The organism is Marinomonas sp. ef1, from assembly GCF_002806845.1.
GTDB lineage: Bacteria > Pseudomonadota > Gammaproteobacteria > Pseudomonadales > Marinomonadaceae > Marinomonas > Marinomonas polaris.
The window spans coordinates 57,672-101,789 of record NZ_NHTT01000015.1 but is presented as its reverse complement, the minus strand read 5'-3'; the positions used below and the strand labels follow the sequence as shown (position 1 = coordinate 101,789).

General features: G+C 42.5%; 46 protein-coding genes (1 of these 46 cut by a window edge). 30 read left to right on the top strand and 16 right to left on the bottom strand.

What is annotated here, in order from left to right; translation table 11 throughout:
- From CCS02_RS18495 to lepB, 3 genes are all read left to right on the top strand, one after another.
- A partial coding sequence (locus CCS02_RS18495) for a sensor histidine kinase (protein ID WP_232728916.1) occupies positions 1-1,581 on the top strand: 1,581 nt, incomplete at its 5' end.
- An 8-nt stretch (positions 1,582-1,589) separates the two neighbouring features.
- Positions 1,590-2,591, top strand: coding sequence for an extracellular solute-binding protein (locus CCS02_RS18490; protein ID WP_100637402.1), 1,002 nt, complete (start codon positions 1,590-1,592; stop codon positions 2,589-2,591).
- A gap of 65 nt (positions 2,592-2,656) precedes the next feature.
- Entirely contained in the window at positions 2,657-3,460 is an 804-nt protein-coding gene (gene lepB, locus CCS02_RS18485) for a signal peptidase I (protein ID WP_157808013.1), read from the top strand.
- A gap of 104 nt (positions 3,461-3,564) precedes the next feature.
- On the opposite strand, the gene CCS02_RS18480 is transcribed toward lepB, so the two are convergent.
- From CCS02_RS18480 to CCS02_RS18450, 7 genes are all read right to left on the bottom strand, one after another.
- On the bottom strand, positions 3,565-4,170 hold the full coding sequence (locus CCS02_RS18480; protein WP_232728915.1) for a DoxX family protein: 606 nt from the start codon (positions 4,168-4,170) through the stop codon (positions 3,565-3,567).
- A gap of 124 nt (positions 4,171-4,294) precedes the next feature.
- Positions 4,295-5,272 (bottom strand): 2-hydroxyacid dehydrogenase, encoded by a 978-nt coding sequence (locus CCS02_RS18475; protein WP_100637400.1) that lies wholly within the window; start codon positions 5,270-5,272, stop codon positions 4,295-4,297.
- Positions 5,273-5,315: 43 nt separating this feature from the next.
- The gene (locus CCS02_RS18470) at positions 5,316-6,275 is read right to left on the bottom strand and encodes a sugar kinase (protein ID WP_100637399.1); all 960 of its coding nucleotides are present in this window, start codon (positions 6,273-6,275) and stop codon (positions 5,316-5,318) included.
- Positions 6,276-6,302: 27 nt separating this feature from the next.
- On the bottom strand, positions 6,303-7,562 hold the full coding sequence (locus CCS02_RS18465; protein WP_072840686.1) for a TRAP transporter large permease: 1,260 nt from the start codon (positions 7,560-7,562) through the stop codon (positions 6,303-6,305).
- Positions 7,547-8,044, bottom strand: coding sequence for a TRAP transporter small permease (locus CCS02_RS18460; RefSeq protein ID WP_100637398.1), 498 nt, complete (start codon positions 8,042-8,044; stop codon positions 7,547-7,549). Before CCS02_RS18460 ends, CCS02_RS18465 begins: the two co-directional genes overlap by 16 nt.
- Before the next feature lie 53 nt (positions 8,045-8,097).
- A complete protein-coding gene (locus CCS02_RS18455; protein WP_100637397.1) occupies positions 8,098-9,096 on the bottom strand; it encodes a TRAP transporter substrate-binding protein in 999 nt (332 codons plus the stop codon).
- A 168-nt stretch (positions 9,097-9,264) separates the two neighbouring features.
- Positions 9,265-10,281: a LacI family DNA-binding transcriptional regulator gene (locus CCS02_RS18450; protein WP_084122481.1), complete on the bottom strand. Its 1,017-nt coding sequence runs from the start codon at positions 10,279-10,281 to the stop codon at positions 9,265-9,267.
- Between the two features lie 191 nt (positions 10,282-10,472).
- Here CCS02_RS18450 and CCS02_RS18445 point away from each other — a divergent pair, with 191 nt between their 5' ends.
- The 3 genes from CCS02_RS18445 (at position 10,473) to CCS02_RS18435 (ending at position 13,156) form a co-directional block, all read left to right on the top strand.
- Positions 10,473-11,546 carry a zinc-binding metallopeptidase family protein gene (locus CCS02_RS18445; protein WP_012071368.1) on the top strand — a complete coding sequence of 358 codons (1,074 nt, stop codon included), beginning with the start codon at positions 10,473-10,475 and terminating at the stop codon, positions 11,544-11,546.
- Positions 11,547-11,707: 161 nt separating this feature from the next.
- Positions 11,708-12,055 (top strand): DUF6172 family protein, encoded by a 348-nt coding sequence (locus tag CCS02_RS18440; RefSeq protein ID WP_100637396.1) that lies wholly within the window; start codon positions 11,708-11,710, stop codon positions 12,053-12,055.
- Positions 12,056-12,334: 279 nt separating this feature from the next.
- The gene (locus tag CCS02_RS18435; RefSeq protein WP_100637395.1) at positions 12,335-13,156 is read left to right on the top strand and encodes a DUF2076 domain-containing protein; all 822 of its coding nucleotides are present in this window, start codon (positions 12,335-12,337) and stop codon (positions 13,154-13,156) included.
- Between the two features lie 69 nt (positions 13,157-13,225).
- Here the strand turns inward: CCS02_RS18435 and CCS02_RS18430 are convergent, their stop codons facing one another.
- Both CCS02_RS18430 and CCS02_RS18425 read right to left on the bottom strand, forming a co-directional pair.
- A complete protein-coding gene (locus CCS02_RS18430; protein WP_232728914.1) occupies positions 13,226-14,581 on the bottom strand; it encodes a multicopper oxidase family protein in 1,356 nt (451 codons plus the stop codon).
- A 29-nt stretch (positions 14,582-14,610) separates the two neighbouring features.
- Positions 14,611-15,480, bottom strand: coding sequence for a LysR family transcriptional regulator (locus CCS02_RS18425; RefSeq protein WP_072840680.1), 870 nt, complete (start codon positions 15,478-15,480; stop codon positions 14,611-14,613).
- 110 nt (positions 15,481-15,590) lie between these two features.
- On the opposite strand from CCS02_RS18425, the gene CCS02_RS18420 reads away from it, so the two are divergent.
- On the top strand, positions 15,591-16,514 hold the full coding sequence (locus CCS02_RS18420) for a DMT family transporter (protein WP_100637394.1): 924 nt from the start codon (positions 15,591-15,593) through the stop codon (positions 16,512-16,514).
- Between the two features lie 25 nt (positions 16,515-16,539).
- Here the strand turns inward: CCS02_RS18420 and CCS02_RS18415 are convergent, their stop codons facing one another.
- Positions 16,540-18,375: an ABC transporter ATP-binding protein gene (locus tag CCS02_RS18415; protein ID WP_100637393.1), complete on the bottom strand. Its 1,836-nt coding sequence runs from the start codon at positions 18,373-18,375 to the stop codon at positions 16,540-16,542.
- 193 nt (positions 18,376-18,568) lie between these two features.
- Between CCS02_RS18415 and CCS02_RS18410 the strand changes: the two genes are divergently transcribed.
- From CCS02_RS18410 to CCS02_RS18385, 6 genes are all read left to right on the top strand, one after another.
- A complete protein-coding gene (locus CCS02_RS18410) occupies positions 18,569-19,804 on the top strand; it encodes a cystathionine gamma-synthase family protein (protein ID WP_100637392.1) in 1,236 nt (411 codons plus the stop codon).
- Between the two features lie 157 nt (positions 19,805-19,961).
- Positions 19,962-20,768, top strand: a complete 807-nt coding sequence (locus tag CCS02_RS18405; RefSeq protein ID WP_100637391.1) for a transporter substrate-binding domain-containing protein — start codon at positions 19,962-19,964, stop codon at positions 20,766-20,768.
- Complete coding sequence (locus tag CCS02_RS18400; RefSeq protein ID WP_232728913.1) at positions 20,710-21,807, top strand: amino acid ABC transporter permease; 1,098 nt, start codon at positions 20,710-20,712, stop codon at positions 21,805-21,807. Before CCS02_RS18405 ends, CCS02_RS18400 begins: the two co-directional genes overlap by 59 nt.
- 1 nt (position 21,808) lies before the next feature.
- Complete coding sequence (locus tag CCS02_RS18395; RefSeq protein WP_072840674.1) at positions 21,809-22,546, top strand: amino acid ABC transporter ATP-binding protein; 738 nt, start codon at positions 21,809-21,811, stop codon at positions 22,544-22,546.
- 63 nt (positions 22,547-22,609) lie between these two features.
- Complete coding sequence (locus CCS02_RS18390; protein WP_100637390.1) at positions 22,610-23,503, top strand: LysR substrate-binding domain-containing protein; 894 nt, start codon at positions 22,610-22,612, stop codon at positions 23,501-23,503.
- Positions 23,504-23,562: 59 nt separating this feature from the next.
- Positions 23,563-23,841 carry a TIGR03643 family protein gene (locus CCS02_RS18385; RefSeq protein ID WP_440137621.1) on the top strand — a complete coding sequence of 93 codons (279 nt, stop codon included), beginning with the start codon at positions 23,563-23,565 and terminating at the stop codon, positions 23,839-23,841.
- 49 nt (positions 23,842-23,890) lie between these two features.
- Here CCS02_RS18385 and CCS02_RS22575 read toward each other — a convergent pair whose 3' ends face one another.
- Positions 23,891-24,310 (bottom strand): YebG family protein, encoded by a 420-nt coding sequence (locus CCS02_RS22575; RefSeq protein WP_072840671.1) that lies wholly within the window; start codon positions 24,308-24,310, stop codon positions 23,891-23,893.
- 127 nt (positions 24,311-24,437) lie between these two features.
- On the opposite strand from CCS02_RS22575, the gene CCS02_RS18375 reads away from it, so the two are divergent.
- From CCS02_RS18375 to CCS02_RS18335, 9 genes are all read left to right on the top strand, one after another.
- Positions 24,438-25,310 (top strand): mechanosensitive ion channel family protein, encoded by an 873-nt coding sequence (locus CCS02_RS18375; RefSeq protein WP_100187572.1) that lies wholly within the window; start codon positions 24,438-24,440, stop codon positions 25,308-25,310.
- Entirely contained in the window at positions 25,310-25,897 is a 588-nt protein-coding gene (locus tag CCS02_RS18370; RefSeq protein WP_100637389.1) for a DUF1439 domain-containing protein, read from the top strand. The genes CCS02_RS18375 and CCS02_RS18370 overlap by 1 nt, the downstream gene beginning before the upstream one ends.
- A 112-nt stretch (positions 25,898-26,009) precedes the next feature.
- Entirely contained in the window at positions 26,010-26,489 is a 480-nt protein-coding gene (locus CCS02_RS18365; protein WP_100637388.1) for an FKBP-type peptidyl-prolyl cis-trans isomerase, read from the top strand.
- 239 nt (positions 26,490-26,728) lie between these two features.
- A complete protein-coding gene (locus tag CCS02_RS18360; protein WP_072840667.1) occupies positions 26,729-27,085 on the top strand; it encodes a hypothetical protein in 357 nt (118 codons plus the stop codon).
- A 15-nt stretch (positions 27,086-27,100) separates the two neighbouring features.
- Positions 27,101-28,492, top strand: a complete 1,392-nt coding sequence (locus CCS02_RS18355) for a class II fumarate hydratase (RefSeq protein ID WP_100188309.1) — start codon at positions 27,101-27,103, stop codon at positions 28,490-28,492.
- A 337-nt stretch (positions 28,493-28,829) separates the two neighbouring features.
- Positions 28,830-29,318 (top strand): MarR family winged helix-turn-helix transcriptional regulator, encoded by a 489-nt coding sequence (locus CCS02_RS18350; RefSeq protein ID WP_072840665.1) that lies wholly within the window; start codon positions 28,830-28,832, stop codon positions 29,316-29,318.
- A complete protein-coding gene (locus CCS02_RS18345; protein WP_100637387.1) occupies positions 29,312-30,751 on the top strand; it encodes an efflux transporter outer membrane subunit in 1,440 nt (479 codons plus the stop codon). Before CCS02_RS18350 ends, CCS02_RS18345 begins: the two co-directional genes overlap by 7 nt.
- A gap of 14 nt (positions 30,752-30,765) precedes the next feature.
- Positions 30,766-31,953 (top strand): efflux RND transporter periplasmic adaptor subunit, encoded by a 1,188-nt coding sequence (locus CCS02_RS18340; RefSeq protein WP_198515421.1) that lies wholly within the window; start codon positions 30,766-30,768, stop codon positions 31,951-31,953.
- A 12-nt stretch (positions 31,954-31,965) separates the two neighbouring features.
- Entirely contained in the window at positions 31,966-33,462 is a 1,497-nt protein-coding gene (locus CCS02_RS18335) for a DHA2 family efflux MFS transporter permease subunit (RefSeq protein WP_072840662.1), read from the top strand.
- Positions 33,463-33,568: 106 nt separating this feature from the next.
- Here CCS02_RS18335 and CCS02_RS18330 read toward each other — a convergent pair whose 3' ends face one another.
- On the bottom strand, positions 33,569-34,264 hold the full coding sequence (locus CCS02_RS18330; protein WP_100637385.1) for an aspartate/glutamate racemase family protein: 696 nt from the start codon (positions 34,262-34,264) through the stop codon (positions 33,569-33,571).
- A 114-nt stretch (positions 34,265-34,378) separates the two neighbouring features.
- The gene (locus CCS02_RS18325) at positions 34,379-34,834 is read right to left on the bottom strand and encodes a GNAT family N-acetyltransferase (protein ID WP_100637384.1); all 456 of its coding nucleotides are present in this window, start codon (positions 34,832-34,834) and stop codon (positions 34,379-34,381) included.
- A gap of 195 nt (positions 34,835-35,029) precedes the next feature.
- On the opposite strand from CCS02_RS18325, the gene CCS02_RS18320 reads away from it, so the two are divergent.
- Positions 35,030-35,515, top strand: a complete 486-nt coding sequence (locus CCS02_RS18320) for a GNAT family N-acetyltransferase (RefSeq protein WP_072840659.1) — start codon at positions 35,030-35,032, stop codon at positions 35,513-35,515.
- 18 nt (positions 35,516-35,533) lie between these two features.
- Here the strand turns inward: CCS02_RS18320 and CCS02_RS18315 are convergent, their stop codons facing one another.
- Together CCS02_RS18315 and CCS02_RS18310 are read right to left on the bottom strand one after the other, a co-directional pair.
- Positions 35,534-35,797 carry a DUF3820 family protein gene (locus tag CCS02_RS18315; RefSeq protein WP_072840658.1) on the bottom strand — a complete coding sequence of 88 codons (264 nt, stop codon included), beginning with the start codon at positions 35,795-35,797 and terminating at the stop codon, positions 35,534-35,536.
- Positions 35,798-35,856: 59 nt separating this feature from the next.
- Positions 35,857-36,747 (bottom strand): LysR family transcriptional regulator, encoded by an 891-nt coding sequence (locus CCS02_RS18310; RefSeq protein WP_100637383.1) that lies wholly within the window; start codon positions 36,745-36,747, stop codon positions 35,857-35,859.
- Between the two features lie 169 nt (positions 36,748-36,916).
- Between CCS02_RS18310 and CCS02_RS18305 the strand changes: the two genes are divergently transcribed.
- Both CCS02_RS18305 and fghA read left to right on the top strand, forming a co-directional pair.
- Positions 36,917-38,032 carry an S-(hydroxymethyl)glutathione dehydrogenase/class III alcohol dehydrogenase gene (locus tag CCS02_RS18305; RefSeq protein WP_100637382.1) on the top strand — a complete coding sequence of 372 codons (1,116 nt, stop codon included), beginning with the start codon at positions 36,917-36,919 and terminating at the stop codon, positions 38,030-38,032.
- A 65-nt stretch (positions 38,033-38,097) separates the two neighbouring features.
- Positions 38,098-38,928: an S-formylglutathione hydrolase gene (gene fghA, locus CCS02_RS18300; RefSeq protein WP_072840655.1), complete on the top strand. Its 831-nt coding sequence runs from the start codon at positions 38,098-38,100 to the stop codon at positions 38,926-38,928.
- A 52-nt stretch (positions 38,929-38,980) separates the two neighbouring features.
- Here the strand turns inward: fghA and CCS02_RS18295 are convergent, their stop codons facing one another.
- Positions 38,981-40,507 carry a cobyric acid synthase gene (locus CCS02_RS18295; protein WP_100637381.1) on the bottom strand — a complete coding sequence of 509 codons (1,527 nt, stop codon included), beginning with the start codon at positions 40,505-40,507 and terminating at the stop codon, positions 38,981-38,983.
- A gap of 86 nt (positions 40,508-40,593) precedes the next feature.
- On the opposite strand from CCS02_RS18295, the gene cbiB reads away from it, so the two are divergent.
- The 5 genes from cbiB to CCS02_RS18270 form a co-directional block, all read left to right on the top strand.
- Positions 40,594-41,586 carry an adenosylcobinamide-phosphate synthase CbiB gene (gene cbiB, locus CCS02_RS18290; protein WP_100637380.1) on the top strand — a complete coding sequence of 331 codons (993 nt, stop codon included), beginning with the start codon at positions 40,594-40,596 and terminating at the stop codon, positions 41,584-41,586.
- Complete coding sequence (locus CCS02_RS18285) at positions 41,571-42,704, top strand: aminotransferase class I/II-fold pyridoxal phosphate-dependent enzyme (protein ID WP_100637405.1); 1,134 nt, start codon at positions 41,571-41,573, stop codon at positions 42,702-42,704. The genes cbiB and CCS02_RS18285 overlap by 16 nt, the downstream gene beginning before the upstream one ends.
- Positions 42,701-43,213, top strand: coding sequence for a bifunctional adenosylcobinamide kinase/adenosylcobinamide-phosphate guanylyltransferase (cobU, locus tag CCS02_RS18280; RefSeq protein WP_100637379.1), 513 nt, complete (start codon positions 42,701-42,703; stop codon positions 43,211-43,213). Before CCS02_RS18285 ends, cobU begins: the two co-directional genes overlap by 4 nt.
- A 97-nt stretch (positions 43,214-43,310) precedes the next feature.
- The gene (gene gpt / locus CCS02_RS18275) at positions 43,311-43,808 is read left to right on the top strand and encodes a xanthine phosphoribosyltransferase (protein WP_012071340.1); all 498 of its coding nucleotides are present in this window, start codon (positions 43,311-43,313) and stop codon (positions 43,806-43,808) included.
- 267 nt (positions 43,809-44,075) lie between these two features.
- Positions 44,076-44,118, top strand: partial view of a DUF2914 domain-containing protein gene (locus CCS02_RS18270; protein ID WP_072840651.1) — the beginning only. Its footprint extends 365 nt past the window's final position; only the first 43 of its 408 coding nucleotides appear in the window; the start codon lies at positions 44,076-44,078; the stop codon falls past the right edge of the window.

Below are 44,118 nucleotides of genomic sequence, written 5' to 3'. Positions count from 1 at the left end.
ATTAGGGAAGACTATATTCAAAGAAAAAATAATTTAAGAGTGATTGTTTTAAATGGTATAGATCTTAATGAAAAACATGAAAGAATTTATTTGTGGAAGTTGTTGGAATCGACAATAGAAGCTAAAAATTTATTAGAATTAGGTGAGCTATATAGAGAATTTTTTAAGATATCAAACACAATATCTATTGATGACTTTGGTATGGAAGGAAGAAAGATAAAAAATATATCGCTTGGTTCATTTAATGTTTTTTCAACAATGGAGGAAATAATATCACTAAACATACTTTTGAATCAAAGTTTAGATAAAATAAAATCAAAAACTGATGATTTGTCAAATGATATACTGTTTGATTTCCATCGTTCGCAGGGTGAAAGTATTACTTTAAATTCAAGGTTAATATTTTTGTTTTTTTGTACTTCTTCTTTTTTTTCTTGCTTAATTCTATTTTATATTTGTTTCTTCCTTATCAAATCGAATAAAAGACTTTTTTTGTCTTTGTCAGACTCAATGGATGTTAGGTCTTTTGATTCGAAAGGAAATGTTTTTTCCGGATTGAATGAAAAAGATTTGTTTTTATTTAGAGATGCTATTTCAAATATAGTGCTGGAAAGAAAATTATCTTATATATTAATGGATGGAGATGACAAAACATTATATTTTTCTTCACTTTTTTACGAGCAAAATTTAAATTATTTTTCTAATATTGATGCAAAATCTAAAAGAACCTCCTTTCGCCTTGATATACATGATGATTATGGCCTTATATCTACTGTTTGCCCTATTGAAAGTGAAAATTCGGTTTTACCAACGATTACTTTTGAAATAGAAAAAATAAAAAGTGTTAATAATGATAAGTTTAAGATTGTTTTTATAAAGTCTGAAGTTGAAGAGGTAAATAAGCAAGTTGAACGGTTAGAAGCTTTAGCTATAATCACTGGTTCGGTAGCTCATGATATAAATAATATGATAAGTGTAATTGTAAGTTCTCTTAATGTATTACGGGATTCTAAGTCTACAAATACAATGGAAAGTGGCAAAGTTATAGATAGAGCGTTATTTTCAGCAGATAAAAGTATAAGCTTAATAGATAGGCTTTTGACTTTTTCAAGATCTAAAAAACTTTCTCCAGAATTAATAAATGTTAACGAAATATTAGAAGGAATATATGAGGTTATTTGTTTTGCTGTAAACGACGATGTTAGCGTTGAATTATTTCTTAGTGATATGCCTTTGTATACCTATATTGATGCCGGTCAATTCGAAACAAGTATTATTAACCTTTGTATAAATTCAAATAATGCTATTAAAGGTCATGGTAAAATTAAAATTTCATCGCAGCTTAATATAGATGATAGAGTCACAATAGTTGTAGAAGATAACGGGCATGGAATTCCTAAAAATATACAAGGAAGAGTTTTCGAACCATTTTTTACTGGTCGGAAAAAAGGTGAAGGCCATGGTCTTGGTCTAAGTATGGTATATGGTTTTGTTAAACAAAGTGGTGGCTCTATATTTTTGGAAAGTAAAGTAGGTTTTGGTACAAAAATATCTATCAATTTTTCTCTGAAAAAAATATAAGGGTGCTTATGATACGTTTTATTATTTTTATTGTTTTTTTCTCTATATCAAGCAAATCTATAGCTCAGGACGTTGTTTTAAAAGTATATTGTAGCGCCAAACCTGCTAGTTGCTCTTGGTTAAGCTCTCAAATGTCGAAACTATTTGACCTTCCTAGTCAGATGGAAATAAAAAGCTCAGGGGATGTTCTTCGTTTAATTGAAGCTGGGAATAAAGAGAGATTTGATCTTTGGTGGGGTGGGACAGGAGATACTCATCTTAAAGCCGCAGAAGGAAATTTGCTAATTCCAATGAAATTAAATAATTTGTCGGATCAGCTTTTTTGGTCTAGGAATATCTTTGAAATATCCGGTCAGCATAGTATTGGTATTTATGCTGGGGTTTTAGGAGTTATTGTTAATAAGAGAGTGTTAGCTGATTTAAATCTTGATATTCCTCAATGTTGGTCTGATCTAGGAGATCCAAGGTACAAAAATCAAATTATCATTGGAGATCCAAATGTATCAGGTACATCTTACACATTTTTAAGTACATTATTTCAAATATATAAAGGTGAAAAAACGAGATCGATAATATCAGATATAAAACAAAATGTCCGTCGTACAACCTCAAGCGGTTTTAAGGCTTTAGCACCATTAATTAATGGAGAAAATGCCATATCCATTGCTTTTATTCATGATATTTTTATTGATTTAAAAGGAAGTGACGAATTGGAGGTGGTTATTCCATGTGAAGGAACTGGATATGAAATAGGAGCTGCTAGTATTTTAAATAATAGTAATAACCCTATTCTAGCTCAAAATTTTATAGAGCTAAGTGCTAATCCTGAAATCCAGAATACTTTGGCGTCAGATATAGGTTTACAGATATATTCAAACATTAAAACAGTAAGGTCAAAAGCATATTTTGATAATAGATATTTCAATTTGATTAATTATGATTTTTTCACATATTCTCGACCTGATACCAGACAAAAAATTTTAGATTTATGGAATAATATGAAATTATAAAAATAGTTTTATATTAACTAACCATTGTGAGAGATGATCCGTTACTTATGGAAAGGGTACTAGACGTGATTAAGAAAAGAAAACCTACCGTGGCATTAGTGTTGTCGATTCTGTCACCGGGCTTAGGGCATGTCTACGCTGGTAATGTTAAGAAAGGTTTATTGCTGTTTTTACTTCAATACGGCGTACTTTTTTTATTAGGTAAGCTGGGCTTGTTATCGACAGCTTATGGTATTTGGTTTTCGATTCTATTTTTAGCATGTCTGTATTTGTACGCCATGTTCAGTGCAGTAAGGCTTGCTTTAGCCAATAAAACCTACGAATTGAAACCTTATAATCGATGGTATTGGTACTTGGCTATTTTTGCTTTGATTCTGGTTGTTAGCCAAACTCTAATTTCGTCTCGTGGCTCGATGCTAGGTTTTGAGTTGTATCAAGTTCCTTCTAATCCTATGAAACCAACTTTACAACCTGGTGATTACATTGCCGTCGATACACAAGATCAGTCTTTAAATATTGGCGATGTGGTTGTGTTTCGTTATCCCAATAATAGACAAGTGCTGTTTACGCAGCGAATTGTCGCCTTAGGGAATGACAAGGTTGCGATTAAAGATGGCCAAGTTATGTTAAATGGTGAGCCAGAGCTAATTTCCTCAGTAGATGAGAGTTTCCGATGCAGTGATGTTTCTATTTCTATGCCAGAAAGAGTTGTGCCAGAAGGCCAAGTATTTGTGTTGGGTGATTGGCGAGATAATAGTAATGACAGCCGTTACTGGGGCGCGTTACCTGAATCTGATGTGATTGGTATAGTCACCTATATTTGGCTTTCAAAAGAGTTTAGTCGGATTGGTAATAAGATTAAGCGGTAATTTATTTCAACTAAGTACTTTAGTTTTTGTGTAGAAAGACAGAATAAGAATTAATGAAAGGAAGAGATGGCGTAAATCTCTTCCTTTTTTAATGGCATAAAACGTTAGAACTGTTTTTTAAGTAGACGATCTAGTGAAAAATGAGCCCCGCCGAACGCTGCGATTAACAATGCACCAGCAGTCCAGAAGATAGAGGCAAGTTCTGCTTTTAGTTGTACTGAAGTAAGAAAAGCGCCGCCGCCATCCGCTAAGCGTTTTATGCCATTTGGAGTAAAAAAATCACTACCAGAGTTCAGCGCATCTATGCCTGCTTGAGTTAATAAAGCATCGCCATAAGGATGAGCGAAATGGAACCATAATGTGATGGCTAACATGACTGCATTTGCCAGAGCGATTGGTCGAGTTAGCAAACCCACCGCAATGAACATACCGCCAAAAAATTGCATCCCCGCCAACATTGGTGACCAAAGCCAACCTGGATAGAAGCCTAAGTTTTCAACAAAGCCGACTTGAGCAAAGGGAGCTATGATCTTTGGCCAGCCCTCAACAACAAGCATTCCGCCGATAACAATACGGAACAATGCCCAGCCAAATGGTTGAGCAAACGCATTGTAGAAGCTGCTCATAAATGGCAAATAAAGGTTATCTTTTTCATTTTTAAAAACAGGTAATTTAGACATGCTATCCCTCTCGACTTTAGTGGTTTCCATAGTGGTCTCCATAAGTGAAAGATTATCATTAGCAATTTTTATGACAGCTGATTTGGATCAATATATTGTTACTAAAAGAAGCGAGTAGAAAGATATATTAGAGGAGAAACAGATAGCCAAAAGGCTATCTGTCTAACAAATGTTGATTGGCGCAGTTTTGTGATATATCACCATTAAGTGCATTGATCAGGTTGTCCACAGCGCAAGTAATCATAGCAAGACGTGTTTCTGCCGTTGCTGAGCCGATGTGTGGAAACAAGACAGCATTGTCGAGTTTACAAAGCGGTGAGTCGCCCGGTAGTGGTTCGACTTCAAAGACGTCTAAACCGGCTGCGCGAATAGTGCCATTGCTTAGGGCGTCGACAAGAGCCGCTTCGTCAATCACTTTGCCACGGGAACCATTGATGAAAATAGCGCTTTTCTTCATCATGGCGAATTCTTTTGCGCCAATCAATCGTTCGGTTTCTGGTGTTAACGGCGTCATCACACAGACGAAGTCTGACGTTTGAAGCAGTTCTTCCATCTCCATATAAGTAGCGTTTAAGTCTTGTTCAGCATCTGGTTTACGATTGCGGTTGCTGTATTGAATCTTCATATCAAAACCAAAATGCCCACGCTTAGCAATCGCATAACCAATGCGACCCATACCAATAATGCCAAGGGTTTTACCGTGCACATCTGTACCGTAAAGGGCTTCGCCTATGTTGCTGGTCCAGCGACCTTCTCGCACCATGTTAGATAGCTCTACAGCACGTCGAGCCGCACACATAATCAGAGTGAATAATGTATCGGCGGTGGTTTCGTTCAGTACGCCAGGTGTGTGCATTAAAGGAATGCCACGCTCAGTGAGATAATTTAAGTCATATAGATCTGTGCCGACGGAAATCGTTGATGCGGCTTTTAGCTTAGGTGCAAGGCTCAATAGCTCTGAACTCATTTTAGTGCTGGTGCCAATTAAGCCTTCTGCGTCAGCAAGGGCAGCTATGAAGGCACCTTTGTTATCTTCATTGATATTATTAAAGAAGGTAACGTCATACAGTACTTCAAGTCGCTGGCGTTCTTCTGTTGGAATGTCTCGGTACAAAATTACTTTTTTCTTCATCCTACTATTCCTTTTTAGTTGCCTCTTTCTAGGTCGCTCTTCTCTAAACTGCTTTCTCTAAATCATTGAGGTGTGCACGAGTTGGCAAGCCTTCGCTGTCGCCACGAACCTGGACTGTCAGAGAGCCTAGCAGGTTTCCGCGACGAGCGGCTTGTTCTATTGTTTTACCATCTAGTAGAGCAGATATCACGCCAACAGCAAAGCTATCTCCCGCTCCAACTGTATCGACTACTTTTGCTACAGGGAAGCCAGCGACTGTACCAGATTCACCATTACGGGTTTTAAAGTATGCGCCTTTGCTACCGAGTTTGACGATAACCGTTTTGACGCCACGCTGAAGATAAAAGTTGGCAATCACCTCTGGTTGATCACTATTGGCGAGGATTTTACCTTCTTCTATACCTGGTAAAACAATATCGCTGGCAAAAGCAAATTCATTGATGGTTGCTACCATGGTTGCTTGATTAGGCCAAAGGGAAGGGCGTAAGTTGGTGTCAAAAGAGACGCTGCAGCCTTGTTTCTTAGCGAGTTCTAACGCGTGTTTTGCTGCGTCTCGCATTGGTACCGATACCGCTGCGGCGACACCAGTTAGATGCAAATGTGCGCCTGCTTTGAATAAAGTGTTATCAATGTCTGTTGCGCTTAATGTTGATGCGGCAGAGTTACGACGGAAATACTCGACCTTAGGATCGCTGCCATCGGTTACATTAGACTTCAACATAAAACCAGTAGCGTGGTTGGCGCTTTCAGAAATCCAATCAGTGTGAATGTTTTCTTTGCTTATTGCTTGGCGAATAAACTGCCCAAAGCTGTCTTTACCTACTTTACTAATATAGCTGGCTTCAAAACCTAAACGAGCCATACCGATAGCGACATTGACTTCCGCCCCAGCTAAAGAACGATGGAATTCTTCAATGTCAGCGAGTTGCCCCGGTGTTTTCGCTACAAACATGGCCATTGCTTCACCAAGAGTAACAAAAGAGTGTGTTTGATTTGTTTCCATAATGGATGATTCCTTCTTATTTTTAGCCTATATCAACAATATAAATGGCATGAATATAACGGCAACCAGTACTAGTATGATGACTGAAATATATGGCATAACCGCTTTGAATGACTTGTCTATGGACAGTTCGCCAATGGCACTTGCTATTAACAAACACAAACCATAAGGCGGTGTAATTAAGCCAATGGATAAAGTAATAATAACCACAATGCCGAGTTGAACTGGGTCGACTCCTAATGTAAGTGCGACAGGATAAATAACCGGTACAAACAGCACCATGGCTGGAATGGCATCCATAAAGGTGCCGATAAATAGGAAAAAGGCCACAATAATGAATAGGAACAAGTATTCATTATTACCTATTCCGCTGAAAAAGTTCGATACCATCGCATTGATTTGATAATAGCCAAGGAATTCCCCGAGAGCCGAAGCTGCCGCCAAAGCAAATAGTGATAAGCAGCTAAGCTTTAAGGTTTCGGTGAAAATCTTTGGCAAATCTTTGAGGCTGATGGATTTGTAGTAATACGCACTAACGAAGTAAGCATAAACTGCTGAGAACGCTGCAGCTTCTGTTGGAGTGAAGACACCAAAAACAATACCACCAATAATGATAAGAGGCGTGATCATCGCAGGAATGGCGTCTTTGCTTAGAGCGATAAATTCCGCACGACTGATCTTTTCCATCATCGGCAAGTTGTCACGTTTGGCAATAATACTAATGACAAACATCATTCCAAGGCCGATAAGAATCCCTGGCACCATGCCGCCGATAAATAATTGCCCAACCGAGGTATTCGTCAGTCCACCATAAATTACCATGGTAATACTAGGTGGAATAATGCCACCAATGGTAGACGAGGCGGCTGTAACTCCAACCGACATTTCGCGACTGTAGCCTTTGTTGATCATGTTAGGTATGAGGATTTTTCCCACGCCAGCTGTATCGGCAGTAGACGATCCACTAACACCAGCAAACAACATGGAGACCAATACGTTTGCGTGACCAAGCCCGCCCGGTTTGCGACCGACTAAGGCGATAGAAAAGTTGATAAGTCGATGAGATATCTGGCCGCTGTTCATGATGTTAGCTGTTAACACAAATAGTGGCACAGCGAGTAACACATAAGAGTTAAGGCCGTAGAACATCTTCATTGGGATCATGGTCGTTGGCGCGCCAGTCATGGTGCCAATACCCACTAAAGAAGCGATACCGATAGAGAAGGCAATGGGTATCCCAAGAATAATAAGACCAACAAATAATAAGGTGATTAACGCAAGTTCCATGAAGCCCCCTTGAAGCAAGACAATGTTTTCGCTTCGTTGTAGATGTTATCCACCAGATAAACACTGGAGCTAATAAAGGTGATTGGCATAATCAGCCACACATAGCCTTGTCGAAATTCAGGGATACTGATCCAGCGCGAGTTCCAAAATGCTTGAGTGATTTCAACACTGTATAGCGAGCAGAATAAACAGAAAATCAACATGATAAGATTCTGAATAATCACTAAAACCGAGCGTTTATCGCCTTGGAAATAATGCGTGAGAACGTCAAAACCAAAGTGTTTGTTTTCTTTTACCATGACTGCTGTGCCAAGGAACATGGCCCAGATAAAAGAATTTACGGCGATTTCTTCCGTCCATAACACCGAAATACCTAGGTAGCGAGTAACTACTTGAATCAAGGTCGCGGCGAGGAAAATCACCAGTAGCAAAACGCCTAAACTGATTTGGAGTCGAGCAATAAAATTAGTCAGTATTTTCATACCTATATCCTTGAAGCTCCGAGGATTCCTCGGAGCTAGGCTAGCAGAGAGCGTTATTTAGTCTGACGGATGGTTTCAAGAACCTCTGTCATGCCATTTTTCGCCGCCCACTGATCTTGGATAGAGCGTGCTTTTTCAATGAAAGGAGTGCGGTCTAACGTATTAACGATGGCACCATCATCAATGGCTTTTTGCTTGTAAGTAGACTCTTCACTATATAACGCTTGGCGTTCCGCTTGAGTCGCCTCTTTTACTGCTTGGTTGAAGGCCGTACGCTGTTCATCATTGAAGCTTTCCCATACTGAATTACGCACTAGCAATAGACGAGTGGTATAGTCATGACCGGTTTCAGAAATGTACTTACCGTTGGATGTTTTGTGGTGTTCCATTGGAATGAAGTAGGGATAAGCATTTTCGGCAGCATCAACTACATTGCTTGATAGTGCTTGGTAAAGTTCAGCCCAAGCAACAGAGGTTGGTACAGCGCCGATTTCTTTCCAGTATTGAGACACTACGCCGGACGTTTGAGTACGGATTTTCATGCCTTTTACGTCTGCAAAGGAATTAACCGGTTGCTTGCCATACCAGTGACGCACACCGGCGGTCCAATAAGCGGCGACACGGTACTTTTCACCAGACTTGGTATAGATGATGTCGGCAATATCCTTACCTACTTTGCCATCAACCACTTTTTCCCAATGGCTGTAATCGTTAAACAAGTACAACAAAGAGAACAGGTCCACTTCTTCAATACCTGATGATGTCATAAAGCCAGGTGAAACCAGAACCATGTCCGCGCCGCCAAGTACCAGTTTTTCAACCAATTCATTTTCATTGGTACCAATGGTTCCTGCGTGTACTTCTACATTGAAAAGACCTGATTTATCAGCGACTTCTTTCAGTTTTAGCATGCCAGTTTGGTATGGACTAGAGAGGTTGGTTTGATTGTGGGCAGCAACGATTTTAATCGTGTCAGATTTGGCTGAGTCATCACTGCATCCAGCGAGAGAAATGGCAGCAACAGCGGTTAGCAGAGTAAATAGTTTTTTCATGGTAACTCCATTATGGATCGATTTTTATGATTATGATGATCACACTTTAGGCAAAAGACGATATCATGGAATCGATTCCATGAATAGAGTTTGTCAATCGCTTTTAAAAAATTATATGGTTGTTTTTTAGTCAAATTGTTTTTATCTAAATACTTTTTTGTAAAGGCACTAGGTGGAATGACGAATAACGAGTTCGGCTTTTAGTTTTATGTGTTGTGCGGGGTTGTTGTTACCTTGGACTCTAGCAAGCAAACGCTCACAAGCGGTTTGGCCTATTAGTTGGGTTGGTTGGCGCATAACGGTAATGCCGCCTTCGAACAGTTGCGCCCATTCAGGATCGTCGATGCTGATTAAGCCTATTTGTGTACCGATGCGCATGTCTAGTTGTTTTAAGGCTTTCGCGGTACTCATCATGGCGACACCATTTGTGGTAAAGATGGCTTTTTTACGGTGTGGGTTTGCATCTATGAAAGCTCGAATTGCTTTGGAAAGCTGGCTGACTGTCATGTTTTCGATTTCAATGATGTCACAAGACATATTTTCATGTTCTTGGGTAAAGGTTTTTATTGCATCAACTCTAGCTTGGCGAGGGTCAATTTCAAGAGATTTGGTAATGACGAGAATGGCTTCATAAGCCTTGGTTTGCAAATGTTGGCAAGCTTCTTTTGCGGCGGCTTCATTATCCAAGCCAACGGTATCGAAGCCAAGTGAGGTATTGATTCTGTCCACCAGAACAATAGGGCAAGATATTTGTGCCAAACTGCTAATTTGTTTCTGCGCCATGCCCGATGTGTTCACTATTATTCCATCGACTCGGTGCGCTTCTAGCAATGCTAAATAGCGATCTTGCAGCTCTTTTTCATTGTCTGTGTTACAGACCATCAACATGTAACCTTCGCGACGACAAATATGCTCCACACCTTGTAAAACGTCTATGGAATATGGATTGGTGACATCGGCGAGCATGAGTCCAATCAGTTTTGAGTGGCCTGCTCGCAGCATGCGAGCCGAATGGTTAGGACGAAAATCCAGATGAGCAATGGCTTGCGCGATTTTTTCTCGCAGCTCTTCTGATAATTTGTCTTGTTCCCCATTAAGGTAACGTGAAACACTGGTCTTACCCACTTTAGCGTATTTCGCAACGTCTGAAATAGTGGTGAAGTTTTTGTTGTTTTTCTTCAGCAATGTGTTGTCTCAATGGTTAGATTGGCGGAAATTACATCCCATATGAGCAAGTATACAGGTAGGCGTTTTTCCGTACTGTAAACTATGATCCTAGCAAGGCGCAATTGTGCTGAGCTGATTCGATGCTCGATTTTTCTCTCTTTTTCATTTTTTACATTTACAGGCTTATCTCTTTTGATAGCAGGAGTTTTATGAAAATTTTCAGCTGCCAGCAATGTGGACAGACGGTGTTATTTGAGAACACTCACTGCGAGCAATGTTCTTCATCATTGGGCTTTTTGCCAGATCAATTGGTAATTAGTGCGTTAAAGTCGATTGATAATGCTTGGTACGCCATGGCCGATAAGTCCATCCCAGCAAAGCGCTGGTACTACTGTGAAAACCATCAACATCAAGTGTGTAACTGGATGGTGGAAGAGGGCGGCAGCACTTTTTGTATGGCGTGTGAATTGAATCGTCATATCCCGAATTTAGAAAAAATAGAAGAGCGTCAAGCATGGCAACAACTGGAGTTTGCTAAGCATCGCTTGGTGTATTCTTTGTTGCGTCTTGGTTTGCCTTTGATAAGTAAAAAAACAGAACCTGAAGACGGTTTGTCTTTTGATTTTATTTCCGAAAATAACGTGGTGCCAGAAGATGTGAGCGCCATGACAGGCCATGCTTCTGGACAGGTGACTATTAACGCTGCTGAGGGCAATTCGGTCGACCGTGAGCAAATGCGTGAAGACATGAAAGAGTCTTATCGAACCGTCATTGGACATTTTCGCCATGAAATTGGCCATTATTATTGGGATCAGCTGGTTTTTGATGATGAACAGGTTTTAGCAGATTTTAGAGCTCTTTTTGGCGATGATCGTGCCAGTTACGCCGATGCGTTAGAGGCTCATTACAAAACGCCAAACCCAGATTGGCAGCAGTCTTTCGTAAGCGTATATGCGTCTTCACATGCTTGGGAAGACTGGGCAGAAACATGGGCGCATTATCTGCATATTGTCGATACTTTGGAAATGGCCAGTGATCTTGGTTTGAGTCTTCAACCCGTTGGTTCAAATCGACAAAATCTCGCCGTGATGGTGAATATCGATCCTTATCGACACGATAATTTCGACGAGATTCTCGCGCAATATGTACCGTTAACCTTTGCTGTGAACAATTTAAATCGTGGCATGGGACAACCGGATTTATATCCTTTTGTCTTGGTTCCAGTAGTGCGGGATAAGCTGGCTTTTATCCATCGTTTATTGATGGCTTATCAAGCTGAATAACCGGTAACTAAAGCAAAATCGTCTGATATGTGGCTGTTGGATTGCCAGCAGCTACCTATTTTAACGACTTATTCATGGCGACAAATAAGGCGATCCGTTATCATGCTCGGTAATTGGAATGTGTTACGTCACTTCCAGTCATTCAATTCTTTAGGATCCTAATGAAAAAGACATTCAAGCTATCTCACCCAACAATCAAATACCCACGCTTAGTTGAAGCGACGAAAAACGAAGTTAAAAAATATTTAAAAAGAGAGCGCAATAAAAAATTGCCAGAATACGCTGACTTTTGGGGATTTGATTGTCGCTTTGGTCAAACAGAAGCGTTGGCTGAAGAGATTCATGTCGCTCAAATCAATGAAAAAATCAGCTTTGCCGAAAGTCAAGAGTGGACTGAGTTCTATCTTGAAATTCTAGCTGCGCCAGCACAGCGTACAAAACGTGACGCTGCTGATGAGCAAGAAGAAGATGAAGATCTAGAAAACGCAGAGAGCGACGACGATCGATAAGCAATGCTATTTGATCACAAATATGAAACGCCAGATCATTTTTTGATCTGGCGTTTTTGTTTTTAATTCACTTCTTTGTTTATCCTTCTATCAATTGTTCAACTAAGTAAAAATATTAACCTTCCTCAAAGCCTTGTTTCCTTTTTCCTGACTCTTTAATCACTTGTTCGCGAGTCGGGCGGCCTTATCATAAAGAGATTGCAGGCTATTTTTTGATGTGCCTGCTGACTTTTTTAGAGACCTTTGTGCAAAGGTAATGTTTAGGTTGGAGATAAAGTGATGAGTAACGACGCAAACGGTTTGATTGATAGTTTGTTCGAGCGAATTAAAACGGCAGAAGACAATTCAGGTGAACGCGATAAAGAAGCGGAAAGTCAGATTAACAAACATTTAGTGGCAAATCCTGCCGCGCCTTATTACATGGCGCAAACTATTATCATGCAAGAAGCCGCATTAAAGCAGTTAAATGTCCGAGTCGAAGAGTTAGAACGCAAGACGTCTGCAAAGCCTAGTTCAGGTGGTTTTTTGTCGGGGCTGTTTGGCGGTGATCAAAGCTCGTCATATGACTCAACAACGCAGCAAAATACAGCTAAATCTCATTCTGGTTGGGGCCGAGGCAATGGCTCACAACAAGGTTTTCAGCAATCAAATAGTCAGCAATCAAACTTTCAGCAGTCAAACAATCAATCACAAGGCGCTGGCCGTAGTAGTAGCTTTTTAGGTGGCGCGCTGCAAACGGCCGCTGGTGTAGCTGGTGGTATGGTCGTTGGGAATATGTTGATGAACATGTTTAGTCATCATTCTGAAGCAGAAATGGCCAATGTTATTAATGAAACGCCTGCGGCCTCTGATCTTGGACAAGAGCCAGACCTTGGATCTGCATCAGGTTCTGGTCAGGAGAGTTTTGCTGATAGCGGTGGTTTTGATCAGGCAGGCTTTGATCAATCGGGAGATAGTTTAGATCCTAACCGAGGCTTTGGTCAGGCGGGTTTTGATCAAGCCAATATGGATCAAAGTGACATTGATTCTGGTGGTGTCGATCAAGGCGGATTCGACGACATGGGCGGCTTTGATGATTTTGGTAGTGATGACTTTATTTAGTCATAAGCTCTGATAAGTAAAGAGATCAGATTAATTTCGAATCTGGTCTCTTAGTGAGGGTCTTATGCTTTATGTCACTTCAACAAAACTCATAAAGCCTGTTTTTAGGTGTTCGATAATATGGCAGTGATACATCCAGCGCCCTGGGTTATCGGCAACTAATGCAGCAAGCACAGTTTCGTTTTGACCAAGCAAAACCGTATCCGTATGAAATGGTGTGATGGCCTTTTTGTTCGAACTTAACACGGTAAACGTATGACCATGTATGTGAATCGGATGGTGATACTGGGTTAAATTAGATAGCTCGAATATATAAGTTTTACCACGTTCTAGTGTGGCAAGAGGATCAGGAATGTGACCTTTTGACATGCCTTCCCAAGAGCGACGATTCATTGTCCAAAAGTTGTAGCTGACTTCGCCATCTTTCTCAATCGGCGTTATGTTCGCGTTCCACTCAAAAGCAAATTTAATAGTTTCCGCGTTATCTAAATCTGGAGCGGGAATTGGGTTGAGTGGCAGCTTAGGTAAGCTGCGGTCTTTAAACTGGCTTGCCACGGCTTTGATGGTCACCATAGGTTTACCCTTGTGCTTAAAGGTGACAGTTTCTCCGACTTTGCTAGGCGCGATCACACCAAGATCAAGGCGCATTCCTGGCCCTACTGCGTGCTCAGTTAAGGCAATTGGCTGGGCAATCGGATTACCATCAATGGCGAGGATCTGAGCCTGAGGATCGGTTGAGTTCACTTGATAAAGTAGGGTGTTATCCACATTCAAGAAGCGCACGCGAATAGCTCCGCTAGCAGGGACTTCATAGGTTGGGTGAATCTGGCCGTTGATTGTCATTACTCGACCGGGTGTTCCCATGCGAAAAGCATTTTGTGGCGTCGTCAACGCGGTAAAAGAACCATCGTCTTTGATGTGCCAGTTTTTCATGCAAAGCACCAGATCTTCATCAAAGTCTGGTTTCTCCGCTTCATCAACGATCAGTGCACCAACCAAGCCTTTGCCAAGCTGTTCTACGCTGTTCATGTGTGGATGATACCAAAAAGAACCTGCATCTGGTGGCGTAAACTCATAGTCAAATGTTTCGCCGGGCATAATTGGTGGTTGGCTTAAAAACGGCACGCCATCCATTGCAATCGGGATTCTCATACCATGCCAATGAATCGTGGTGGGTTCGTTTAACTTGTTGATCACACGAATACGAACAGGCTGATGTTGCTTGGCGCGAATCACAGGCGCAGGATAACCGCCATTAAAGCAAAGCGCTGGCGTGCTTCCACCTGAAACAATGTTTACATCGACTGGCGCGACGATCAATTCATAGTCGAAACCAGCAGACGGTGTAGCAGCAAGAATGACTCTAGGTAGCGTACTTGTCATGGCCACTAAGAGGCTGGATTTTATAAAATTACGTCTGTTCAAAACGGTTTTTCCTATGAATTGTTTGATGATTATTCGCAATGGTTATTTTGCTGAATCATCTGAGTGAAAGCGTCTAAAGCCGGAAAATGGCCACCATCATTGCGCCAAATAAAGCGGTTTTCAATAGTTTCTAATTCTGCAAACTCATATCCAACTAATCCCATGCCCGATTGATATTGTTCGTAAATGCCTTTTGGAACGAGCGATATGCCGCTTCCAGCACTGACGCAGCCAATAATGGTGCCGTAACTGGCGATACTGGTGATGGGCGTTTTTACCTTGTTTTTCCTTAGCCAAGTTGCTAGTGCAGCTCGATATGGGCAGGCTTCCGGCCACATAAAAATGGCTTTTCCTTCTATATCATTCGCGGATTTGATAGGGGCAGCAGAGGCGGAGGAAATAAGCACCAGATCTTCATTGAAGAAAGTGGTGCTGTCTAAAAAAGGTCGGTCAATATCAACGGCGACAATGGCGCCATCTAATCTGTGATGCTGTATGTCGTCTACAAGTTGTGACCAAGTCCCCGTTTTAAATTGCAGCTCAACGTTTGGGTATTGTGCGTGAAACTTTGTCAGCATCGGTGGTAAACGACTGGTTGCCGAGGATTCAATAGCACCAATGCGCAGTGGACCAGATGGTTCAGACGTTGGATCAACAGCTCGTTTGGCTTCTTCTGTTAATGCTAAAATTTTCTCGGCATAAGTTAGAAACACTTCTCCAGCTGGTGTAATGCGCAGTCCGCGTCCTTCTCGGTAAAACAGCGACACTTTTAACTCAGCTTCAAGTGCCTTAATTCTCGCTGTCACATTAGAGGGAACACAGTGCAATGCTGTGGATGCTTGTACCACGCTACCAAGATTAGCGACCGTTTTGAACATTCGGATTTGAGCTAGTTCCATCATTCATTCCAAGTGAATACTGGATGCAGTATTCGTTAATTGTTGTATTGCGCCTTTCTCTTAATACTAACTCCTTCTTAGACGGCGAGTGAATTTAAAAAGGGTTATATATGCAAAAGGTGAATAGAAAGACGGAGGCCAAGCTAGTTATTGCTACGATGTTTGTTGTGGTGTGTTGGGCGTATTCGCCAATCGGTATTCATCTTGGTCTTGCATCATATTCGCCCGGTCAGTTAGCCCTATTACGCTTTATTATTGCCTCGATTTTTATGGGAATAGTGGCGATTTATCAGGGTGTGCAAGTGCCCAAAGTGAAGGATATTCCCTTGTTGTTTGTGCTTGGCTTTTTTGCTGTGGCCTTGCATCACATTGCGTTAAATTTTGGTCAGCGAGGGGTGAGTGCGGGTGCTGCGAGTGTGTTAGCGCAATCAACGCCGATTTTTACCGTGATTATTTCGCGCTGTGTTTTAAAGGAGCGAATTAATTTATGGCGTTGGTGCTGTGTATTCTGCGGCATGATAGGCGCGCTGATCGTAGTGATCGGTGATAAAGGCATCGGCAATATCAGCCTTAATGGTTTATTGATTCTTGTGGCGGCTTGCTCTTGGAGTGTGTATTTCATTCTGCAAAAACGTTATTCGCAGAGTTACAGTACCTTAACCATGGTGTGTTATACGGTGTGGACTGGCACAGTGGTTTTGCTTGTATTTTCTCCTGGTTTGTTGACCTCGATGTTGGCTTCTGACTTTCAGTTAAATTTTGCAGTGGTGATTTTGGGCATTTTCCCGAGCGCATTAGCGTATGTGGCTTGGGCTTATGTTTTGTCGCATACGGAAGTCAGCAAAATATCCATTGTGCTGTATTTGATTCCGCCTACTTCTATGGTAATGGCGTCGTTTATTTTGGGTGAGTTGCCTTCTATTTTGGTTGTGCTAGGTGGCGGTATTGTGATTTTGAGCGTATTGGCAATGAGCCTAGAAAAAGTGTGTCGCCATAACGTCTTTGTTAAAAGTGGGCATGGCAAAACACGTTAGTGGCTATTTATAATAATGTGCCTAGTTATTTATAACCCTGCGCCTGCAAGGTAAACAAATGTGCGTATTGGCCTTGTTGAGCTAATAGTGAATCGTGGGTGCCGCGCTCTTTGATTTGCCCATGCTCCATGACGATAATCTCGTGAGCAAGACGCACTGTGGAAAATCGGTGAGAAATCAGAATTGCCATTTTGTCTTTGGTGTGTTCTTGGAAATGCTGGAAGATATTGGCTTCGGCTTGAGCATCCATCGCCGCTGTCGGTTCATCTAATACCAAGATATCCGCGTCTTCGCGCATAAAGGCGCGCGCCAAGGCGATTTTTTGCCATTGCCCACCAGACAATTCTTGTCCACCGCGGAACCAGCGGCCCAGTTGGGTTTGGTAGCCGTTTTCAAGTTGATCAATAAAGTCGGTGGCCTTGCCAAGTTCGGCGGCTTTTTTCCATCCGGTTTGATCATTGAATCTGTCATTATCACCAGCGCCGATGTTTTCGCCAACAATAAATTGATAACGCACAAAGTCTTGGAATATAACGCCAACACGCTTTAGCAGCGCGCTTTCTTCCCATTCCAGTAAGTCTAAGCCGTCTAGCAAGATTCGTCCTTGAGTTGGGTTATAAAGACGAGTCAGCAGTTTGATGAGAGTAGTTTTGCCTGAGCCGTTTTCACCGACAATCGCGAGGCTATGGCCTGGGCGAATGTGTAGATTGATGTTGGCAAGTGCAGGTCGTTCACTACCTGGATATCGGAAAGAGACGTTTTCAAAACGAATGCCATCGTTTGGAGTTGGTCCTACTAACAAACCTGATGTTGAAAGCGGCGTTTCCTGCTCTAGATATTCGTAGAGGTTGGATAGATACAAATTGTCTTCGTACATGCCACTAATGGCGGTAAGTGAAGCGGAAACCGAACTTTGACCTTGCTTGAATAACAGCAAATACATGGTCATTTGACCCAAGGTTATCGCGCCAATGATAGTGTCGCTGACGATCCAGCCATAGGCGCCATAAAACACCAAGGTGCTGATGACGCCAAGGGCGAAGCCCCAGCTTTCGCGGCGTAAAATTAGTCGCTTACTTTCTTTGAATAGCTTGATGAATATTTCTGTGTAACGCTGTAAAAAACGATCACCCAATTGATACAGGCGAACTTCTTTAATGTTGTCTTCCCGAGCCAACAAGGTTTCCAAATAGTTTTGCTGACGCACTTCTGGCGAGCGCCAACGAAACATCAAAAAAGCATCACCCGAAAACTTGGCCTCAGCGATAAAAGAAGGCAAAGCGCCACAAATCAATAACGCCAATGCCCACGGAGAAAAGTGCCACAGCAAGACAGCAAAGCTGGATAACGAGATAGCATTTTGTAGTAAGGCAAAGGTTTTATTAACCAGAGCAAGCGGGCGGCTAGATGCCTCGCGACGGGCGCGAACTAGTTTGTCGTAAAATTCAGAATCTTCAAAATGAGACAGGGTTAAGCTTTGGGCTTTTTCTAAAATCAGTAAGTTAACTTTTTGACCTAACAAGCCTTGTAAAATAGCCTGCTGCGCGGTCAAGGCGCGTTGCGCGGCGGCAATCACCAACACCAATATTCCCTCTAAGACCACATAGTTTAGTGCAGTTTGATAATGCAGAACTTGATCCTGCTTGTAACTTTCCATTGCAGCCAGTACGGCATCGACGATTAACTGCCCAACATACGCCATCGCCGCAGGCAGCACGCCAGCAACCAGCGTTGCTAGTGCCAAGCCAATGGTTAACGCAGGTGAAGTTTTCCACACCAAATCAATAGCGCGGCGGCTATAACGAAAGACGCCAAACATATTTTTATCGACAGTATTATTAGGCGAAGCAGCAGGTTTCATTAAAGGTCCTAGAAGTCAGGAAATGAACATGGAGGAATAGACAGTATAAGTCATTAGGTCGTAATTTTATCCATTAAAAAAAACGCCCCTTAGTGCTTGATAAGATGATTTCTCGCGTTTTACTCGTTTGGCTATAGTGAAAGCTAATGGAATTTATACTGGCTGTTTAGCCATAGAATGTGAGAGATCTGTAATGAGTGAGAAATTGGCTAGGTTGGCGCTTGATCAAGCAGGAAGTGGAACACGGTCTGTATGGAGCGGCGAGCAGGTAGAGCATCCTTATCGTGCGACGCAAACTCCTATTATCGCGAGTGCCGCTTATGGCTACCAAGATATCGATGAATGGTACGACGTTGCTTTAGGTGCTGCCCCCGGTTTTATTTATAGCCGTATGAGCAATCCTACCGTAGAAACCTTAGAAGCGAAGATTTGTGGCTTAGAAAACGCAGAGTCAGCGGTTGCTTTTAGTACGGGTATGGCGGCGATCAGTAGTGTGCTTTATACCTTTTTATCAAATGGCTGCCGTGTTGTGTCGACGAAAGACAGTTATGGCGGCACCAATAAAGTCTTTGAAGAATTTTTACCGCGCATGGGGGTGAGCGTTACGCTTTGCGAAACTCACAGTCACGAGCAAATCGAAGAGGAAATCGCCAAAGGTTGCGATGTTTTATATTTGGAAACACCAACTAACCCGACATTGAAAATTGTCGATGTAAAACGTCTTGTGGCGGCGGCTAAAAAAGTCGGCGCCTTGGTGATTGCGGATAACACTTTTGCGACACCACTGAACCAAAGTCCTTTGGCATTGGGTGTGGATATTGTTGTGCACAGTGCGACTAAGTTCTTAAGTGGTCACGCCGATGCGATGGGCGGTTTGGTGTGTGGTTCCGAAGAGCTAATGTCCAAAGTTCGTCATTATCGAGAAATTAATGGTGCTTCGTTGGATCCATTTTCGGCGTATTTGATTATTCGTGGTATGAAAACCTTGGCTCTACGAATTCGTCAGCAACAAAGCAGCGCACAAGCGATTGCGGAATATTTATTAACGGAACCTTTGGTTGAGGCGGTGAATTATCCTGGATTACCAAGTCATCCTAATCATGCTATTGCCTGCGAGCAGATGCGAGGTTTTGGAGCAATTGTGAGTTTTGTTTTAGCGGGTGGTATGGATACGGTGAAGATCTTATTGCCGCAATTACAATACGCTCATTGCGCAGGTAACTTGGGCGCGGTAGAAACCATTTATGGACCGGCCAGAACCACAAGCCATGTGGAAAATACGTTAGAAGAGCGTTTAGCGCTGGGCATTTCTGAAGGTTTAGTGCGGATATCTGTGGGGATCGAAGACACTGAAGATTTAATCGCTGATTTACAGCAGGCGTTTGAACGAGTCAGGGCGCTTTCTCGCTCAGAAACTGACTTGGCTTAATTCTGAGCAAAATGAAAAATACAGTGGAATGCATTAGCGTTTCAATAGGGACTGTTTGTCGCAACTCCTGTATTATGCGCCGCTAGAAAATGGCGTTCGAGTAATGCATTTAAAACAGATTAGGGTTTGTTTTTTCAAAAATTGGGGACATAAAAGAATGAAAAAAATATTTATTAGTGCATTGGCTCTATGTAGCGCAACGTTGGTATCAGCTTCAGACAATGATCTGTGGGAAAAGTCTACATTAAACCAAGTACTTAACCGTGGTGAGCTTCGCGTTTGTGCTGAAGCTGGTTACATGCCTTTTGATATGCGCGATAAAAAAGGTGACATTGTTGGTTTCGACGTAGATATTGCGAAAACTATGGCAAAAGCAATGGGCGTAAAATTAGATATTCGTAACACGGCATGGGATGGCATCATTCCAGCGTTGTTGACTGACAAGTGCGACATTATTATCTCTGGTATGACGATTACACCTGAGCGTAACTTGAAAGTGAACTTTACCGATCCCTACATTGTTGTGGGTCAGACGATTCTTTTAAGTCCTAAGCTAAAAGGTAAAGTTACCAACTACCGTGATTTAAACGATGCTAAATACACCATAGCGACTAAATTGGGTGCGACATCTGATTACGCCGTAAAAAGATACATGAGCAACGCTAAGTTGAATCTGTTTGAAACAGAATCAGAAGGTGTGCTTGAAGTGGTGAATGGCAATGCTGATGCTTTTGTTTATGACCTGCCTTACAACGCTATCTATTCTGCTCAGAATGAAGGCAAAGTACTGCATTTAGACGAGTCTTTCACCTATGAGCCACTTGGTTTTGCGATTCGTAAAGGTGACCCAGACTTCATGAATTTCTTGAATAATTACCTTGCGCAAATCAAAGGCGATGGTACCTATGACAAGATCTATCAAAAATGGTTTGCTAGTAGCTCTTGGATCAGCAACGTTCAGTAATATAGTTATCAACAAAAAGTGGCGCAGTGTAGCGCCACTTTTTGTTGACTCTTCTTTGAGTTTAAAAAACACGACGGGGAACTTCTCATCGATGGAAAAACAACCTCATCTACTTTTGTGGAAAGCGGTCTTTGTTCTAATCATGATAGGACTTGGCTTTGGCATTTATGCTGGTAGCAAAAGTATTGACTACACTTGGCGCTGGGAACGTATTCCGCAGTACATCATTAACACCGAAGCCACGACGGTTCGATCTCCCTTTGATGGCACAGCCACAATGGAGAAAGGTAATAAGCTGGTGGTGACTTCCGATTATGGTGACGATCCGTTAGTAATTAAAAAGTTTGATAACTTGCTGGTTAATAATGGCGATTTAGTGTTTGAAGGTGATCCTCTTGTCGAAGTAGAAAACTGGAATATTGGCCCGCTGACTTGGGGGTTAGTGATGACATTACAATTGTCTGTGGTGTCGTTAGTTTTTGCTGTGGTTATCGGGTTGTTTGCTGGTTTGGCTCGTATATCGACTAATCCTGCATTGCGTTATTTATCTGTTACTTATATTGAACTTATTCGTGGTACGCCATTATTAGTACAGATTTTTATCTTCTACTTTTTTATTGGCACCGTGTTGGATCTAGATCGTTTTACTGCAGGTGTGGCAGCCTTGTCTGTGTTTACTGGCGCCTATATCGCAGAAATCGTGCGTTCTGGTATTCAGTCAATTAGCCCCGGTCAAATGGAAGCGGCACGCAGTTTAGGAATGAATTACGTTCAAGCCATGGTTAATGTGATTTTGCCACAGGCGTTTAAGCGTACTCTACCGCCAATGGCTGGACAGTTTATTAACCTGATTAAAGACTCGTCTTTGGTATCGGTAATTTCCATTACTGATTTAACCAAGGCTGGCCGAGAAGTGGTGAGTTCTACTTTTGCGCCATTTGAAGTATGGTTTGCCGTTGCGCTTATGTACTTAGTGTTAACTGGCGCCTTGTCTTGGGCCATTCAGCGTCTTGAAAAGAGGTTATCTGCCAGTGACTAATATGACCGATAAGAGCATCATTCAAGCTCGTAATATTGAAAAGATTTACCCGAATGGCTGTCATGCATTAAAAAACGTTTCTCTCGATATTAATCGTGGTGAAGTCGTAGTGATTATTGGGCCAAGTGGCTCAGGTAAGTCGACGTTTTTACGTACTTTGAATCAGTTGGAAACCATTTCTGATGGCACGATTCATATTGATGAAGTAAGTTTGACCGATAGGAAAACCAACATCAATAAAGTACGCGAAGAAGTGGGCATGGTGTTCCAGTCCTTTAATCTTTTTCCACACAAAACGGCGCTTGGTAACGTGGCTTTATCTCCGATTAAGGTGAAGAAAAAGCCTCGTGCTGTAGCGGAACAAGAAGGCCGTGAGCTACTCAAAAAAGTAGGTCTAGCTGAACGCATGAATAACTATCCATCGCATTTGTCTGGTGGTCAGCAGCAGCGTGTGGCAATAGCAAGAGCGTTGGCCATGCACCCTAAAATTATGCTGTTTGACGAGCCAACCAGTGCCCTTGATCCAGAAATGGTTGGGGAAGTGCTGGACGTTATGAAAAGCCTCGCCAGCGATGGCATGACCATGGTCGTGGTAACCCATGAAATGGGCTTTGCTCGTGAAGTAGCGGATCGCGTAGTGTTCATGGAAGAGGGCGAGTTAGTTTTTGAAGAAAGCCCTGAGCGCTTCTTTAGTTCTGACAATCCGCGTCTACAGCGTTTCCTTGGTCAAGTTCTCTAGTTTTGATGACAAATCTTGGCCACAATTGTTGGTCAAGATTCTCTCCTTTTTTGGATATTCATCATGAATAAGAAATCCCTTCCTCCATTAAATTGGCTGCATACCTTTGAAGTATCGGCTCGATGTCTTAATTTCACTCATGCAGCGGAAGAGTTGTGCTTAACTCAAGGTGCCGTTAGCCAGCAGATTCGTTTGCTGGAAAGCCATTTGGGCGTGTCGTTATTTAAACGTCTACCGCGTGGTTTGAGTTTAACGGAAGAAGGGCGTTCTTACTTTCCCGTGGTAAAAGACGCCATTTCTCGTTTAGCTGTCGGCACGAACGAGATCTTTACCCAACATGATAAACAAACCATCAAAATTTGCGGTAGCTTGTCGTTCTTTTCTCACTGGTTAGCGCCCAAACTGGCTGATTTTAGTGAAACTTATCCTCAGTATGATATTCGCTATGTGAGCAATATTTGGGTACAAGCATTAGACGATGAAGACGATATGGAAATTCGCTGGGGACATGGCGAATGGACAGGATTGATCTCGCAGCGACTGACTTGGGATCGCTTGGTGCCTGTTTGTTCACCTGAATTGATGGCGCGATCACCTTTGCTGGAGCCAGCGGATTTAGCGAATCATTCGCTTCTGCATGTTATCGGTTACGAAGAAGGGTGGGGCTATTGGCTGAATATAATGGGTGTGGATAGTGTTGATTCGTCAGTGGGCATGCAATTCGATACGCTTGTCTCGACATTACGCATGGCAGAACTTGGGCAAGGTGTTGCCTTGGCGCGTTCTTCTATGGTTGAAGACATGTTGAATGAGGGAAAACTAGTCGCGCCGTTTGGACAAGGCGTTGAAGCCAGTGAATCGTTTTATTTAGTACGACGATCTGGTGCTGAATTGCATGGTGCTGCGACTGTGTTTTTCGATTGGTTGGTCCGACAAGCTCATCTTGCCAAAAAATAGGTGATCTGTTGATTGAAGCCTTTCGTATAAGTCTCATCATGGTTATTACTTAAGGGCATATTTTGACTCCAGACAATATTTTAACTCCAGACAAGTCAAGAATTATCGAAATGGCTTGGGAAGACCGCACGCCATTTGAAGCTATTCAAACTCTTTATGGGCTTTCTGAGCCTGAAGTTATTTTGTTAATGCGCAGCAATCTAAAATCTAAGGCCTTTAAAAATTGGCGAGCTAGAGTATCTGGGCGTGCGAGTAAACATCTGGCGTTACGCAATCCTGATATTTCTCGTGGTTATTGTAAAACGCAGTATAAAATTCGCGCTAACAAAGGCCATTAGTTATTTGAACCATTATTAGCTTTGGAGTAGTAACGAAAGGGATGCGGCATTACGCAGCATCACTTTCACGAAAATCGACTATCTCGTCATCAAACACAACCGTGCTTTCGTCTTCCTCATAAACCACATCTTCATCGGGTTCTATCACTAGATCTTCCAGCGCTTTTTTAGGTGCCGCTTCTGCTAGATCAAGCTGTGCGTTGGATGCTTTATTCGTTTTTTTAGGTTTCTGAGGACTTTTCTTTTTGTTGCTAAAGACGTCCAAAATAGAGTCTTTGTTCTGTGCGAGATACATGGAAAGCGCTTCCTTTTGGCTATGGTCTCCAGCTAGTTCGCTTTGATCCAAAATCTCATATAGCGCTTCAGCAGTATCCAACAATTTGTCGTACGCATCGGCTTCCGCTTTTGAAGTAAACGTCATTTTTTCGATTCCATCGCGTTCTACAACATATTTGATAATTACAGGCATAATCCACCTCGTGAAAAATAATACTGTATAAATATACAGTTATTTTTCATTGTTTGTCTAGTGCTTTTGTTTGTTGATCCTAGCAATGATTGTTAAAGTAGTAGGCTTAATAAAGGAAACACTTTTTATGCCTGTTGATTTTTCCCAATTAGACTTTTCCATTTTAATGGATCATGTTGAGATTGTTTTAACAGTCGCTTGGATTTTATTGTCTTACATTGTTCGACGTTATACTAAGCGCGCTATTCGACTTCATCAAAAGACAGAACACGATAAAAAACGTCAAAGAATTAATACGGTCGATAATATATTTAATTTGCTTTTGGTTGTCGGTCTGGTTCTCATTTGGTCATCAGAATTACAAAATTTAGCGATCTCAATCGCCGCCTTCATGGTGGCATTGGTTATTGCAACGAAAGAGTTTATCGCTTGCATTGTTGGTGCGTTTTATCGTGCTAGCACACGTCCATATCAGGTTGGTGACTGGATACGTATCGCTAATTATGAAGGGGAAGTAACAGACAGCGACTGGCTATCGACAACCTTATTTGAAGTCGACTTAAAAGGCGGTAGCTACACTTACACAGGCCGTACGACTGTGGTTCCAAATAGCGTTTTGTTGTTGCATACAGTGCAAAATCTGAATTATATGCGCCGTTATGTTACTCATACTTTTTCTATCTCTCGTAGTGCTGATGACGTGAATTTGTTTACGATAAAAGAGCAAATCTTAGAAAAAATTCGCGAGTACAGTGAACATTTTCATGACGTTGCGATACGCTATAACAGCCTTATTGAGAAACGCTTGGACATCAAAATATCCGGCCCTGAGCCGCGAGTTCGTATCACCACGACAGTTGAAGGTTATAATGTTTTTAGTATTTCACTGTTTTGTCCAACTGATGAAGCGGTTGAAATAGAGCAAAAAGTTATCGAGGACTTTATGATATTCTGGTATGAAAAACGTGATATGAATACCAACACAATTGGGGAAGAATAATGCGATTTACTCGTACTTTTGTAACCCTTATTTTGATATCTACTTCTGTGCTTTTGGCTGGTTGCAATAGTTTTCGTGTGAGCGAAGATGACGTGAATAAAGAAGTTGCTAAGCAACTTGCGCAGCCACAAGAAAATCATATCAAGTTTACCTTAGACAGTAATACTCTCAATTTGGATCTTGTTGTGACATCTGCACATATCGACTTTACTGAACGTGATGGCGGTTTAGTGCTGGTTGAGATGATTAGTAAAATGACCGGGACGTTAACCGCGTTTGGCCAGATATTTTCATTGTCAGCTCGGGTAAATCCTTCTTTTGAATCCGGTGTACGGATCGAAGAAGATCGCCTGTACTTGGTCGCGCCAAAAATCACCCAAATTGAGGTAGAAGGCTCAAGCTTTAACGACAAAATGCTGCGATCCACTTTAGGATCTTTGCATGATGATTTTGAAAAGGCACTGGTGCAGTATTTTGATGAACACCCTGTGTATGTGCTGAACCATTCTCCGTTTGAAAAAACCGCTGCGTCTTTGGTGAAGGACATCATCATTAAAGAAGATTCCTTAGAGCTTTCTATATTTTAGATAAGACGGGTCTAGGTAAGTTTCTGCGAAGTCACTATAATGCCCTAATACTATAGAACCAGATGGACTAAGCTCTGACGCTTAATCGTTGAATTAAAAATGAGGAAACAGCATGTCGATTGCAGACAATCAAGTCGTTCAATTTCACTACACTTTGCGTCATGGCGAAGAGTTGATCGAAACCTCTGCGGGTAAAGACGCCGCGGCTTATTTACATGGTCATGGCAATGTTATTCCAGGGCTTGAAAAAGCAATGGAAGGAAAAGAAGTTGGTGATGAGTTTGAAGTGACTGTTGCTTGCGCTGATGCTTACGGTGAGCGTCATGAAGATCGTCAGCAACAAGTGCCTGTAAAACATTTACAAGGCGCGAAACGCTGGAAAGCTGGTATGGTTGCTATGGTGCAAACCGATAAAGGTATGCGTCAGGTGACTGTTGTTAAAGTAGGTTTGAAACACGCCACTGTTGATTTGAATCACCCATTATCCGGCAAAGATTTGACTTTCAATATTCAAATCGTTGACTCTCGTGAAGCAACGAACGATGAAATTGCTCATGGTCATGCGCACGGTATAGGTGGTCATCACCACTAAGAGGAAAGCTCTTTGAGTGTTGAATAGAGTAATCTCTAAAAGCCCCTGTTACGGATGACGTAGCAGGGGCTTTTGCATTTTGGTGCTAGCAATTGGCTGATTTTAATCAAGTAATCGCAGGAAATATTAAAAATCAATAAGAATCGTTATCAACTGCTTGACAGATCTGGCTTTCATGCACATTATTGATAATAGTTATCATTTATATTTTGTGTTTTGGAATTTTAGAGGGCGAAGCGATGAGTCATTATTTAGTGCCATTTTCAGTGCTCGAGCAGACCATTCAAGGAGGGCAGTGTGCAGACTCTCCAGAAGTGCTCTATCATTATTTGAACCTAACAGAAGAGTACGCTGAGCGATTGAATATTACCGATGCGACTTTACTGCATCAAAGAGTGTTCAATGTCTTGCTGGATACGGTTTGCGATACAAGTATCGCACCTCACTGGCGTCAGACTTGTTTAGATAAGGTGTATTTGCCCTTGTCACATCTCAAGCATTTAATTGTAACGTATCAAGATGCTAAGAATTACTTCAAGATGGAGCATAATTTACGGATTCTGAGCCATTATTTTATTTCTTCCTTCGAACAATAAGGACTTTATTTACTAATGAAAATGCGTATTGAAAAAGACAGTATGGGCGAATTAGAAGTTCCTGAAAAAGCACTTTATGGCGCCCAAACCCAGCGAGCTATTAATAACTTTCCGATTAGCGATGAGCCACTGCCTGAAGCCTTTATTCGCTCTCTTATCTTAATTAAAGCAGCGGCTGCACGAGCTAATGAATCTTTAGAATGCATTACACCGGAAATGTCTAAAGCGATTCAAAACGCCTGTGACGAACTATTAAATGCCGACGATCTGATGCAGCATTTCCCCGTCGATGTTTTCCAAACGGGCTCAGGTACCAGCTCGAATATGAACGTCAATGAAGTGATCGCCACATTAGCCAGTGCGTACTATTGTTCAGAGGTAAATGGTTCAGCGGTGAATCCAAATGATCATGTGAACTATGGTCAAAGCAGCAACGACGTGATTCCAAGTGCGATTCATGTCAGCGCGACGTTAGAGTTAACCGGTCATCTGCTTCCAGCATTAGTTCATCTAAAAGACACGATTCTTGAAAAAGGTACTGCGCTTGCGGGTTATACGAAAACAGGCCGAACGCATCTGATGGATGCTATGCCGGTTCGATTGGATCAAACTTTTCATGCTTGGGCTGCACAACTACAAGACAATATCGATAACCTAACTTATCTTGAAAGCAAAACCACTCAGCTTGCCCAAGGCGGGACGGCGGTTGGAACCGGTATTAATGCTCATCCAGAATTTGCTGAACTATTTGCCAAAGAGCTGTCTAATCTAACAAATGTCACTTTCAGCAAGGGTAATAATTTTTTCGCTTTGATTGGTTCGCAAGATACGGCCGTCGCCTTATCTGGACAGTTAAAAGCAGTTGCAGTGACCTACATGAAAATTGCCAATGACCTGCGTTGGATGAACTCTGGTCCATTAGCTGGTTTAGGCGAAATTTCTCTACAAGCCTTGCAGCCTGGCTCGTCTATTATGCCGGGCAAAGTGAATCCCGTGATCCCAGAAGCCACGGCTATGGTTGCGGCACAAGTTATTGGTAACGACGCGGCGATTACTATCGGCGGTCAATCGGGTAATTTTGAATTGAACGTTATGTTGCCAATGATTGCCAAAAATTTGCTAAACAGCATCAAGCTATTGGCAAACAGCGGCCAGCTTTTAGCAGATAATGCTATTGCGACGCTAACCGTGAATGAAGATAAATTGAATCAGGCATTGCATCGTAACCCTATTTTGGTAACCGCACTTAATCCGATTATCGGTTATGGCAAAGCCGCAGAGATTGCGAAAAAAGCCTACAAAGAAGGTCGTCCAGTGGTCGATGTGGCTGAAGAAGAAACCGACCTAAGTCGAGAGGAATTACTTGCCTTACTAGATCCAGCTAAGTTAACTCACGGCGGGATCTAGTACAGGATATATAAGGTTTCCTTATTTGGTTGTTCCCTTACCAAATAACGAAAACGAGCCAGCCTTCGTGCTGGCTTTTTTGTTACTTTGAAATCCTCATGTCAGCATTTCTTTCGCTTTGATCGACGCAAAGAATATTTTTCAAGTATCTATCGCTATCAATACATCAACTCTTCCTTACGTACTACTGAATGTGCACAAAATAATAAATCCTCATCTGTCTATAAAATAAGCGGACACTAAATATTGACTGACTGTTTTCATGGTGGAATAATTTAGTTGCATAGGCAAATACTGTTTAGGCAATTAAATTTATATCTCTTTGACTAGGTTAATCATGACACAACCCCCCCAAGACTCTCATGAGCTTTTATTTAGCAATATTGGTTTTTTGCTCGGCAAAACCAATCAGATAAAAGATCGTTTTCTTGATCAATATCTGGTCGAGGAAGAGATTACATCAGGCCAAGTTAAAGTGTTGTTTAGACTCTACTTATCGAATAATCAACGCTCTTCCGATATTAGCAAGGCCTTGGGTGTGGATGGCGGTGCAATGACTCGAATGTTGGACAGATTAGAGAAAAAACATTTTATTCAACGAATCGCTGATCCTGATGATCGTCGTTCTGTTCTGATTCAATTAACCGACACTGGACAAGTTGTGACATCTCGTGCGCTCCCTCTTGCTCAGGCCGCTATTAATAATTTAACTGAATGTTTAACGACGGAAGAAAAGCAAAACTTACTACATTGCTTAAGCAAAATTGTCAGCTCTTCTCTTTCAGAAGAGTGCCATCTGTCTAATAAGAAGGATGAAAAATGTTAAAGCTGGTGAAAATCACTCCCTTTATGTTGTTATACTTTCTCTATGGTTGTGCGCCACCGTCCAGTATTAAAACGCACAACACCATGGATGATGAGTCATTAATAAGCCACGCGAGTAACTTAGATACGAAGAACTTGTACTCGTCGAATTGGCCAAGTCAATCTTGGTGGTTATCTCTTGAAGACTCCCAACTGAACCAGCTGATAGCAAAGGCGCTAAAAAATAGTCCTGACATCCAAATGGCGAATGCAAATTTAGAAAAAGCATCGGCTTTTGTTATGTCTGCAGACAGCAAATTTGATCCTGTCGTATCTGCCGATGCGGGTGTTACACGCTCTCGTTTGTCTCGTGTGGAAGATTATAGTTACCAAGGTAATAAGTATGGAACCGTCTATAATCTTGGCTTAAATATGAACTACTCTTTTGATCTATGGGGTGGCAATAAGGCCGCATGGATTGCTAGCGTTAATGATCAAAAAGCCGCTGAGATAGATCATCAAGCGGCAAAAATAAATTTATCTTCAGCCATTATTCGTATCTACATACAGCTTGCTAATGCCTATTCTTTAGAAGATTTAGCAAAAGAAGATCTAGAGCGAACTCAGCGTATCGTTTCGATTACGCGGCAGTTATTATCAAATGGCCTAACATCAGACGATCACTTATACACAGCTCAGGGTAATGAAGCCTCAGCAAAACAAGTACTAAAAAACCGCACTCTGTCTATTCAGTTATTAAAAAATGCTTTGGCAACGTTAGTTGGAGCGGGTCCTGATCTCGCTAATACAATTAATCGACCTGATGCACACATGGGCACCAAACTTAATCTTCCGGAACAATTACCTGCTAATTTAATTGCCCATCGCCCAGACATTGTCGCAGCTAAATGGCGCGTTGAAGCGGCAAACAAAAATATTGAAGTTGCTAAAACACGTTTTTATCCAAATGTTAATTTAAGTGCATCGGCTGGCTTTAAAAAGATTGCTGGTGACTCTATGTTTGGCGAAGAAAGTCGTTCTTGGAGTGTTGGGCCCGCCATCTCTTTGCCTTTGTTTACGCAAGGGTTGAAAGCCAACTTGATTGACCAAACTGCTTCTTATGATGCCGCGGTCGCTCAATACAATAAGACGATTGTTAAAGCCTTCGGGGACGTAACGGATAGTGTTTTATCTATTCAATCCATCAATGAACAAATACAAGACGCAGAACAAAGCCTTCAGCTAGTAACTAAAAGTTATCACATTACAGAAAAACGTTATCAATCTGGAATGGGTAGTCAACTTGAAGTTTTACTCATTGAAAATCAATTACTACAAGCAGAGTCAGTAACAACTCAGTTAAAAAACCAACTTCAAGAACAACAAGTTGTGCTTATTGAAGCGCTAGGTGGTGGTTTTGAAGATAGCCAGTCGACATCTGTTTCTAAACAATAATGGTGAACAAAATTATGCAAGATAACGTTGAAAACACAGCGGCACCAAAGAAAAACCAGCGTAAGAAGGGTCTAATAATCCTTTTCGGTATTGTTGTATTGGGTGCAATCGGAACCGCTTGGTACTACGAATCGTTTGTGGTTGGCAATCAAACAACAGATGATGCTTATGTTGAAGGCAATATCGTCTCTATTACGCCAGAAACAGTTGGTACTGTTACACAAATTACCGCAGATGACGGTGACTTTGTCGAAAAAGGACAAGTTTTAGTACGTTTTGATAAAGCCGATGCTGATCTTGAGTATGAAAATGCTAAAGCAAAATTAGCCCAAGCGGTCCGTCAAGTAAGAGCTATGTTTAATAATGTGACGCAAGCCGAAGCCGTTGTCGATGCCAATAAGATTGCCTTACATAAAGCAGAAAGAGATTATGATCGTCGTAAAAATATGGTCAAAGCAGGTGGTTTGTCTCAAGAAGACCTAAGCCACGCAAAAGACATGGTCGATTCGGCTCAAACTCAACTGGCTGTTGCTATCGAGCAATTGAAAGCTCAGTCTTCCATGATATCTGGCACTACCGTAGAAACTCACCCAATTGTTCAATCCGCGATTACGGATGTGAAGCAGGCTTATTTAACCAAACAACGCACTGACATTGTCGCTCCTGTCACCGGATATGTGGCTCGTCGCCAAGTACAATTGGGGCAACGCGTCTCACCAAGTTCAACTTTAATGGCGGTTGTCCCACTTAATGATGTTTGGGTAGATGCTAATTTTAAAGAAACCCAACTAAATAGCATGCGTATTGGCCAACGAGTTTCTTTGATAAGTGACCTTTATGGTGACGAGGTAGTTTTTCATGGAACAGTGGAAAGTTTAGGGATTGGTACTGGCAGTGCGTTCTCTGTTTTACCTGCACAAAATGCCACAGGTAATTGGATTAAAATTGTTCAGCGTTTACCTGTCCGTATTAAGTTAGATACCCATGATATTACGAGCCATCCTTTACGCATTGGCTTATCCATGAATGTTGATGTGGATACATCAAACACGTCTGGTAAGTTGTTATCGACCATCAGCCCTGAAAAGCCGCGTTTTGATACTAATGCTTATGATAAGCCTATGGAAAATATTCAACAGATTATCAGTCAAATTATTAAAGACAACGATGTCCAGCTTAGTCATGCATCGACAAACAAGTAGTAAGGGCTGTCTATGAGTCAACAAGAAGGGTTTCGCCCAGCTAATATGGCTCTGTGTGTCTTTGCCATCTCGCTGGGCGTGTTTATGCAAGTGCTAGATACCACAATTGCAAACGTGGCTCTGCCGACTATCGCAGGCAATATGGGCGTGAGTTTTAACCAAGGTACTTGGGTTATTACTTCCTTTACCGTTTGTCTTGCGATTGGCTTACCAATCACGTCTTGGTTAAGCCGAAAATTTGGTGAAGTACAGCTGTATATTGCAGCCTTGCTAGGCTTTATTATTACCTCATTTTTATGTGGTATAGCGCAAAACATGACTGAAATGGTTTTATTTCGCGCTATACAAGGTTTAACAGCAGCACCTTTGTTTCCAATGAGTCAGGTGCTTTTGATGTCTATTTTTCCGCGCGCGAAACGGGGAATGGCTCTCTCTTTAATAGGCATGGTCGCCGTAGTGGGCCCCATTGTGGGTCCCATACTTGGCGGTTGGTTAACCTACAACTACAGTTGGCCATGGATTTTCTTTATTAACATTCCAGTAGGGATTTTCTCGATAGTTGTTATCTCTGCGCAGTTTAAAGACCGGCCTCAGCAGAAAACCAAACCGAAATTAGACATCATCGGATTAGCAACCATGGCGCTTGGTGTTGGTGTACTGCAAATCGTGTTAGACAAAGGCAATGATTTAGATTGGTTTTCCAATAATTGGATTATTGCTGGGGCTGTTTTTGCTGCCATCATGCTGACTTTTATGGTGATTTGGGAGTTAACAGACGACCATCCAGCGATCAATCTTCGTTTGTTTGCTAATCGAAATTTCTGTGTCGGCACTATATTACTGACATTGGGGTATGGCGGATTTTTCAGTATTAACCTTATTCTTCCACAATGGCTTCAGACTCAAATGGGTTATACCGCATTATGGGCAGGATTAGCCGCAGCTCCAATGGGGGTTTTACCATTGTTGATGTCGCCGTTTCTGGGTAAATTCGGCAATAAACTCGATATGCGCTGGTTAGCAGCAAGCTCATTTTTGGTTATTGGCATAAGTTGTTATTGGCGAACTCTATTTAATTTAGAGGTCGATTTTACGACGATCGCACTTATACAGTTGTTTATGGGAATTGGCATCGGCTTATTTTTTATGCCAATGACTACGATCTTGATGTCAGACTTAAATGGTCCTGAAATCGCGGATGGCGCCTCTTTGTCTACCTTTATTCGAACCCTTGGCGCTAGCTTCTCGTCTTCTTTAACCGCCTGGATATGGACCCGTAACTCAAGTGCCCATCATTCAGTATTAAGTGAAAACATATCGCAATATAACCCTATTGTGTCACAGCAACTGCAAGACCCAAGCACAGCAAGCCTGATGAGCTTTAATCAAACAGTCACGTCACAAGGGTTAATGCTGTCAACCATTGACCTCTTTACTATGCTGACAGTCTTATTTTTAGTTCTGACACCCTTTATATTCTTTACGAAAAAAGCGGCTAGTGGACATTAAGTAATAAGTTTCTAGCCGATAACCCAAATACGTTTAAGGCGTTTTTGAATGTCGGCTAGAAGCTAAGTGTAGTGATAGTGGTATTGATAAAAAAATCATAAGGCGATCAGGCGTTTAACGCCTCATCCACAGCGGCTTTAGCGTGAATGTAAGTAGTATCAAATAAAGGTACAGTAACGTGTTCTTGTTTTAATAATAGGGTGATTTCCGTGCAGCCTTCGATGATGGCATCGGCTCCGGCTGCTTGAAGTCGATTAACGATGTCGATATAAATTTGTCTCGATTCAGGAAGAATTTTACCGAGACATAATTCCTCGTAGATAATTCTATGTATGTCGTCCCTGTCTTGCTTCGATGGTGTGATTACCTCTAAACCATATTGCTCTTCTAATCGCTTAATATAAAAGTCTTCTTCCATCGAATAGCGAGTACCGATAAACCCAACTTTTTGATGTTTTTGTTTAACGAGTTCCTTAGCGGTGGCATCGGCAATATGCAGTAAAGGAATTTTCACCGCATTTTGAACAACATTCGCCACCTTGTGCATGGTGTTGGTCGCGATAAGAATGAAATCAACCTGAGCTTGCTCCAAGCGTTTGGCTTCTGCCGCGAGGATTTCTCCTAACTGCAGCCAATCGCCTTGATGTTGCAAACGCTCAATTTCAGCAAAATCGACACTGGATAAAACGATCTTAGCGGAATGCAGGCCGCCGAGTTTTTGTTTGGTCAAATCGTTGATGCTTTTGTAATACAAAGCTGAGGATTCCCAACTCATTCCGCCAATAATGCCGATCGTTTTCATTCTGCGTCCTTTAGTTTTTATCTTGAATCTATAAAGTCTAACGCTGTTATTGAGCAGTCGTAATGCACAGATGGCAAAATTAATGAAGCAGACTGTAATGGAACAATGGCACAGTTAAAGGCTTCTGGTCATAAATACGCTGTAAGGATCAAGTTTGTAATCGGAGAACGGCCCACATTCAGTAAAGTTATGTTTGGTGTAAAGCTTTCTTGCTGGCGCGAAGAAGTCTTGTGATCCTGTTTCTAAGCTGATTTTATTGAGCCCTTTTTGCTTGGCTGCATCGATGATATGACGAAGTAGGGTAGAAGCAACGCCTTTGTTGCGAGCGGCGCTGGTGGTACGCATAGATTTAATTTCAGCGTGTGTTTCGTCTAGCGTTTTAAGCGCTCCACAGCCTAGCAATTGGCTATCTTCCCAAACCGTCCAGAAGGTAATGTTCGGTTTTTTTAATCCGTTTAAATCTAATGCAAAAACGCACTCAGGCGGTGATGCCGCAAACATGTCTTCGAGGTGTTCTGTGAGTAATTGTTCTATTTCTGGGCCAGATAAATTGTCGATTCTGATATCCATTTAGTGTGCTTTCCAGTTCGGTTTTTAGAAAAAAAGATGTGTATAGCATGTTTTTAAGATTCAAAAATTTAAGCAATTTCCGTACCTTATTTCAGAATGTAGAATAGTGCGAGAGAGGCATGTTTAAAGTGTATACTCGCTGTAAGCTGTTGTCGGTGAGAAAGGACAATTGCTATAAAATGGGCGAAGTACGATATGACAGACCAATTAAATTTACGACCAGCAGAGATGGCAGACGCCGAAAATTTATTCGTGTGGCGTAATGATCCAGACACCCGCAAAGGGTCTCATAATAGCGATGAAGTTATATTTGAGTCACACCTTGCTTGGCTTGAAGCGTCATTGGACTTTCCTGAACAAAACAAACCTGAAAAAAATAAGCCCAAACAAAGGCTTTTGTGGATTGCTGAAGTTAATGGTGTAGCGGTTGGAACTTGTCGAGCGGATCGCGTGGAAAATGCGTGGGAATTATCTTGGACTGTTGCACCAGAAGCGCGCGGAAAAGGATTTGCCCATCAAATGTTATCTAAATTGGTGCATTACTTCGATGAACCATTAGTGGCACTGGTTAAGGTAGGTAATATTGCCTCGATGAAAGTAGCAGAACGTGCTGGCTTTGTTCTAAAGCAAGACACAGAGCAAGAAGGCGACATTTTGCTCTATACTCGTCGGCCTTCTTAGATTGCTTGCGTGAAAAAACTAATCATCAAAACGAATGCGAACTTTCGGCTCGTTAGGCTTTTTCTCGGTCGGTTTACGCAATGGATCGACCAGCTTTTCCAATCCATTAATTTTAATTTCTAACGCCAGTTGTAGCCATTGTCCTAGATTGCCATTCGGCCAGCCTTCGTGAGCAAACCAGAGTAAATAGGCTTCCGGTAGATCAATCAAAACACGACCTTGGTATTTACCAAATGGCATAGTTTGACGAGCAACTTGAACTAGATCTTCTTGTGAAAACATGGGCTTCGCTTAATGATGCTTAAGAGTGAGTATGTGGTGCGTATTTAAACATACGTGGGTTATTTGGCAAATGGTGGATCTTGTTTAAAACGCTGAATCAGATAATCACAAATACTTTGTAACTTCGGTGATGGTTGCCGCACTTTCGGATAAACCAACCAAACGCCGCTGTATGGATATTGATATTGTGTTAACAAGGTAATGAGCTTGCCGCTGGCGAGATCGTCGGTAACATAATAATCAGGCAATTGTGCGATACCTAAGCCTTTACGAACCGCATCTAATAAGGCTGGGCCTGAATTACTGCGCCATTGGCTGCCGACTTTTACTTCTTTGCGCTGTCCATCTTGTTGAAACAGCCAATGATTTTTGGAACCGATCAAGCATCGGTGTTTGTTCAATTCGGCTAATGTATGCGGCATGCCGTGCTGATCTATGTATTCTCGTGACGCACAAAGGTATTCGACCCTATCACACAAACGGCGTGACAAATGGCTAGAATCCTTCATTGCCCCCATGCGAATAGCCAGATCGTATCCTTCTTCGATCAAATCTACCGAGCGATTGGTGAGGTGAAAATCCAGCTCTATTTTTGGGTGGTGCAATAAAAAATCGTTCATCAATGGCGCAATGTAGCGTTCGCCAAAGGTAGTGGCACAGGTCATTTTGAACGGGCCAACTGGCGCTTGGTTGAGGGTGGAAATTACTTCCTCGGCGCTACTCAGTGCTTCAGGCAAGCCACGACAATGTTGATAATATAAATCACCAGCATCGCTTAAACGAATACGCCTTGTGGTTCGAAACAACAACGTCGTACCAAGCTCCGCTTCGAGTTGGCTGATTAAACGACTAATATGAGACGCCGACACGCCGAGCTTAATCGCTGCCGCTGAAAAGCTACCTTGTCTGACGACTTCGACAAAGGCTTCCATGGCTTCCCAATTTTTCATCTCATTATCCTGCAATCGAAACCCTTAGATTAGCGCATTTTTAATAAAGTAAAAAATGATTGTTGCCATATAGCAATAATCATTTTCCAAATGGGAGATTATCCTTGTAATCATTTACGACTACACTAGTTGAATCGAAAATGAATCAATATACACATTGGAGTGCGCTATGAAATGTAAAGCTGCTGTTGCTTGGGGTCCAGGCCAACCACTTAAAATCGAAGAAGTTGACGTTCAGGATCCGCAAAAAGGTGAAGTGCTTGTTCGCATGGTGGCAACAGGCGTTTGTCACACAGACGCGTTCACCTTATCTGGTGAAGATCCAGAAGGCATTTTTCCTGCCATCCTAGGTCATGAAGGTGCAGGTGTTGTTGAAGCGGTAGGTGAAGGCGTAACGACGCTTAAAGTGGGCGATCACGTTATTCCGCTTTACACAGCAGAATGTGGCGAGTGTAAATTCTGTAAGTCTGGCAAAACTAACCTTTGCCAAGCGGTTCGTGTTACTCAAGGTAAAGGCCTAATGCCAGACGGCACCAGCCGTTTCAGCATCAATGGCGAGCCAATTTATCACTATATGGGTACGTCTACTTTCTCTGAATACAGTGTGGTTCCTGAAATTTCTTTGGCGAAAATTCACGTTGATGCGCCACTAGAAAAAGTCTGCTTGCTAGGTTGTGGTATCACGACAGGTATTGGCGCAGTACTAAATACAGCGAAAGTTGAGGAAGGCGCAACGGTTGCTGTTTTTGGTTTGGGTGGCATTGGTTTGTCGGTTATCCAAGGTGCTCGCATGGCAGGAGCTTCTCGCATTATCGCTATCGATATCAACGAATCTAAATTCGAAATGGCGAAACAATTCGGCGCGACTGATTGCATCAATCCGAAGAAATTCGATGCGCCAATTCAGCAGGTTATCGTTGATATGACAGACGGTGGTGTAGATTACTCGTTCGAATGTATTGGTAACGTTCAAGTAATGCGTCAAGCGCTTGAGTGTTGTCACAAAGGTTGGGGCGAATCCATCATCATCGGTGTTGCTGGTGCTGGCCAAGAAATCTCTACTCGTCCATTCCAATTGGTAACCGGTCGAGTCTGGAAAGGCTCTGCTTTTGGTGGCGTAAAAGGTCGCAGCCAATTGCCTGGTTACGTAGAAGACTACATGAACGGCAAGATCGAAATCGACCCATTCGTGACACACACTATGCCGCTTGAGAGAATCAACGAAGCGTTTGATTTGATGCACAAAGGTGAGAGTATTCGTACAGTTATTCTTTTCGATAAATAATCGTGATCATACCGTTTTGATAAGCCCGCTAAGCGGGCTTTTTTAACACAGCTAAGGAGACAGCTATGGAATTGTTATCCAGCACCAAAAGCTTCGGCGGTTGGTTGAAGCGTTATAAGCATGAAAGCTTGTCAGTGAAAAGCGAAATGACCTTTGCTATTTATCTGCCGCCACAAGCAGAAACGCAAAAAGTCCCTGTTTTGTATTGGTTGTCAGGTCTGACCTGTAACGATGAGAACTTCACACAGAAAGCAGGAGCGTTTCGTAAAGCGGCAGAATTAGGTTTGGCCATTGTTTGTCCTGATACCAGCCCACGTGGCACGGATTATCCGAACGAACATGAAAGCTACGATTTCGGTTCCGCTGCAGGGTTTTATATCAATGCGACGGTTGAGCCTTATTCGAATACCTACCACATGTACGATTATGTGGTGCAAGAGTTGCCGCATTTGGTTGAAGCGAATTTCCCAGTGACTGACAAGCGTTCTATCTCTGGTCACTCAATGGGTGGTCACGGCGCTTTGATTTGCGCGCTGAAGAATCCAGGTATGTATCAATCAGTCTCGGCTTTTGCACCAATTGCGAATCCAACCAACTGTCCTTGGGGCGAAAAAGCCTTCACCGGATACTTGGGTGAAGACAAAGCCACTTGGAACGAATGGGATGCGACTTTGCTGATAGAGAATGCCAGTGAACGCTTACCTTTGTTTATCGATCAAGGCGAAGCTGATAACTTCTTGGTAGAACAACTAAAACCAGAAGCTCTAGAAGCTGCTTGTGAAAAAGCTGGACACCCGATCACGTTACGCCGTCAACCGGGCTACGATCACAGCTACTTCTTCATCGCCAGCTTCATCGACGATCACCTAGAACATCACTCCAGAGCCTTGAGTTAATCACTGGTTTCTCTTCATTGGAATCAACAAAAGCGAGCCATGGCTCGCTTTTTTATTGCTGGAAGTTTCGACACTGTTTAATTAATGCATCGATGTCCATATTTTGTTCGGTGCTGTCGGCGAGTCGGTTGATTTCGCTGTCTCGGTATTGGTCGTAGTCGAATGCGGCCGCTTGGTTGACGCCTGCCCAGTTTAGTAAGGCCTGCAGGGCTTCTGGGTGGTCAAATACGCCATGAAGATAGGTGCCGATGATTTTGCCGTCTTCTGATATGTAGCCTTCTTGTTCGCCGTTTTCTTTGTTTTGTTCGTTATCTAAGAGAGCAAAGTGGTTTATTGTCGTATTGGCTGAAAAGCTCGACACGCCAGAGTGGATTTCGTAGCCAGTGACTTTTGCGTAATTGTTTGAAGAGCGGGATGAACTGCCTGAAAAGGCAAGTTGTCCATGACGTTGTTTAAGTTGTTTTTCTTCTTTAAGGACGGTTTCCATTGGTATAAAGCCAAATCCAGCCGATTGTGTGTTGGCGTGTTGGTTTTCTAGCCCCAGCGGATCGAGCAGTTGCTCGCCGAGCATTTGATAGCCACCGCAAATCCCAATGACTTTTCCGCCGTATCTTAGGTGTTTGTTCAGATAGTCTTCCCAACCTTCTTGTCGCAAAAAGGCGAGGTCGCTTTGCACGCTTTTGCTACCTGGTAGGATCACTAGATCCGCTGGTGGAATGCTTTCGTTCGCACCAACCAGTGTAACTTGAACATCAGGGTGAAGGCGTAGCGCGTCCCAGTCTGTGTGATTACTAGTACGCGGCATAATAGGGATGACGATGTTTAGCTTGGCATTGGTGTCGGCTTTGATCGGGCTTTTGGCGACGGCGTCTTCGGATTCTAAGTGGAAACCTTTTAAGAAGGGGAGCACCCCCAAAACGGGTTTTCCAGTGCGTTCTTCGAGCCAGTCAAGGCCAGACTGTAATAAGCTAATATCGCCACGAAAGCGGTTTATCACAAAGCCAATGACTCGATCTTGCTCGCTTTGGCTGAGCAAGTCTAAAGTACCAACGAGGTGAGCAAAAACCCCGCCTTTGTCGATATCTGCAATGATGATGACTGGGCAATCAATACTTTCGGCAAAGCCCATGTTGGCGATGTCGCGAGCGCGTAAATTAATTTCCGCTGGGCTGCCAGCGCCTTCAATTAAAACAGCTTGGTATTGTTCGGCTAAGCGATGATAAGAATCCAGCGCGGCGATTTTGGCAATACTTTTGTATTCGTGATAACCAACCGCATTCATGTTACCCACGGCTTTGCCTTGGATGATGACTTGCGCGCCTGTGTCTGTGTTGGGTTTAAGCAGAATCGGGTTCATGTCCACGTGTGGTTCAAGCCCCGCGGCATAGGCTTGCACAGCTTGGGCTCGGCCTATTTCATTGCCATCTTGCGTGACAGCGCTGTTTAATGCCATATTTTGTGGCTTGAATGGCGCGACTTGAATACCTCGACGAACGAATAAACGGCACAATGCCGTGACTAAGGTGCTTTTTCCGGCGTCCGAGGTGGTTCCTTGGATCATTAAACTAAAGGCTGGCATTCAGTATCATCACGCTTCAAATCAATAAGGTGATAGAATTCTACCTTACCTTCTTATCTTGTTAAGTGAAAAAACGACCTATATTTATGATCCTTTCTTATTTAGACAGTATTATTGATGCCTTTTTTGATAACTTCTTAGCTTTTTCTTCCAGCACCAGTTTGATTTTAGTATCGGCTTTGGTGCTTGATCGCTTATTAGGTGAGCCCAAAAGTTGGCACCCTTTGATTTGGTTTGGTTGCTGGGTGGATCTTTGTCGCAAGCATATCCAATTGCCCTTAGAGGCTTCGCAATCTCGTCAGCGAATGGTTGGTATGTTGGCTTGGCTGGTGGCGGTTTTGCCTTGGTTGCTGATTTTATTGGCTTTGTTTTGGCTATTACCAAACTGGTTGGATACTCTTTTGTCTGTGTTGGTGTTGTATTTTGCCATTGGTTGGCAGAGTTTACGTGAACATGCGTTGGCGATTTATCAGCCTTTATCTGCATCGCCATTATCAGAAGAGAAGCTCGATGAAGCACGCCGCGCAGTGAGTTATATCGTAAGCCGTGATACTCAAAATTTAGATGAATCGGCAGTAGCGAAAGCGGGTATTGAGTCGGTATTAGAAAATGGCAGTGACGCGATTTTTGCTCCGATATTTTGGTTTTTGATCTTCGGTGCGCCTGGTGTGCTTTTGTATCGCCTTGCCAATACGCTTGATGCCATGTGGGGCTACAAAACAGAATCCTTGTTGTATTTTGGTTGGTTTGCGGCACGCTTTGATGATGTGCTGAATTATGTTCCAGCTCGTCTGGTTGTTTATACCTATGCGGCTTGTGGCAAATGGCATGCGGCTATTCGTAGTGCGCGACGTCCTTCTGCTCGTTGGAAAAGCCCTAATGCTGGCCCTGTGATGGCAGCGGGCGCTGGTGCATTAAGCGTTCAGTTGGGTGGCGAAGCGCCGTATTTTGGAAAAGTAGAAACCAGACCGATTCTGGGGGAAGGTGATGTACCGACTCCTCATCACTTAAAAGAAGCAATTTGGCTGGTGGATAAAAGCGTATTTTTATGGGGATTGGTTATATGTCTGTTGGTCTAAAATTTTCGAAGTTAGACAGCACTTCAAGTTTAGGAAATGCTCCAAATCTAGAAAGCACGCCGCCGAAGCATGGTGGCGATTTAGCTTATTGGCAACGTAAGGTTGGCAGCAAGGCGTTAAATTGGTTGGATTTATCTTCAGCATGCAATCGTGAACCTTGGCCGATTCCCGAAATAGCGCCTTCCTTGTGGATGGATTTACCCGATCAAGCGGATTTACTAGACGAAGCCGAGCGCTATTTTGGTCGTCGTCCCAATGCAATTGGCGCGGGTTCGCAGCATATTATTGAGTCTCTGCCGCCGATGTTGCTGGCTTGTCAGTCTTCAACTCAGCTCGTCGCAAATCAAACAGTTTTTGTGCCTCGTATTGGTTATCAGGAACATGCTTTTGCTTGGGAAAAGTGGGGCTTTGATATTGCCTATTACGATGCTTTAGAGGAGTTATTAGAGCAAGAATGGGCTGTTGCTGTGGTGATTCAGCCGAATAACCCAACGGGAGAAATCGCATCTGCCAAGATTTTGTCTCAGTTAATTGTTCATGCGGAGCAACAAAGCGCGAGTTTGGTAGTAGACGAGGCTTTCATCGATGCTTGTCCTGAATTAAGCCTATTGAATCACCAAAATAGTTCAGATTTGAGTGAGTCGCTTTTTATTATGCGATCGGTTGGTAAGTTTTTTGGTTTGGCAGGAGCTCGTGTTGGGTTCGCTTTTTGTGCCAGTAAATGGCAAGCCGCGCTAAATAATTTGCTTGGACCTTGGCCTGTTGCCACGGCGAGCCTGTATTTGGTGCAATTAGCCTTTGCTGATAAAGCTTGGCAGTCTCAAGCTTTGCAAGGCTTAAAAGTACGACAAGCTGCCTTTGTTGAACGTGTGATGCCAAAATTCAATACTATTTTTGATTCTCAAGATTATGTATTGAGTCCGCTGTTTGTGACTTGTTTTCTCGATAGTCATGAGTATGCAGCGCAAGTTTTTGAAATGTTGCATCAAGTCGGTGTTCATACTCGCTTAGGCGAAGGTTGGATTCGTGTGGCATTACCGGCTTTGCGTGAAATGGATGCTTTAAATAGCGCATTGATTCGTTTATTGAAAACAGAGGGAGGCCGAGAGCTAGCATGAAGCATCTCGTTTTAGGTGGCGTTCGTAGTGGTAAAAGTGCTTTCGCTCAAGAACAAATAGCTGCTTGCGGAAAACCAGTCTGTTATGTGGCGACGTCCCAAGTGTGGGACAAGGATATGGCGGATCGTGTTCGCTTGCATAAAGACAACCGACCAAGTGAATGGAAATTGATAGAAGAGCCATTAGCATTGGCAAGTGTCTTAAATTCTCTTAATTCACCTGATCAAGCAGTCATTGTTGAGTGTTTTACCTTATGGATGACGAACTTATTGTGCCTAGAAGATGAAACTCGTTTGCAAGAGGAAAAACAAGCGCTACTAAAAGCGGTTGAAGCATTCGAAGGGGATTTGGTTCTGGTGTCTAGCGAAGTGGGTTTAGGTATTATGCCGATGAATGCACTTGCTAGACGTTTTGGCGATGAGGCTGGCGCAATGAATCAGGCGCTAGCTAAATTGACCGATCGGGTAACTTTTGTTGCGGCGGGACTACCATTACCGCTAAAATGCTGATCTTTTATTTCCACTCAATCTTTTCTTGTATTATGTTATTCCTCTTTAGAACATAATTGAGAAATCATATCCAATAGCGAAAGGCGTAGGAGCTTTGATGACCCCTTATTCAAAAGATTTTCCGGTATCTTGGGAAGAGTTACATAGGAATGCTCGTGCTTTGTCTTGGCGTTTGCTTGAGCAAGGCCCTTGGAAGGGAATTATTGCGATTACTCGTGGCGGCTTAGTGCCAGCGGCTATTTTATGTCGTGAAATGGATATTCGCCTGATTGATACGATTTGTATTGTTAGTTACGGTGCCGGCGAGAAAGGCGATGGAGTAATGAAGCAAGGTGAGCTGAACGTTTTGAAAGGCGTAGAAGGCGACGGTGAAGGCTTCATTTTGATTGATGATCTAGTTGATACAGGGCGTACTGCGGCAAAAGTACGTGAAATGTTGCCTAAAGCTCATTTTGCGACCATTTACGCAAAACCTGCTGGTAAGCCATTGGTTGATACTTTTATTACCGAAGTAAGCCAAGATACGTGGATACGTTTTCCTTGGGATATGGAATATACTTTTTCAACGCCCTTGGCGGATCGTCAAGCAAAGTAAGTATTCACTTCAGCCACATATATTCCTTAAAAAGAAAGTCTAAAAAGAAAGCCTCAACAGAAAGTTAGTTATTGTTTGACACAAAAGAAGCGAGAGAGCTTGCAAAATTACACAAAACTCTCGTTTCTTTTACACAGTTTTCAGCTAACTTTATGGTTATATTCGTCTCTAAAGAAGAGTTAAATAAAAATTAAGGTCGGCGAGAAAATGGCTATTTCACGCATTTTTAATGCAAACATTTTTATACAAGTACAATAGGATTTTAATATGTGGCAAACGTTAACTAAAGTTGCTTTGGCTGGTATTTTAT

Excerpts from the sequence above, each read along its gene's own strand:
- CCS02_RS18490 (WP_100637402.1), top strand. The coding sequence starts at position 1,590 with ATGATACGTTTTATTATTTTTATTGTTTTTTTCTCTATATCAAGCAAA.
- CCS02_RS18480 (WP_232728915.1), bottom strand. The coding sequence starts at position 4,170 with ATGGAAACCACTAAAGTCGAGAGGGATAGCATGTCTAAATTACCTGTT.
- CCS02_RS18475 (WP_100637400.1), bottom strand. The coding sequence starts at position 5,272 with ATGAAGAAAAAAGTAATTTTGTACCGAGACATTCCAACAGAAGAACGC.
- CCS02_RS18470 (WP_100637399.1), bottom strand. The coding sequence starts at position 6,275 with ATGGAAACAAATCAAACACACTCTTTTGTTACTCTTGGTGAAGCAATG.
- CCS02_RS18465 (WP_072840686.1), bottom strand. The coding sequence starts at position 7,562 with ATGGAACTTGCGTTAATCACCTTATTATTTGTTGGTCTTATTATTCTT.
- CCS02_RS18460 (WP_100637398.1), bottom strand. The coding sequence starts at position 8,044 with ATGAAAATACTGACTAATTTTATTGCTCGACTCCAAATCAGTTTAGGC.
- CCS02_RS18455 (WP_100637397.1), bottom strand. The coding sequence starts at position 9,096 with ATGAAAAAACTATTTACTCTGCTAACCGCTGTTGCTGCCATTTCTCTC.
- CCS02_RS18445 (WP_012071368.1), top strand. The coding sequence starts at position 10,473 with ATGAAAATTTTCAGCTGCCAGCAATGTGGACAGACGGTGTTATTTGAG.
- CCS02_RS18440 (WP_100637396.1), top strand. The coding sequence starts at position 11,708 with ATGAAAAAGACATTCAAGCTATCTCACCCAACAATCAAATACCCACGC.
- CCS02_RS18435 (WP_100637395.1), top strand. The coding sequence starts at position 12,335 with ATGAGTAACGACGCAAACGGTTTGATTGATAGTTTGTTCGAGCGAATT.
- CCS02_RS18425 (WP_072840680.1), bottom strand. The coding sequence starts at position 15,480 with ATGGAACTAGCTCAAATCCGAATGTTCAAAACGGTCGCTAATCTTGGT.
- CCS02_RS18420 (WP_100637394.1), top strand. The coding sequence starts at position 15,591 with ATGCAAAAGGTGAATAGAAAGACGGAGGCCAAGCTAGTTATTGCTACG.
- CCS02_RS18415 (WP_100637393.1), bottom strand. The coding sequence starts at position 18,375 with ATGAAACCTGCTGCTTCGCCTAATAATACTGTCGATAAAAATATGTTT.
- CCS02_RS18410 (WP_100637392.1), top strand. The coding sequence starts at position 18,569 with ATGAGTGAGAAATTGGCTAGGTTGGCGCTTGATCAAGCAGGAAGTGGA.
- CCS02_RS18405 (WP_100637391.1), top strand. The coding sequence starts at position 19,962 with ATGAAAAAAATATTTATTAGTGCATTGGCTCTATGTAGCGCAACGTTG.
- CCS02_RS18400 (WP_232728913.1), top strand. The coding sequence starts at position 20,710 with ATGACAAGATCTATCAAAAATGGTTTGCTAGTAGCTCTTGGATCAGCA.
- CCS02_RS18395 (WP_072840674.1), top strand. The coding sequence starts at position 21,809 with ATGACCGATAAGAGCATCATTCAAGCTCGTAATATTGAAAAGATTTAC.
- CCS02_RS18390 (WP_100637390.1), top strand. The coding sequence starts at position 22,610 with ATGAATAAGAAATCCCTTCCTCCATTAAATTGGCTGCATACCTTTGAA.
- CCS02_RS22575 (WP_072840671.1), bottom strand. The coding sequence starts at position 24,310 with ATGCCTGTAATTATCAAATATGTTGTAGAACGCGATGGAATCGAAAAA.
- CCS02_RS18375 (WP_100187572.1), top strand. The coding sequence starts at position 24,438 with ATGCCTGTTGATTTTTCCCAATTAGACTTTTCCATTTTAATGGATCAT.
- CCS02_RS18370 (WP_100637389.1), top strand. The coding sequence starts at position 25,310 with ATGCGATTTACTCGTACTTTTGTAACCCTTATTTTGATATCTACTTCT.
- CCS02_RS18365 (WP_100637388.1), top strand. The coding sequence starts at position 26,010 with ATGTCGATTGCAGACAATCAAGTCGTTCAATTTCACTACACTTTGCGT.
- CCS02_RS18360 (WP_072840667.1), top strand. The coding sequence starts at position 26,729 with ATGAGTCATTATTTAGTGCCATTTTCAGTGCTCGAGCAGACCATTCAA.
- CCS02_RS18355 (WP_100188309.1), top strand. The coding sequence starts at position 27,101 with ATGAAAATGCGTATTGAAAAAGACAGTATGGGCGAATTAGAAGTTCCT.
- CCS02_RS18350 (WP_072840665.1), top strand. The coding sequence starts at position 28,830 with ATGACACAACCCCCCCAAGACTCTCATGAGCTTTTATTTAGCAATATT.
- CCS02_RS18345 (WP_100637387.1), top strand. The coding sequence starts at position 29,312 with ATGTTAAAGCTGGTGAAAATCACTCCCTTTATGTTGTTATACTTTCTC.
- CCS02_RS18340 (WP_198515421.1), top strand. The coding sequence starts at position 30,766 with ATGCAAGATAACGTTGAAAACACAGCGGCACCAAAGAAAAACCAGCGT.
- CCS02_RS18335 (WP_072840662.1), top strand. The coding sequence starts at position 31,966 with ATGAGTCAACAAGAAGGGTTTCGCCCAGCTAATATGGCTCTGTGTGTC.
- CCS02_RS18330 (WP_100637385.1), bottom strand. The coding sequence starts at position 34,264 with ATGAAAACGATCGGCATTATTGGCGGAATGAGTTGGGAATCCTCAGCT.
- CCS02_RS18325 (WP_100637384.1), bottom strand. The coding sequence starts at position 34,834 with ATGGATATCAGAATCGACAATTTATCTGGCCCAGAAATAGAACAATTA.
- CCS02_RS18320 (WP_072840659.1), top strand. The coding sequence starts at position 35,030 with ATGACAGACCAATTAAATTTACGACCAGCAGAGATGGCAGACGCCGAA.
- CCS02_RS18315 (WP_072840658.1), bottom strand. The coding sequence starts at position 35,797 with ATGTTTTCACAAGAAGATCTAGTTCAAGTTGCTCGTCAAACTATGCCA.
- CCS02_RS18310 (WP_100637383.1), bottom strand. The coding sequence starts at position 36,747 with ATGAAAAATTGGGAAGCCATGGAAGCCTTTGTCGAAGTCGTCAGACAA.
- CCS02_RS18305 (WP_100637382.1), top strand. The coding sequence starts at position 36,917 with ATGAAATGTAAAGCTGCTGTTGCTTGGGGTCCAGGCCAACCACTTAAA.
- fghA (WP_072840655.1), top strand. The coding sequence starts at position 38,098 with ATGGAATTGTTATCCAGCACCAAAAGCTTCGGCGGTTGGTTGAAGCGT.
- CCS02_RS18295 (WP_100637381.1), bottom strand. The coding sequence starts at position 40,507 with ATGCCAGCCTTTAGTTTAATGATCCAAGGAACCACCTCGGACGCCGGA.
- cbiB (WP_100637380.1), top strand. The coding sequence starts at position 40,594 with ATGATCCTTTCTTATTTAGACAGTATTATTGATGCCTTTTTTGATAAC.
- CCS02_RS18285 (WP_100637405.1), top strand. The coding sequence starts at position 41,571 with ATGTCTGTTGGTCTAAAATTTTCGAAGTTAGACAGCACTTCAAGTTTA.
- cobU (WP_100637379.1), top strand. The coding sequence starts at position 42,701 with ATGAAGCATCTCGTTTTAGGTGGCGTTCGTAGTGGTAAAAGTGCTTTC.
- gpt (WP_012071340.1), top strand. The coding sequence starts at position 43,311 with ATGACCCCTTATTCAAAAGATTTTCCGGTATCTTGGGAAGAGTTACAT.